The sequence below is a fragment of the Gandjariella thermophila genome, assembly GCF_005405885.1.
GTDB lineage: Bacteria > Actinomycetota > Actinomycetes > Mycobacteriales > Pseudonocardiaceae > Gandjariella > Gandjariella thermophila.
The window spans coordinates 1-56,093 of record NZ_BJFL01000008.1; the positions used below are offsets into that span (position 1 = coordinate 1).

At 73.2% G+C, this 56,093-nt stretch carries 62 protein-coding genes (1 of these 62 running past the window's edge); 19 read left to right on the forward strand and 43 right to left on the reverse strand.

All coding sequences use genetic code 11. The annotated features are described in order from the left end of the window. The coding region (locus FFT21_RS10430) for a transposase family protein (RefSeq protein WP_137813614.1) at positions 1-191 on the forward strand (191 nt) is incomplete at its 5' end. Positions 192-877: 686 nt separating this feature from the next. Here FFT21_RS10430 and FFT21_RS10435 read toward each other — a convergent pair. After that, positions 878-3,664: an FAD-binding and (Fe-S)-binding domain-containing protein gene (locus tag FFT21_RS10435; protein WP_137813615.1), complete on the reverse strand. Its 2,787-nt coding sequence runs from the start codon at positions 3,662-3,664 to the stop codon at positions 878-880. Positions 3,665-3,706: 42 nt separating this feature from the next. Further along, positions 3,707-4,909 carry an amidohydrolase family protein gene (locus FFT21_RS10440; RefSeq protein WP_225978279.1) on the reverse strand — a complete coding sequence of 401 codons (1,203 nt, stop codon included), beginning with the start codon at positions 4,907-4,909 and terminating at the stop codon, positions 3,707-3,709. A gap of 317 nt (positions 4,910-5,226) precedes the next feature. On the opposite strand from FFT21_RS10440, the gene FFT21_RS10445 reads away from it, so the two are divergent. Together FFT21_RS10445 and FFT21_RS10450 are read left to right on the forward strand one after the other, a co-directional pair. Then, entirely contained in the window at positions 5,227-5,682 is a 456-nt protein-coding gene (locus FFT21_RS10445; protein WP_137813616.1) for a hypothetical protein, read from the forward strand. Next, complete coding sequence (locus FFT21_RS10450; RefSeq protein ID WP_137813617.1) at positions 5,679-6,911, forward strand: MAB_1171c family putative transporter; 1,233 nt, start codon at positions 5,679-5,681, stop codon at positions 6,909-6,911. The genes FFT21_RS10445 and FFT21_RS10450 overlap by 4 nt, the downstream gene beginning before the upstream one ends. A 26-nt stretch (positions 6,912-6,937) precedes the next feature. Here the strand turns inward: FFT21_RS10450 and FFT21_RS10455 are convergent, their stop codons facing one another. Further along, positions 6,938-7,105, reverse strand: a complete 168-nt coding sequence (locus tag FFT21_RS10455; RefSeq protein ID WP_192909470.1) for a hypothetical protein — start codon at positions 7,103-7,105, stop codon at positions 6,938-6,940. A gap of 383 nt (positions 7,106-7,488) precedes the next feature. On the opposite strand from FFT21_RS10455, the gene FFT21_RS10460 reads away from it, so the two are divergent. Then, a complete protein-coding gene (locus tag FFT21_RS10460; RefSeq protein ID WP_137813618.1) occupies positions 7,489-8,235 on the forward strand; it encodes a class I SAM-dependent methyltransferase in 747 nt (248 codons plus the stop codon). 9 nt (positions 8,236-8,244) lie between these two features. Here the strand turns inward: FFT21_RS10460 and FFT21_RS10465 are convergent, their stop codons facing one another. The 6 genes from FFT21_RS10465 to FFT21_RS10485 all read right to left on the reverse strand — a co-directional run bounded on the left by FFT21_RS10465 (position 8,245) and on the right by FFT21_RS10485 (position 12,175). Then, positions 8,245-9,414 carry a trans-sulfuration enzyme family protein gene (locus FFT21_RS10465; protein ID WP_137813619.1) on the reverse strand — a complete coding sequence of 390 codons (1,170 nt, stop codon included), beginning with the start codon at positions 9,412-9,414 and terminating at the stop codon, positions 8,245-8,247. 124 nt (positions 9,415-9,538) lie between these two features. After that, positions 9,539-9,982 (reverse strand): carboxymuconolactone decarboxylase family protein, encoded by a 444-nt coding sequence (locus FFT21_RS10470; RefSeq protein ID WP_225978305.1) that lies wholly within the window; start codon positions 9,980-9,982, stop codon positions 9,539-9,541. 464 nt (positions 9,983-10,446) lie between these two features. Then, positions 10,447-11,022 (reverse strand): Uma2 family endonuclease, encoded by a 576-nt coding sequence (locus FFT21_RS10475; RefSeq protein WP_225978280.1) that lies wholly within the window; start codon positions 11,020-11,022, stop codon positions 10,447-10,449. Between the two features lie 69 nt (positions 11,023-11,091). Beyond that, a complete protein-coding gene (locus FFT21_RS10480; protein WP_192909471.1) occupies positions 11,092-11,310 on the reverse strand; it encodes a DUF397 domain-containing protein in 219 nt (72 codons plus the stop codon). A 19-nt stretch (positions 11,311-11,329) separates the two neighbouring features. After that, entirely contained in the window at positions 11,330-11,482 is a 153-nt protein-coding gene (locus FFT21_RS29685; protein ID WP_225978306.1) for a Scr1 family TA system antitoxin-like transcriptional regulator, read from the reverse strand. Between the two features lie 75 nt (positions 11,483-11,557). After that, positions 11,558-12,175 (reverse strand): MerR family transcriptional regulator, encoded by a 618-nt coding sequence (locus FFT21_RS10485; RefSeq protein ID WP_225978281.1) that lies wholly within the window; start codon positions 12,173-12,175, stop codon positions 11,558-11,560. Between FFT21_RS10485 and FFT21_RS10490 the strand changes: the two genes are divergently transcribed. The 4 genes from FFT21_RS10490 (at position 12,168) to vapC (ending at position 15,137) form a co-directional block, all read left to right on the forward strand. Then, a complete protein-coding gene (locus tag FFT21_RS10490) occupies positions 12,168-13,541 on the forward strand; it encodes a DHA2 family efflux MFS transporter permease subunit (RefSeq protein WP_264081639.1) in 1,374 nt (457 codons plus the stop codon). The genes FFT21_RS10485 and FFT21_RS10490 overlap by 8 nt on opposite strands. A 75-nt stretch (positions 13,542-13,616) precedes the next feature. Continuing rightward, entirely contained in the window at positions 13,617-14,333 is a 717-nt protein-coding gene (locus FFT21_RS10495) for an asparaginase (protein WP_225978283.1), read from the forward strand. A 171-nt stretch (positions 14,334-14,504) separates the two neighbouring features. Further along, on the forward strand, positions 14,505-14,726 hold the full coding sequence (locus FFT21_RS10500) for a type II toxin-antitoxin system VapB family antitoxin (RefSeq protein WP_137813623.1): 222 nt from the start codon (positions 14,505-14,507) through the stop codon (positions 14,724-14,726). A gap of 3 nt (positions 14,727-14,729) precedes the next feature. After that, positions 14,730-15,137 (forward strand): type II toxin-antitoxin system VapC family toxin, encoded by a 408-nt coding sequence (vapC, locus tag FFT21_RS10505; RefSeq protein ID WP_137813624.1) that lies wholly within the window; start codon positions 14,730-14,732, stop codon positions 15,135-15,137. 28 nt (positions 15,138-15,165) lie between these two features. Here the strand turns inward: vapC and FFT21_RS10510 are convergent, their stop codons facing one another. The 5 genes from FFT21_RS10510 to thyX form a co-directional block, all read right to left on the reverse strand. After that, positions 15,166-16,887, reverse strand: a complete 1,722-nt coding sequence (locus FFT21_RS10510; protein WP_137813625.1) for a ribonuclease J — start codon at positions 16,885-16,887, stop codon at positions 15,166-15,168. Beyond that, complete coding sequence (gene dapA, locus FFT21_RS10515) at positions 16,884-17,900, reverse strand: 4-hydroxy-tetrahydrodipicolinate synthase (protein ID WP_137813626.1); 1,017 nt, start codon at positions 17,898-17,900, stop codon at positions 16,884-16,886. The genes FFT21_RS10510 and dapA overlap by 4 nt, the downstream gene beginning before the upstream one ends. Before the next feature lie 99 nt (positions 17,901-17,999). Next, on the reverse strand, positions 18,000-18,626 hold the full coding sequence (locus FFT21_RS10520; RefSeq protein ID WP_137813627.1) for a TIGR03085 family metal-binding protein: 627 nt from the start codon (positions 18,624-18,626) through the stop codon (positions 18,000-18,002). Between the two features lie 108 nt (positions 18,627-18,734). After that, the gene (locus tag FFT21_RS10525) at positions 18,735-19,133 is read right to left on the reverse strand and encodes an ACT domain-containing protein (RefSeq protein ID WP_137813628.1); all 399 of its coding nucleotides are present in this window, start codon (positions 19,131-19,133) and stop codon (positions 18,735-18,737) included. A 3-nt stretch (positions 19,134-19,136) separates the two neighbouring features. Then, positions 19,137-19,889, reverse strand: coding sequence for an FAD-dependent thymidylate synthase (thyX, locus tag FFT21_RS10530; RefSeq protein WP_137813629.1), 753 nt, complete (start codon positions 19,887-19,889; stop codon positions 19,137-19,139). Between thyX and FFT21_RS29120 the strand changes: the two genes are divergently transcribed. Genes FFT21_RS29120 through FFT21_RS10540 form a run of 3 tightly spaced genes read left to right on the forward strand, consistent with a single transcriptional unit; the run spans position 19,849 to position 21,655 of the window. Further along, complete coding sequence (locus tag FFT21_RS29120; protein ID WP_192909486.1) at positions 19,849-20,079, forward strand: hypothetical protein; 231 nt, start codon at positions 19,849-19,851, stop codon at positions 20,077-20,079. The genes thyX and FFT21_RS29120 overlap by 41 nt on opposite strands. Before the next feature lie 48 nt (positions 20,080-20,127). Beyond that, a complete protein-coding gene (locus FFT21_RS10535) occupies positions 20,128-20,703 on the forward strand; it encodes a toxin-antitoxin system HicB family antitoxin (protein ID WP_137813630.1) in 576 nt (191 codons plus the stop codon). A 22-nt stretch (positions 20,704-20,725) separates the two neighbouring features. Continuing rightward, positions 20,726-21,655 (forward strand): DUF4097 family beta strand repeat-containing protein, encoded by a 930-nt coding sequence (locus FFT21_RS10540; protein WP_192909483.1) that lies wholly within the window; start codon positions 20,726-20,728, stop codon positions 21,653-21,655. Between the two features lie 230 nt (positions 21,656-21,885). Here FFT21_RS10540 and FFT21_RS10545 read toward each other — a convergent pair whose 3' ends face one another. Both FFT21_RS10545 and FFT21_RS10550 read right to left on the reverse strand, forming a co-directional pair. Further along, positions 21,886-23,094 (reverse strand): winged helix-turn-helix domain-containing protein, encoded by a 1,209-nt coding sequence (locus tag FFT21_RS10545; protein WP_137813760.1) that lies wholly within the window; start codon positions 23,092-23,094, stop codon positions 21,886-21,888. Between the two features lie 64 nt (positions 23,095-23,158). Then, positions 23,159-23,683, reverse strand: a complete 525-nt coding sequence (locus FFT21_RS10550) for a DinB family protein (protein WP_137813631.1) — start codon at positions 23,681-23,683, stop codon at positions 23,159-23,161. A gap of 139 nt (positions 23,684-23,822) precedes the next feature. Between FFT21_RS10550 and FFT21_RS10555 the strand changes: the two genes are divergently transcribed. Continuing rightward, complete coding sequence (locus tag FFT21_RS10555; protein WP_137813632.1) at positions 23,823-24,383, forward strand: GNAT family N-acetyltransferase; 561 nt, start codon at positions 23,823-23,825, stop codon at positions 24,381-24,383. Positions 24,384-24,625: 242 nt separating this feature from the next. Then, complete coding sequence (locus tag FFT21_RS10560; RefSeq protein ID WP_137813761.1) at positions 24,626-25,153, forward strand: YqaA family protein; 528 nt, start codon at positions 24,626-24,628, stop codon at positions 25,151-25,153. Between the two features lie 6 nt (positions 25,154-25,159). Here the strand turns inward: FFT21_RS10560 and FFT21_RS10565 are convergent, their stop codons facing one another. From FFT21_RS10565 to FFT21_RS10625, 13 genes are all read right to left on the reverse strand, one after another. Further along, a complete protein-coding gene (locus FFT21_RS10565) occupies positions 25,160-25,609 on the reverse strand; it encodes a hypothetical protein (RefSeq protein WP_137813633.1) in 450 nt (149 codons plus the stop codon). Positions 25,610-25,615: 6 nt separating this feature from the next. Next, positions 25,616-26,407: a 4-hydroxy-tetrahydrodipicolinate reductase gene (dapB, locus tag FFT21_RS10570; RefSeq protein ID WP_225978285.1), complete on the reverse strand. Its 792-nt coding sequence runs from the start codon at positions 26,405-26,407 to the stop codon at positions 25,616-25,618. Next, positions 26,404-27,708, reverse strand: a complete 1,305-nt coding sequence (locus FFT21_RS10575; RefSeq protein ID WP_137813763.1) for a M16 family metallopeptidase — start codon at positions 27,706-27,708, stop codon at positions 26,404-26,406. Before FFT21_RS10575 ends, dapB begins: the two co-directional genes overlap by 4 nt. Positions 27,709-27,812: 104 nt before the next feature. After that, complete coding sequence (locus FFT21_RS10580; RefSeq protein ID WP_137813634.1) at positions 27,813-30,197, reverse strand: polyribonucleotide nucleotidyltransferase; 2,385 nt, start codon at positions 30,195-30,197, stop codon at positions 27,813-27,815. Between the two features lie 323 nt (positions 30,198-30,520). Continuing rightward, positions 30,521-30,790 carry a 30S ribosomal protein S15 gene (gene rpsO / locus FFT21_RS10585; RefSeq protein WP_137813635.1) on the reverse strand — a complete coding sequence of 90 codons (270 nt, stop codon included), beginning with the start codon at positions 30,788-30,790 and terminating at the stop codon, positions 30,521-30,523. A gap of 138 nt (positions 30,791-30,928) precedes the next feature. Beyond that, positions 30,929-31,519 (reverse strand): RNA 2',3'-cyclic phosphodiesterase, encoded by a 591-nt coding sequence (gene thpR / locus FFT21_RS10590; RefSeq protein ID WP_225978286.1) that lies wholly within the window; start codon positions 31,517-31,519, stop codon positions 30,929-30,931. Between the two features lie 285 nt (positions 31,520-31,804). Further along, positions 31,805-32,287: a helix-turn-helix domain-containing protein gene (locus FFT21_RS10595; protein ID WP_137813636.1), complete on the reverse strand. Its 483-nt coding sequence runs from the start codon at positions 32,285-32,287 to the stop codon at positions 31,805-31,807. Between the two features lie 197 nt (positions 32,288-32,484). Next, a complete protein-coding gene (locus FFT21_RS10600) occupies positions 32,485-33,447 on the reverse strand; it encodes a bifunctional riboflavin kinase/FAD synthetase (RefSeq protein WP_137813637.1) in 963 nt (320 codons plus the stop codon). Positions 33,448-33,495: 48 nt separating this feature from the next. Beyond that, a complete protein-coding gene (truB, locus tag FFT21_RS10605; RefSeq protein ID WP_137813638.1) occupies positions 33,496-34,413 on the reverse strand; it encodes a tRNA pseudouridine(55) synthase TruB in 918 nt (305 codons plus the stop codon). A 64-nt stretch (positions 34,414-34,477) separates the two neighbouring features. After that, positions 34,478-35,824 (reverse strand): MFS transporter, encoded by a 1,347-nt coding sequence (locus FFT21_RS10610; RefSeq protein WP_137813639.1) that lies wholly within the window; start codon positions 35,822-35,824, stop codon positions 34,478-34,480. A gap of 772 nt (positions 35,825-36,596) precedes the next feature. Next, complete coding sequence (locus tag FFT21_RS10615) at positions 36,597-37,241, reverse strand: DUF6875 domain-containing protein (RefSeq protein WP_137813640.1); 645 nt, start codon at positions 37,239-37,241, stop codon at positions 36,597-36,599. Between the two features lie 32 nt (positions 37,242-37,273). Continuing rightward, complete coding sequence (locus tag FFT21_RS10620; protein WP_137813641.1) at positions 37,274-37,882, reverse strand: hypothetical protein; 609 nt, start codon at positions 37,880-37,882, stop codon at positions 37,274-37,276. Continuing rightward, positions 37,869-39,245: a pyridoxal phosphate-dependent decarboxylase family protein gene (locus FFT21_RS10625; protein WP_192909472.1), complete on the reverse strand. Its 1,377-nt coding sequence runs from the start codon at positions 39,243-39,245 to the stop codon at positions 37,869-37,871. The genes FFT21_RS10620 and FFT21_RS10625 overlap by 14 nt, the downstream gene beginning before the upstream one ends. 96 nt (positions 39,246-39,341) lie before the next feature. Between FFT21_RS10625 and FFT21_RS10630 the strand changes: the two genes are divergently transcribed. Next, positions 39,342-39,926: a TetR/AcrR family transcriptional regulator gene (locus FFT21_RS10630; RefSeq protein WP_225978287.1), complete on the forward strand. Its 585-nt coding sequence runs from the start codon at positions 39,342-39,344 to the stop codon at positions 39,924-39,926. Positions 39,927-39,962: 36 nt separating this feature from the next. Here the strand turns inward: FFT21_RS10630 and FFT21_RS10635 are convergent, their stop codons facing one another. Further along, positions 39,963-41,270 (reverse strand): MATE family efflux transporter, encoded by a 1,308-nt coding sequence (locus FFT21_RS10635; protein ID WP_137813644.1) that lies wholly within the window; start codon positions 41,268-41,270, stop codon positions 39,963-39,965. A gap of 66 nt (positions 41,271-41,336) precedes the next feature. Here FFT21_RS10635 and FFT21_RS10640 point away from each other — a divergent pair, with 66 nt between their 5' ends. Next, complete coding sequence (locus FFT21_RS10640) at positions 41,337-41,870, forward strand: CGNR zinc finger domain-containing protein (protein WP_137813645.1); 534 nt, start codon at positions 41,337-41,339, stop codon at positions 41,868-41,870. A gap of 98 nt (positions 41,871-41,968) precedes the next feature. Here FFT21_RS10640 and FFT21_RS10645 read toward each other — a convergent pair whose 3' ends face one another. The 9 genes from FFT21_RS10645 to rimP all read right to left on the reverse strand — a co-directional run bounded on the left by FFT21_RS10645 (position 41,969) and on the right by rimP (position 49,718). Beyond that, on the reverse strand, positions 41,969-42,376 hold the full coding sequence (locus FFT21_RS10645; protein WP_137813646.1) for a type II toxin-antitoxin system VapC family toxin: 408 nt from the start codon (positions 42,374-42,376) through the stop codon (positions 41,969-41,971). Continuing rightward, positions 42,373-42,618, reverse strand: coding sequence for an AbrB/MazE/SpoVT family DNA-binding domain-containing protein (locus FFT21_RS10650; RefSeq protein ID WP_137813647.1), 246 nt, complete (start codon positions 42,616-42,618; stop codon positions 42,373-42,375). Before FFT21_RS10650 ends, FFT21_RS10645 begins: the two co-directional genes overlap by 4 nt. Before the next feature lie 58 nt (positions 42,619-42,676). Beyond that, entirely contained in the window at positions 42,677-43,792 is a 1,116-nt protein-coding gene (locus tag FFT21_RS10655) for a DHH family phosphoesterase (protein ID WP_225978288.1), read from the reverse strand. 34 nt (positions 43,793-43,826) lie between these two features. Then, on the reverse strand, positions 43,827-44,303 hold the full coding sequence (gene rbfA / locus FFT21_RS10660; RefSeq protein ID WP_137813648.1) for a 30S ribosome-binding factor RbfA: 477 nt from the start codon (positions 44,301-44,303) through the stop codon (positions 43,827-43,829). Between the two features lie 29 nt (positions 44,304-44,332). Then, positions 44,333-44,626 (reverse strand): DUF503 domain-containing protein, encoded by a 294-nt coding sequence (locus FFT21_RS10665; protein ID WP_137813649.1) that lies wholly within the window; start codon positions 44,624-44,626, stop codon positions 44,333-44,335. 65 nt (positions 44,627-44,691) lie between these two features. Beyond that, the gene (gene infB / locus FFT21_RS10670) at positions 44,692-47,658 is read right to left on the reverse strand and encodes a translation initiation factor IF-2 (RefSeq protein ID WP_137813650.1); all 2,967 of its coding nucleotides are present in this window, start codon (positions 47,656-47,658) and stop codon (positions 44,692-44,694) included. Between the two features lie 92 nt (positions 47,659-47,750). Further along, the gene (locus tag FFT21_RS10675) at positions 47,751-48,095 is read right to left on the reverse strand and encodes a YlxR family protein (protein WP_137813651.1); all 345 of its coding nucleotides are present in this window, start codon (positions 48,093-48,095) and stop codon (positions 47,751-47,753) included. A 22-nt stretch (positions 48,096-48,117) separates the two neighbouring features. Beyond that, positions 48,118-49,152: a transcription termination factor NusA gene (gene nusA, locus FFT21_RS10680; RefSeq protein WP_137813652.1), complete on the reverse strand. Its 1,035-nt coding sequence runs from the start codon at positions 49,150-49,152 to the stop codon at positions 48,118-48,120. Beyond that, entirely contained in the window at positions 49,149-49,718 is a 570-nt protein-coding gene (rimP, locus tag FFT21_RS10685) for a ribosome maturation factor RimP (RefSeq protein ID WP_137813653.1), read from the reverse strand. Before rimP ends, nusA begins: the two co-directional genes overlap by 4 nt. Positions 49,719-49,898: 180 nt before the next feature. On the opposite strand from rimP, the gene FFT21_RS10690 reads away from it, so the two are divergent. Both FFT21_RS10690 and FFT21_RS10695 read left to right on the forward strand, forming a co-directional pair. Further along, on the forward strand, positions 49,899-50,426 hold the full coding sequence (locus FFT21_RS10690) for a hypothetical protein (RefSeq protein WP_225978289.1): 528 nt from the start codon (positions 49,899-49,901) through the stop codon (positions 50,424-50,426). Continuing rightward, on the forward strand, positions 50,426-50,893 hold the full coding sequence (locus FFT21_RS10695; RefSeq protein ID WP_137813654.1) for a ferritin-like domain-containing protein: 468 nt from the start codon (positions 50,426-50,428) through the stop codon (positions 50,891-50,893). The genes FFT21_RS10690 and FFT21_RS10695 overlap by 1 nt, the downstream gene beginning before the upstream one ends. A gap of 18 nt (positions 50,894-50,911) precedes the next feature. Here the strand turns inward: FFT21_RS10695 and FFT21_RS10700 are convergent, their stop codons facing one another. Then, positions 50,912-51,664, reverse strand: coding sequence for a hypothetical protein (locus FFT21_RS10700; protein WP_225978290.1), 753 nt, complete (start codon positions 51,662-51,664; stop codon positions 50,912-50,914). Positions 51,665-51,704: 40 nt separating this feature from the next. Beyond that, complete coding sequence (locus tag FFT21_RS10705; RefSeq protein ID WP_137813655.1) at positions 51,705-52,739, reverse strand: aminotransferase class V-fold PLP-dependent enzyme; 1,035 nt, start codon at positions 52,737-52,739, stop codon at positions 51,705-51,707. Between the two features lie 74 nt (positions 52,740-52,813). Between FFT21_RS10705 and FFT21_RS10710 the strand changes: the two genes are divergently transcribed. Next, on the forward strand, positions 52,814-53,221 hold the full coding sequence (locus FFT21_RS10710; RefSeq protein ID WP_137813656.1) for a secondary thiamine-phosphate synthase enzyme YjbQ: 408 nt from the start codon (positions 52,814-52,816) through the stop codon (positions 53,219-53,221). Positions 53,222-53,316: 95 nt separating this feature from the next. Then, positions 53,317-54,213, forward strand: a complete 897-nt coding sequence (locus tag FFT21_RS10715; protein WP_137813657.1) for a DUF8017 domain-containing protein — start codon at positions 53,317-53,319, stop codon at positions 54,211-54,213. Here FFT21_RS10715 and FFT21_RS10720 read toward each other — a convergent pair whose 3' ends face one another. Next, a complete protein-coding gene (locus FFT21_RS10720; RefSeq protein WP_137813658.1) occupies positions 54,214-55,329 on the reverse strand; it encodes an amidohydrolase family protein in 1,116 nt (371 codons plus the stop codon). A 3-nt stretch (positions 55,330-55,332) separates the two neighbouring features. Then, positions 55,333-56,093, reverse strand: the 3' portion of a protein-coding gene (locus FFT21_RS10725; protein ID WP_225978291.1) for a type I glutamate--ammonia ligase. 619 nt of this gene lie beyond the right edge of the window; only the last 761 of its 1,380 coding nucleotides appear in the window; its start codon lies off the right edge, out of view — the gene reads right to left on this strand; the stop codon is at positions 55,333-55,335.

The following is a 56,093-nucleotide window of genomic DNA, read 5'->3' on the forward strand; positions in this document are numbered from 1 at the left end:
GTGGCGAGCTCTCTATCGGCGACAAGGCAAACAACAGGGTGATCTCCTCACTGCGCTCTGCCGTCGAACGATGCATCGCCCATGTCAAGAACTGGAAGATACTTGCCACCGGCTTTCGAGGGCACCTCGCCGAGCTTCCGAATGTCATCCGAATCGTCACCGCACTTGAGTTCTACCGACTTGGCTGGTAAGGGCTCTGAATAACGCTCCATGTACTGGGCCTGGTCAGCACACATCTGCGCTACCGCATCGCGCGGCTGACGCTGGCACCAGCTTGGTTCGGCCGCAGACCCCAGCGGAGGAACGATCACGGACAGCCCGACCAGCGCGGCTACCATTGCCACGGTTGCCGACAATCTTGTGGATAAGCTCACGAAAGCCTCTCTGCGAATGCCGCGAACACATAGAATGCGCGAAAGGTGGCGCACTGTCGCCGACCGTAGCGGTCAACAAGAAAGGCAGGCGATATCAGCCTACTCATCACTATCGGCAATCGTATCCCAGGGTTGCCGACTCCGACGACGGCGAGACGGACCGGTGGCTATCATCCAATGATGGAGCATCAGATTCCGCGCTACTGACAGACAGGTCTCCGCCCCCGAAAAAAACGAATTTTCCGGCCCTCCCGAAACTCACGCTACAGGCGATTGAAGAAGCGGCATCAGCCGTGCAGACCAACCCGCGACCGTCGCGTGGACCACGCCAGGAGTCGTAGCCGCGTGCGGTAGAGGTCTTGGGTTTGAAAAGCGCTTACTTGTACCGGCCAACCCGTGGTCCAGCATGAGCCGGCCTTCGGTCCGACGAGGGCGAGGGTGCGTACTCGTCGCGGGTTCCGCATTTCCTCGTTCGCGCCCATGGCCGCCGCGGTCGGGCTTGGTCAGTGGGCTGAATTCCGGGCCAAGGCACGGTGGAGGACCTCGGCGAGATGGACGGCGGCGCGGCCGGTGCCCTGGGCGATCTGGGTGCGGCAGCTGAACCCGTCGGCGAGCACCAGGGCGTCCGGGGCGTCCCGCAACGCGGGGAACAGCGCGTGCTCCGCGCACGCCTGGGAGACGTCGTAGTGGCCGCGCTCGAAGCCGAAGTTGCCGGCCAGCCCGCAGCAGCCCTCGACGAACTCGGCCCGCACCCCGACGTGGTCGAGCAGCGCCCGGTCCGCGGCCGAACCGAGCACCGCGGACTGGTGGCAGTGCACCTGCCCGACGGCGTCGGTGTCCAGCCGCCCGGCGAGCCAGTCCAGGTCGCCGGCGGTGAGCAGCTCGGCCAGGGTGCGCACGCCGCCGGCCACCGCCTCGACGTCCGGTCCGCCGAGCAGTTCGGGCAGGTCGGTGCGCAGCGCGGCGGTGCAACTCGGCTCCAGGCCGACGATCGGCACGCCCGCCGCGACGGGTTCGGCGAGCGCCCGGACGGTGCGCGCCATGACGCGCCGGGCCACGCCGAGCTGTCCGGTGCTCACCCAGGTCAGCCCGCAGCACACCGGGCCGCGGGGCAGTTCGACGGTGTAGCCGGCGGCCTCCAGCACCGCGACCGCGGCGCGGCCGATGTGCGGGTCGAACGCGTTGGTGAAGGTGTCCGGCCAGAGCACCACCCGGCGCCCGCCCGCGCGGGGTGCCCGGCGGCGGAAGGCGCGGGTGAACGGCTCAGCGAACGCGGGCAGGGCGCGTTCCGCCGCGATCCCGCCGAGCCGCTTGATCAGCGCGGACCGGCGCAGCAGGGCGTTGGTTGCGCGGGGCGCGAGCCCGGCGGCCCGCGCCCACACCGGCAGCCAGCCCATCGAGTAGTGCGCGGCCGGCCGGGGCCGGTGCCGGTAGTGCTGGTGCAGGAACTCGGCCTTGTAGGTGGCCATGTCCACGTCCACCGGGCACTCGGCGCGGCAGGCCTTGCAGGACAGGCACAGGTCAAGCACGCCGAGCACGTCGGCGGAGCGCCAGCCGTCGGTGACCGCCTCGCCGTGCAGCATCTCCACCAGCGCCCTGGCCCGGCCGCGGGTGGAGTGCCGCTCGTCCCGGGTGGCCCGGAAGCTCGGGCACATCACGCCGCCGGAGGTGTTGCGGCACTTGCCGACGCCGACGCAGCGGCGGGCCGCGGCGGCGAACGATCCGCCGTCGCGGGGGTAGCGGAACGCCACGGGGACGTCCACTGTGGACGCCGAGGGCCAGCGCAGGTCGGCGTCCAGCGGCAGCGGGTCGACCAGCCGGCCGGGGTTGAGCAGGTTTTCCGGGTCGAACAGCGCCTTGAACTCGCCGAACGCGCGGATCACCTCGGCCGGGTACATCTTCGGCAGCAGTTCGGCGCGGGCCTGACCGTCGCCGTGCTCGCCGGACAGCGACCCGCCGTGGCTCGCCACCAGGTCGGCCAGGTCGGTGCCGAACCGCCGGAACGCTGCCACGCCGTCCGGGCTGACCAGGTCGAAGTCCAGCCGGACGTGGATGCAGCCCTCGCCGAAGTGTCCGTAGTAGACACCGTGCCGGCCGTGCTCGCGGAGCAGGCCGTGGAAGGCGCGCAGGTAGTCGCCGAGCTTCTCCGGCGGCACCGCGGTGTCCTCCCAGCCGGGGTAGGCCTCGGTGCCGTCGGGCAGCCGGGTGGTGATCCCGGAGCCCTCCTCACGCAGCCGCCAGAACGCGCGCTGCTCGGCCGGCGCGGTGACGATCAGCGCGGACTCCCCGGCGCCGGCCAGTTCCTCGGCGCGCGCCCTGGCCTCGTCCGCGGTGGCCCCGCCGACCTCGCAGTACAGCCACGCGCCGCCGGCCGGCAGCGCCTCGGTCACCGGCGAAGGCCCCCGGTTGGTCCGGTACGCGCCGACCAGCGCGGTGTCCACGCTCTCCGCGGTCAGCGGGCGGTGCGCGAGGATCGCGGGCACCGCGTCGGCCGCGGTGAAGGTGTCGGTGAAGCCGAGCACGGCGAGCACCCGCACCGGCGGGCTCTCCACCAGGCGCACGGTCGCGGCCAAGAGCGTGGCGCAGGTGCCCTCGGTGCCGGTGAGCGCGCGGGCCAGGTTGCCGCCGTGCTCGGGCAGCAGCGCGTCCAGCGCGTAGCCGGAGATCCGCCGGGACAGCCGGGGCATGCCGGTGCGCAGCGCCGCCAGGTTGCGGTCCACCAGCGCGCGCAGTCCCGGCGCCAGCGGCCCCGCGGAGTCCACATCGGACACCTCGAGCCGGGTGCCGTCGGCGAGCAGGATGTCCAGCGCGACCACGTTGTCCGCGGTGGTGCCCCAGGCCACCGAGTGCGAGCCGCAGGAGTTGTTGCCGATCATCCCGCCGAGCGTGCACCGGCTGTGCGTGGACGGGTCCGGGCCGAACGTCAGGCCGTGCGGTGCCGCGGCGGCGCGCAGGTCGTCCAGGACCACCCCGGGCTGCACCCGCGCGGTGCGCGCGTCCGGGTCCAGGTCGAGAATGCGGTCCAGGTAGCGGGAGCCGTCCACGACCACGCCCGCGCCGCACGCCTGGCCCGCGATGGAGGTGCCGGCGCCGCGATGGGTGACCGGCACGCCGTGCTCGGCGCACACGGCGACCACGGCGGCCATGTCCTCGGCGTCGCGGGGCAGCACCACCGCGCGCGGCACGTGCCGGTAGTTCGACGCGTCGGTGGCGTAGGCGGCGCGGGTGCCCGCGTCGGCCCGCACGTCGCCGGAGATCCTGTCGCCCAGCGCCCGAACGAGTGCGTCCACGCCTCCAGTGTCACCACACTGGCCGGCGCTCGCGCACCCGGCTCAGGTTGACCGGAGCGCCGCCGTGGTGGGGACGTGCGGCCGCCCGCCGGCGAGGACCAGCCGGACATCGCGCAGCGCGGCGAGGCCGGCCACCGGGTCGCCGTCGACGACCAGCACGTCGGCCCGGTTGCCGGGGACGAGCCGCCCGGTGTCCGGCAGGCCGAGCGCGGCGGCCGCGTCCACCGTGGCCAGTTCGATGATCCGCTCGGGGGCGAACCCGACGTGCGCGAACACCTCGAGGGCGCCCACCGGGTCGGCGAACACCGCGCCGGGCACGCCGGTGTCGGTGCCGGCCGCCAGCCGCACGCCCCGCTCGTCCATCCAGCGCAGCCGGTCGAACAGTTCGGCCGCGTTGTCCTCGCCGAACCGCTTGGCGAAGCCGCGCCAGTTCCGGCTGATCGCCGGGCAGACGTAGATGCCGGCGTCGACTATCCGGGCGACGAGGTCCTCGGGCGCGTCGAACCCGCCGTCGCGCAGCCAGGTGCAGTGCTCGATGGTGGTCACCCCGGCGGCGACGGCCGCGGCGATGCCGTCCGTGCCGTGCGCGTGCGCGGCGACCGGCAGCCCGAACCGGCCGGCCTCCTCGACGGCGACGCGCACCTCGTCCGCGCCGAACTGGGAGTCCCACATGCCCGGCCCGGTGGGGGTGAGGTGACCGCCGGTGACCATGATCTTGATCACGTCGGCGCCCGCGTCGGCGTTGCGGCGCACCGCGTCCCGGATGCTCCGCTCCCCGTCCACCTCGCCGCCGAGGAACCAGCAGTGCCCGCCCGGGATGGTCAGCGGCACGGTGGCGGCGAGGATGCGCGGGCCGGCCAGGTGACCGGCGGCGATCGCGTCCCGGACCCGCACCGCCAGCCCGGCGCGGTCGCCCAGGTCCCGGACGGTGGTCACGCCGGCGTCGAGTAACCGCTGCGCGCGGGCGGCCATGCCCAGCACCAGCGCGGTGTTCTCGCCGGCCACCGCGGCCGCGATGTCCGGGCCGGCGTCGAAGGCGAGGTGCACGTGACAGTCGATCAGGCCGGGCAGGGCGGTTCCGGTCGGGAAGGACACCCGCTCGGCGCTCGGCGGCGCCAGCGGTTCCACCTCGTCACGGTGGCCGGCGGCCACGATGCGGCCGTCGGAGACCAGCACCGCGCCGTCGTCGATCCGCTGGCCGGCGTCGCCGGGAAGGATTCGTGCTACGAAGATCAACAGGTCCACGGGACCGCCACCCTACCGAAAACCACCGGATCCGGAATTCGGCCCCACGGCGCCGCCGGCACCGTCCGCCACGGGCGAAACAGCGGCGTAACGCCTTCGGCCCAGTCGCCGGCATCCGGCGATCACTCCCCGCGACCTTCCGCGAAGTGTTAACCTGCGAACACCACGTGAGCTAAACCACCAGGGCGCAGCGGATGACTGTTTTCTCCCGGCCACAGCGCGGATCGGACGGAGAGCGGGAGAGGATTAATCGCAAGCAGTTACGCCGACGGTGCGAAAGACGGGTCCGCGACCTTGACATCCCCACGCCCTTCGACGTGGTCGAGTTGTGCTGGCGGCTGGAAACCTGGTGGGGGCGGGCGATCCGGCTCGTGCCACTGAACCTGCCGCCGGACGGACCGTGCGGCATCTGGGTGTCCACCGCCGGCACCGAGTACATCCTCTACGAGCGGCAGACCACCGCGCTGCACCAGGAACACATCGTCCTGCACGAGGTCGGTCACCTGCTCTGCCGGCACGAGGCCGCGCCGATGCTCGACGGAGCCGCGTTCGGCCTGCTGTTCCCCAGCCTGGATCCGGCGATGGTGCATCGGGTGCTCGGCCGCACCCACTACACGGCGGTGGAGGAGCAGGAGGCCGAACTGATCGCGTCGATGATCCTGGAACGCGCCCACCGGCAGCGGCCCGAACCGGCCTGGAACCCGCCCCCGGAAACCGCCGGAATCGTGTCCAGAATCGAGGACTCGCTCAGCGGCCCGCCGGACCACGGATGAAGGACATCATCTTCCCGATCTGCGCTGTCGCGTCCTGGATAACGTTTCTCTACAAGGCCAGCGGCCTGCTGCGCCCGTTACGGCGGAATCCGGCGCTGGTGGTTCTCTGCGTCAACTTCGCGCTGCTCGGCGCCATCTTCACGGTGTCGACACCGGCGGTCTCCGCCGCGCTCGATGCGATTCTCGGCCTGCCCAACGTGGCGGCGTTCTGCATTCACATGAGCGTGGTCGCCTACAGCTTCGCGGTGCAGGCCATGCTGCTTTTCTGGACCTATCCGCCGGCGCTGGCCCGGCTTCGGGTGCGGCGGAGGTTACTGGTCCTCGGGCCGGTGCTGGCCACCATGGTGACGCTGTTCGTCCTCGCCGGAGCCCGGGAGCGCTACCGGGACTTCCTGCTGGACAACGCCGGCCGCCCGCTGGTCACCGCCTACCTGCTGTTCTACGTGGTGACGCTGGCCGTGGCGCTGGTGGTGACGGCGCGGATGTCCTGGCAGTTCGCCCGGCTCGCCGGCCGGCCCTGGCTGCGTCGCGGGCTGCGGCTGAACACCGTCGGCGCCATCACCGCGCTGGGCTACTGCGCGGTCCGGGTGGCCGACGTCGTCGGCACGTGGGCGGGCGCGAACCCCGGCGCCTGGGAGTTCCTGGTGCCGCTGTTCGCCGGTGCCGGCACGCTGGTCACCATCTGCGGCCTCACCCTCCCCGCCTGGGGGCCACGGCTGTCGGCGCTGTATCGCTGGGTGCGCGAGTACCGCACCTACCACCGGCTCTACCCGCTGTGGGCGGCGCTGTACCGGGCGGTGCCGGCGATCGCGCTGCACCCGCCGGCGTCCCGCCTCGCGGACCGGCTGAGCGTGCGCGATCTCGACCTCCGGCTGTACCGGCGGGTCATCGAGATCCACGACGGCCGGCTCGCGCTCCGGCCCTGGTTCGACCCGGACGTGGCGGCCACCGCCGAGCGACAGGCGCGGCTGGCCGGGCTCACCGGCGAGGAGCTGGCGGCCACCGTGGAGGCGGCCAAGCTGGCGGCGGCGCTGCGGGCCAGGGCCGCCGGCCGGCCGACGCACGCCCCGGCCGCGCCCGCCGCGGACCCGGCCGGCCGCAGCGACCTGCGCGGCGAGACCGACCGGCTGGTTCGGGTGGCCACCGCGTTCCGGCGCTCGCCGGTGGTCGCGGCCGCCGCCCGCGCGGAGCCCGGCACGCACGTGCCCGACCAGGCGCGCGAGGGGTAGTCACGCCGTGCCGGCACGGCCGGGAGTCACCGGGTGAGAACCTCGGCCAGCCGGGCGGCGAACTCGGCCGGATGCGTCGCGTAGCCGACGTGGCCGCCGGGGAACTCGGTCACCTCGGTGCCCAGCCGCGGGGCCAGCTCGGCGTTCGGGCGGTAGGGCAGTTCCTCGCGGGAGTCCCGCCCGCCGGCGAGCACCAGCCGCGCGCCCGCGCCCCGCAGCGCCTCGACGTCCGGGACGTAGCGCGGGTCCTGGCGCAGCTTGTGCTCCAGGTGAACCGGTCGGCCAGTGCCTCGGCGGCACCCCGGAACGTGCCGGCGTCGCCGTTTCCGCCGACGACCAGCAGCAGCGCCGGACCGTGGCCGCGCACCTCGTGGTACAGGCTCGCCCCGGGCACCCGGAGCGCGCTCGTCGTCACCTCGGTCATGGCACCACGCTAGCGGCAGATCATGCGTATCACGCATTTTTTCGCGCCGCGCAAACATCGGCGGCGAGTGTTGACGCCGGGCAGGTACGCGGAGCAGTATTTCAACGCCTGTTGAGTTAATCAGGAACGCAAGCCACGGGGAAGGGGACAACCGTGAGCAACCAGGGGCAGGGCGGCGCCTTCGCACCGGAGGACGTCGACTTCGAGGCCTTCTACCAGGGCAAACCGCCCGTCGAGGGGCTCGGGACCGGATTCGACGTGGCGCCGTGGGACATCGGTGGCCCGCAGCCCGCGGTGGTCGAACTGGAGCGGCGCGGCGGCTTCCGCGGCGACGTCCTCGACGTCGGCTGCGGGCTCGCCGGGAACGCCGTGTTCCTCGCCGAGCGCGGGTACCGGGTGGTCGGGGTGGACGCCGCGCCCACCGCGCTGCGCCGCGCCCGGGAACGTGCCGAGGCACGGGGCGTGCACGTCGAGTTCGTGCCGGCGGACGCGACCGAGCTGGCCGGTTTCGAGCAGCGGTTCGACACCGTGCTGGACAGCGCCCTCTACCACTGCCTCGGCGACGAGGACCGCACCCGGTACGCCGCGGCGCTGCACCGGGTCACCAGGCCCGGCGCGCACCTGCACCTGTTCGCCTTCTCCGACACGGAACCCGGCGGCATGCGCATGCCGATCTCGGTGAGCCAGGACGATCTGCGCGCCCACCTCGGCGAGCACTGGGACATCCGGAGCATCGAGCACACCGACTACACGATCGCCTTCACCCGGGAGTCCCTGGCGCGGCGTGACCCGAATTCGTTCGAGGGCGTCGGCATCGAGATCGACCTCGGCGCGCTGCGCACCGACGAGCGGGGCCGGGTCCTCTCGGCCGTGTGGCACCTGCACGCGGTGCGGCGGTAGCACCTGCTGCTACAGGGTGGCCTTGGCGAGCGCCTGGTCGAAGTCCGCGACGAGGTCGTCGGCGTGCTCCACGCCGACGCTGACCCGGACCAGGTCGTCGGTGATGCCGATGCGCTCGCGGTCCCCCCGGCTCATTCCGGCGTGCGAGGTCGCGGCGGGGCGGGTGATGAGGGTTTCCACGCCGCCCAGGCTCGGCGCCGGGTACGGGAGCCGCAGCGCCTCGATCATGCGCTCCGCCACGTCCAGGCCGCCGGCCAGCCGCAGGCTCAGCATGCCGCCGAAGCCGGAGAGCAGCTCGGCGGCGTGCGCGTGGTCCGGGTGCCCGGGCAGGCCCGGATAGTTGACCTCGGCGACCGCCGGGTGGTCGGCGAGGAACCGGGCCAGCGCGAGCGCGTTCTCGTTGTGCGCCCGGACCCGCAGCGCCAGCGTCTTCAGGCCGCGAGCGAGCAGGAACCCGGCGTGCGGGTCGAGGCTGCCGCCGAAGTGGTTCAGCGTGGTGCGGACCCGCTCGACGAGTTCGGCGCGGCCCAGCACCGCGCCGGCCACCACGTCGGAGTGCCCGTTGAGGTACTTGGTCGCGCTGTGCAGCACCAGGTCGAAGCCCAGCGCCAGCGGCCTGGCGTTCACCGGGGTGGCGAACGTGTTGTCGATCAGGCTGACCAACCCGTTGCGGCGCGCGAAATCCGCCACCTCGCGCAGCCGCGGCACCCGCATCAGCGGGTTGCTGATCGTCTCCACCAGGACGGCGCGGGTGTTCGGCCGGCGGGCCGCCTCCCAGGTGTCCGGCCGGCGCGGGTCGATGAAGGTGTGTTCCCAGCCGAACTGCTCGGCGTGCTCGGTGAGGAAGTCGTGCGTTCCCCCGTACAGGCAGTCGCTGACCAGCAGGTGGTCCCCGGCGCGCAGCACGGTGTGCAGCGCGGTGGTGATCGCGGCCATGCCGGACGCGGTGGCGACGGCCGCCTCGGCGCCCTCCAGCGCGGCCAGCTTGTCGTGCAGGTACCGCTGCGACGGCGTCGAGTTCAGCCGGATGTACTTGATGCCGTGGTAGCCGGTGTCCCGCTCGACCTCGTACACCGTGCCCTGGTACAGCGGGAACACCACGGACCCCTCCGGTCCGGGCCGCCGCTCCCCCGCGTGCACCGCCAGGGTCTCGAAGTGTGCGTCGTCGCCGTAGGACACCGGAAGCCTCCCTCGCCGTCGCTATGCCGCCGCTGCCCAGTATCGGTGCGGCCCACCACGGGATCGAGGGATTTGCCGTGCGCGGTCACCGCGTCCCGACGCGGTGACCGCGCAACCGCTGCCCTCAGGGGCGCTGGCCAGCGACCTGCCGGGTGGCGGCGTTGACCCGGTTCCAGACGTTGATCTGCGCGATGGAGAGGATGAGGCCGGCGAGTTGCTGCTCGTCGTAGTGCTTGGCGGCTTCCTCGTACACCTCGTCAGGCACGGGGTCCGGCCGGTCGGCGAGCCGTGTCACGGCCTCGGTGAGCGCCAGCGCGGCACGCTCCGCGTCGGTGAAGAACGGCGCCTCCCGCCAGGCCGCCACGGTGTCGATGCGCTCCTCGCTCTCGCCGGCCTCGCGCAGCTCCGCGGCGTGCATGTGCACGCAGACGCTGCATCCGTTGATCTGGCTCGCCCGCAGGTGAACCAGGTGGTGCGTGGTCTCCGGAACGCCGGTCTTCTTCGTCGCCTCGGCCAGGTCCATCATCGCCCGGTACGCGTCAGGGACAACAAAAACCGGGTTCTTCATGCGTGGCCGCACGGCTGTCCTCCTTGCTGTCACGTCGACCGCCATCGGTCCTGTCACCGCTCTGACGAACCACGCGGTCGCGATGTGACAGCCGTGCCGCACGTCACCATGAACGCCGTTGGCGGCGGGGTCCCCGGCGCCGAAGCCACGCGGCCTCGGCCACCTCGGCGGCCTCCCGGTTCGCCGCGATCCGTTCGTCGACCTGCTGAGGATGAACCGCGTAGTACCGCATCGCGCTCTGGACCTTGCCCGCAGACACGCCGATCGCCTCGGCCGTCGCGGCGACGAGGGCGTCCCCCGCGAAGCTGAGGCTCAGCCTCCCGCACGGTCAGCAAGGTCTCGATGACCGCCCACACGTCCGGACCACCAACCAACCCGGCGCGCCCGCCGGTCGGACCGGGACGAAAGACGATGCCGGGATGTTCTTCCGGATGGTCCCGCATATCAGGATTCTCGAGGGATCTTTACCGAAGATCCGCGAAGTCGACGGAAACGGTGAACGGATCGGAGACCACCATTTTGTCCACCTCGACGCCTGCGGACGCGTACGACTTGGTCGTGGGGTCGAGCCGGTAGCGGAACACCGTCAGTCGATATGAGTTGGCCTCATCGATCTCGACCCGCCAGAAGTGGACGATCCCGGCGGCTGCGTACTCCGCCGGCTTGTCAATCTGGTCAGCGGTGACCGAACCGGGTGACATGACCTCCACGACGAGAACGCAATGGTGGGGACGAAGGACGTCGTCATCTGGCACGGACGCCTCGTAGACCACGATGTCCGGCCGGCGGTTCAGCAACGGCACGTCCCGCAGGCGTAGATCGACATCCGTCGCGACCGCAGAGCCCGAGCCGCACGCCTCTTCAAGCACGTTCGCGAGACGCCGCGCGATGATCTGGTGCGAACGGCGCGGAGTTACGTTGACGAGGACAGCTCCATCCACCACTTCAATGCGGCGGGAGACCTCCTCGGGCAGCGCCTCGTAGTCCGCGGCGCCGAGCCCTTCCGGGGGCAGAAGCATCCACTCGGGTAGCGCGGTCATGAAGACCCTCTCCTCGCCTGCGCGGACCACCGCAAGGCAGGCCGGCATGGGCGGCCATGACTTGCAAGATCACGGTGATGGTGAGTCGAAGCAGCCGCGGTCGAGAGCGGCGAGGAAGGAATGCCAGGCGTGAGCCGGGAGGACGAGGACGGGGCCGGCGGGGTTCTTGGAGTCGCGAACGCCGACCGCGTCGCCGGACCACGCCACCTCGACGCAGTCGCCGTTGTTGCCGTGCCCGCTGCGGCTGCTCTTTCGCCACCGGACTCGGGAAAGGTCCACTGTGGACATTCGGATCGCGCCTCCCCGCTCACAGCTCGTCCGCCATCCGCCGGATCAGAGCGAGTGAGTCGTTCGGGCTCAGCGCCACGGAGCGGAGGCGGTCGAACGCCAGGGTACAGGCGCGCACGTCCGCGTCATCCTCGATATGGACGGATCCGCCCATGTGCTCGACGTAGGCGATAGACTTCGTCGCTGTTTACCCGAACGGCCGAGCGGATGAGCCCGGCAGAGTGAAAATCCTCGTCCAGGAAAACCGCTAGGGCGGAGGTGCCCAGAGTTGGTCGGCGTCGCCGGCGGCGAGCCGACCCCGGTAGATGTTGATTTTGCGGTCGATGAGCGTGAGGTTCTCCTCCAGCTCGGCGAGCTTGGCGGTCACGTCGGCGCGGTGAGCCTCCATGAGGGCGAGCCGTTCCTGCTCGTTGCCGGGGCCGGCGGACACCATTTCGGCGTAGCGCCGGATGGTTTTGATGGGCATGCCGGTGGCGCGCAGCTTGGTGCAGACGACGATCCAGTCGAGGTCGCGCTGCTGGTAGCGCCGCCGGCCGCCAGCGGTGCGGTCGACGGTGGTGACGACCAGGCCGGCGCGTTCGTAGTAGCGCAGGGTATGCACGCTGACCCCGGTTCGGCGGGCGGCCTCGGCGATGGTCAGGCCCTCCTGGGTATCGGACCGAGCGGGTTCGGGCACCGCCGACCGATTGACTTCGAGCACGCTCGAAATCCTAGCGTCGTGATTCATGAATATCTCAACGCGGCCGGAGACCACGGCCGTCCAGCGCCCGCCGGTGCGGCGCGGCGTGCCCGAATTGGGTCGACGCCGCCGACTCCTGGTGCTCGCGATCTGCTGCGCCAGCATCGTCGTCGTGGTGATGGACATCTCCATCGTCAACGTCGCGCTGCCGGCGATTCGTCGCGACCTGCACGCCTCGGTTTCTGGTCTACAGTGGACGGTCGACGCGTACACCGTGGTGCTGGCCAGCTTCCTGGTGCTGGGCGGGTCCACCGCCGACCGGGTGGGCCGCCGGCGCGTTTTCCAGGCCGGCCTAGCCACCTTCGGGCTCGGCTCGCTGCTGTGCGGCCTGGCGCCGGGCATCGGTTGGCTGATCGCGGCGCGTGCGTTGCAGGCCGTCGGTGGCTCGATGCTCAACCCGGTGGCGATGGCGATCGTCGCGAACACCTTCCCGGACCGGGTTGAACGGGCGAGGGCCATCGGGGTGTTCGGCGCGATGTCCGGCCTGTCGCTGGCGCTGGGCCCGATCCTCGGCGGCGCCCTGGTCGACGGCTTCGGCTGGCGGTCCATCTTCTGGATCAACGTGCCGATCGTGGCCGCCGCGGTCACGTGCACCGCGCTGTTCGTGCCCGAGTCTCGGGCCGCCCGGGCGCGCCGGTTCGACCCGGTGGGCCAGACCCTGATGATCCTGGTGCTGGGCAGCGTCGTCTACGCGATCATCGAGTCCCGGGCGCTGGGCTGGACTTCGCCGGTGATCCTCGGCCTGCTCGCCGTCACCGTGCTCGGCGTGCTGGGCATCCTCGGCTACGAACCGCGCCGGGTCGACCCGCTGCTGGAGTTGCGCCTGTTCCGCAGCGTGCCGTTCAGCGCGGCGATCCTGATGGCGCTCTGGGGGTTGTGCGGGTTCGGCGCGTTCCTGTTCGTGACCACCCAGTACCTGCAGGACGTGCGCGGCATGTCCGCCCTGACGGCCGGGCTGTGCCTGCTCCCGGTCGGCGTGCTGGTCCTGGCGCTCTCCCCGGTCGCCGGCCGGCTGGTCGGCGCGCGCGGTCCCCGGCTGCCGCTGGTGGTCGCCGGGGCAGCACTGGCGCTAGGCGGCGGCGCGTCGTTCTGGCTCGGACCGGCCACCCCACTGCCCGCGGTGCTCGCGGTCTATCTGCTGTTCGGCGTCTTCCTGGGCACCGTCAACCCGCCGATCACCAACACGGCGGTCTCCGGAATGCCGGTCTCGATGGCCGGGGTCGCCGCCTCGTTGGCCTCTGCCGGGCGGCAGACCGGCACCACGCTGGGCGTCGCGATCTCCGGAACGATCGCGGCATCGGGCATGGCACGCGGCGGGACGGCGGCCACCGGTGCGGCGCACGGCGTGTGGTGGCTGGTGCTCGGTCTCGGCGTCGGCATCCTGGTGCTGGGCCTGCTCAGCACCAGGCGCCGGGCGCTGGACACCGCCCGGCGGGCGGCGGCGCTGTTCGAGGAGGTGGACCAGGGCGCGCCGCAGCTAGGTGACCGGTGAAGCGACAACCACGTGCCACCGCAGCCGGGCGGATATGGTTCGGCGATCGCACTCGTCGGCACGGGAAGGAGCACCGTGGCCGGTTTGGCGGCGGACAAGGACTCCGGGCGGGTCGTCGTTTTCGGCCTGGGCGGCACGATCGCGATGACGGCGAGCGACGCCGGCGGCGTGGTTCCGGCACTGTCGGCGGACGAACTCGTCGCGGCGGTGCCCGGCTTGGCGGAGACGGGGATCGCCGTCGAGGTCGAGGACTTCCGGCGGGTTCCCGGCGCCTCGCTGAGCTTCGACGACATCGCCGCGCTGTCCTCGGCGGTCCGGGGTCGGCTCGCCGGCGGGGTCGACGGGGTGGTGGTCACCCAGGGCACCGACACCATCGAAGAAACGGCGTACCTGCTCGACCTCGGGCACGGCGCAGTTCAGCCGGTGGTGGTGACCGGAGCCATGCGCAACCCGACGTTGGCCGGAGCGGACGGGCCGGCCAATCTGCTCGCCGCCGTCCAGGTCGCGGCCAGCCGGCAGGCACGCGGTCTCGGCGTCCTGGTCGTTTTCGGTGACGAGATCCACGCCGCCAGCCGGGTCAGCAAGGCGCACACCACCAACCCGGCCACCTTTCGCTCGGCCAACGGCGGGCCGCTGGGCTACGTCGTCGAGGGCGAGCCACGGATCGTGAACCGGCCGGCCTCTCGCACCACCGTCGCGGTACCCAAGGTGGACCTCATCGCCGGCGGGCACGACGACACCACCATCCGCGCGACCTTCGCCAGGGCCGGCGGCTACGGCAACGCCGGCTGACCGGTGACCCGGTCGATCCCGGCGGAACACACGGCCGTCGCGACGGAAGGCTGCGATGCTCGCTACCGGAGCCCGCGAGGTGGAGCCGTGTCAACCGGTCGCCGACCGCGGTGAGCTTCGCGGAGTCCCGATCGGAAGTCGCCCCGAACACCCAAGGTGTATTGTTGGTGTATGAGCCGCACCAACATCGACATTGACGACGAGCTGGTTACTGCGGTGATGCGGCGATTCGGGCTGCGCACCAAGCGGGAGGCCGTGGACCTGGCACTGCGTCGCCTGGCCGGGCCTCGTCTCTCTCCCGAATTCGTGGGGAGTCTCGAAGGCATCGGGTGGACCGGCGATCTGGACGAGATGCGCGCCTCCACGTCCGAGCGTCTGAGGGAAATCCGGTAGCGGATGCTGCTGCTGGACACCTCGGCCTGGATCGAGTACCTGCGGGCCACGGGCTCGCCCGCGCACCACGAAGTTCGGCGACTCCTCCGCCATGAACTCGGCGAGATCGCCACAACGCAGCCAATCGTCATGGAGCTTCTCGCCGGTGCTGGGAACTCTCGCGCGCTGGACGAACTGGAGAAGCTGACGTCCGGTCTCATACTGGCAAGCGTCGATCTCGATCAGGACTTCCACGCCGCCGCGGCGGTGTATCGAGCGGCCCGGCGACGTGGCCAACCCGTCCGCAAGCTGGTGGACTGCCTGATCGCTGCCGTCGCGGCCAGAACCGGAGCGACCCTGGTTCATCGCGACCGGGACTTCGACACCATCGCCGCCGTTCTTCCAGACCTGCGCACCGAATCGTTGCGGTGATCCGGGCAGGTCGGCCCACCGCCGGGGCTCAGACCGGGATGACGGTGGGGACGATCATGGGGCGGCGGCGGTAGGTTTCCGCGACCCAGCGACCGACGACCCGGCGCACGGCCTGGGCGATGCGGTGGGTGTCGGTGATGCCTTCGGCCTCGGTGCGGGACAGTTCCATCTCGACCAGCGGGACCACGGCGTCCAGCGCCTTGGGATCGTCGGAGAAGCCTCGGCCGGAGAGGGTCGGCGGGGCGACCGCGCGACCGGTGCTGGAGTCCACCGCCATGGTGATCGCGATGAACCCGCCCTCGCCGAGGATCAGCCGGTCGGACAGGGTGGACTCGCCGACGTCGCCGACGGACAGCCCGTCCACGTAGACGTGGCCCACCTCGACCCGGCCGGCGATCCGGGCGGTGCCGTCGACCAGGTCGACCACCACGCCGTCCTCGGCGATCACCACCCGGTCCTCGGCGACGCCCGTGCTGATCGCCAGTTCCGCGTTGGCGCGCAGGTGCCGCCACTCGCCATGCACCGGCATCACGTTGGTCGGCCGCACCGCGTTGTACAGGAACAGCAGTTCGCCGGCGGGAGCGTGGCCGGACACGTGCACCTTGGCGTTGCCCTGGTGCACCACGTTGGCTCCGAGCCGGATCAGCCCGTTGACCACGGCGAACACCGCGGTCTCGTTACCCGGGATCAGTGAGCTGGCCAGCACCACGGTGTCGCCGGAGCGGATGCGGATCTGCTTGTGCTCGCCCTGCGCCATCCGGGACAGCGCGGACAGCGGCTCGCCCTGCGACCCGGTCGACACGAACACCACGCGGTCGTCCGGCAGGGACAGCGCCTCGTCCAGGTCGACCAGCAGGTTCTCCGGGAGGCGGAGCAGGCCGAGGTCGGCGGCGATGCCCATGTTGCGCACCATCGAGCGGCCGACGAAGACGACCTTGCGGCCGTTGGCCTCGGCCACGTCGAGTACCTGCTGAACGCGGTGCACGTGGCTGGCGAAGCAGGCGACGATCACCCGCTGGGTGGCCCCGGCGATCACCCGCTCCAGCACCGGGCCGATCTCCCGTTCCGGTGCGACGATGCCAGGCACCTCGGCGTTGGTGGAGTCGACCAGGAACAGGTCCACGCCCTCGTCGCCGAGCCGGTGGAAGCCGGCCAGGTCGGTCAGCCGGCCGTCCAGCGGCAACTGGTCCAGCTTGATGTCGCCGGTGTGCAGCACCAGGCCGGCCGCGGTGCGGATGGCCACCGCCAGCGCGTCCGGAATGGAGTGGTTGACCGCGAAGAACTCGCACTCGAACGGCCCGTGGCTGGTCCGCCGGCCCTCGGTGACCTCGATCAGCGTGGGCGTCTGCCGGTGCTCCTTGCACTTGGCGGCGACCAGCGCGAGCGTGAACCGGGAGCCGATCACCGGGAGATCGGGGCGCAGCTTCAGCAGGAACGGCACCGCGCCGATGTGGTCCTCGTGGCCGTGCGTCAGCACCAGCGCCTCGATGTCCTCCAGCCGGGACTCGATGGCCCGGAAGTCCGGCAGGATCAGGTCGACGCCCGGCTGGCTGTCCTCCGGGAACAGCACCCCGCAGTCGACCACGAGCAACCGGCCGGCGTGCTCGAAGACGGTCATGTTCCGGCCGACCTCGCCGATCCCGCCGAGCGCGACCACCCGGAGGCCGCCCTCGGGCAGCTCCGGCGGCGGGTTGGTGGCGAATGGGGTGTCCGGAAAGAGGTCGGGGTTGGCGTTGTCCGCCCGGCTCATGGACGCTCCGTGCGAGTCTCGGGTAGCGAGGCTGTGGTGGGAATGTAGGCCGCGGCCGCGTCGGCGGCGGAGGCGTGCGCCGTGGACGGGTGCGACGGCGGCGTCTCGGCCAGCGGCACGCCCGCCTGGGCCAGATCGCCGGCGATGGCCTCCTCCTGGTCGGCGGTCGCCGGCGGCAGGGGCAGCCGCGGATCGCCGACGTCGTAGCCGCGCAGCCGCAGCGCGGTCTTGGAGAAGATCACACCACCGACCCGGCCGAACGCCCGGTACACCGGCATGAGCGCGGCGTTGGTTGTCCTGGCCAGGGTGACCTCGCCGTTCTCGTAGGCGTCCAGCATGGTGCGCAGCCGGCCGGCCACCACGTGCCCGATCACGCTGACGCAGCCCACCGCGCCGACCGAGAACCACGGCAGGTTCATCGGGTCGTCGCCGGAGTAGTAGGCCAGGTCGGTGCTGCCCATCACGTCGGCGCCGGCCAGCATGTCTCCCTTGGCGTCCTTGACCGCGAGGATCCTCGGGTGCTCGGCGAGCCGGCGCAGCGTGTCCACCTCGATCGGGATGACCGACCGCGGCGGGATGTCGTAGAGCATCACCGGCAGTTCGGTGGCGTCGGCCACCGTGGTGAAGTGCGCGAGCAGGCCGGCCTGCGGCGGCCGCGAGTAGTACGGGGTGACCACGAGCAGACCGTGCGCGCCGGCCTTCTCCGCCTCGCGGGCCAGGTGCACGCTGTGCGCGGTGTCGTAGGTGCCGGCACCGGCGACGATCGTCGCCCGGTCCCCCACCGCGTCCACCACGGCCCGGGTCAGCTCGAACTTCTCCCGGTCGGTGGTGGTCGGCGACTCACCGGTGGTGCCGTTCAGCACCAGGCCGTCGTTGCCCAGGTCGACGAGGTGGTTGGCCAGTTCCTGGGCGCGGTCGAGATCCAGTTCACCCTCGGCGTTGAACGGGGTGATCATGGCGGTGAGTATCCGCCCGAACGGCCGTCCGGGCGCGGCGGTCGGACATGCGGTCATGGGGTGACGCTACCGCGTGCCACTCCTGGTCAGGAGGGGTGGCCACGAGTAACTCGATGGCGCGGTACCACTCGACCGGGTGAGGTGTTGCCCAGCGGCTCAGAAGCCCCTGCTGAGGCCCTGCACCTCGGCCACCGCGGGCTGCTCACCGTCGAAGTCCAGCCGCACCCGGTCCCGGCCGAAGGAGTACAGCAGCAGCTCGCCCGGTTCGCCGGTGAGGGTGACGGTGCGCGGGCCGCGCTTCACCTGCTCCGCGGTGCCGTCCGGGCGGCGCAGGACGACACCCACCGGGCTGTTGCGGTAGGCGATGCGGCCGACCCGGCTCACCGCCCGCCACAGCGCCGCGTCCCGCGCCGGCTCCGGCGGGCGCGGCTCCCAGCCGGGCTGGGCGCGGCGGACGTCCTCGTGGTGGACGAAGAACTCCGCCGTGTTCACCAGCTCGTCCAGCGAGCCGACCGCGTACGGCGACCAGGACGGTGGTCCGGAGCGCACCAGGTCGACCAGCTCGGCCCACGGCCGGGCGGCGAAGCCGTCCTGCACCCGCCGGGTGTAGCCGGCGAGGGGCTTGACCAGGATGCCGGGTGCGGCGTCCAGGCGCCGCTCGCGCAGTGCCAGGTGCGCGGCCAGGTCCCTGGTGCGCCAACCCGCGCACAGGGTGTCCACGTCCGGCCCGAGTTGGTCGAACAGTTGACAGAGCAGTTGCCGTTCGGTCTGGGCCACTCCCATGGCGCCACGTTACCGGGCGGTCACCACCGAACCGAGGCACCGCCCGCCGACATCACAGCCGCCATCGCACTGGCGGCGTGGCCACATCGCGCCGGCCGCGCGGCTGCCTCAGCCGGTGTGCACCTGGTGGCCGCCGTCGCGCAGCGCGCGCACCGCCCGGTCCAGATCGGCCGAGCGGACCAGCACGTGGTCGGTGTCGAAAGTGGACAGTGCGAACAGGGTGACGCCGGCGGCGGCGAGCGCGGCGGAGAGCGCCGCCATGATCCCGGTGAGGGTGAACTCCAGCGGCCCGCGCACGGTGAGCAGCCGCCAGCCGTCGGAGGTGCGGGCACCGGCCGGCAGCGCGCCGAGGTGCTCGGCCGGGCACACCACGGACAGCTCGTCCGGGGTACGGGTCACCGAGACCAGGCCGGAGGCGCCCAGGAGGCCGGGCGGCACCTCGGCGTCCGCGGCGAGCCTGGCCACCGCGTACTCGCCCGGCCGCAGGTCGATCTCGACCCGTTTCACGTCTCAGCCCTCGGTGACCAGCGGGCTGGAGGCGACCTCGGTGCCGTCCGGCAGCGCGGTGATCTCGAAGTCGCCGAACACGTTCGGCGCCGCCTTCTGCAACTGCCGCAGGCACTCCACGGCCAGCGCGCGGATCTCCACGTCGGCGTGCTCGCTGGCCCGCATGGCGATGAAGTGCCGCCAGGCGCGGTAGTTCCCGGTCACCACGATCCGGGTCTCGGTGGCGTTGGGCAGCACCGCGCGGGCGGCCTGGCGGGCCTGCTTGCGCCGCAGGGTGGCGTTCGGCACGTCGGCGAACCGCTCCTCCAGCGCGGCGAGCAGCTCGGTGTAGGCGGCGACGCTCGCCTCGGTGGCGGCCAGGAACCTCGCGTGCAGCTCCGGATCGTTCGCGATCACGTCCGGCTCCACCATGGCGGCGTTGCGCTCCGGCACGTACCGCTGGGAGAGCTGCGAGTAGGAGAAGTGCCGGTGCCGGATCAGCTCGTGGGTGAGCGACCGGGAGATGCCGGTGATGTAGAAGGTCACCGAGCCGTGCTCCAGCACGGAGAGGTGGCCGACCTCGAGGATGTGGCGGACGTAGCCGGCGTTCGTCGCGGTGGCCGGGTTCGGCTTGCGCCAGGACTGGTAGCACGCGCGGCCGGCGAACTCGGCGAGCGCCTGCCCGCCGTCCGCGTCGGTGGACCAGGGCACGTCGGCGGGCGGGAAGAACTCCGTCTTGGCGATCAACTGCACCTTCGGCGACACCGTCTCGGTCACGACCACCGGCCCCTTCCTGCTGCTTCCGCCCGTTCCCCGCTGGTTTCCGCCGGTTTCCAGCCGACGCGGCCAGCCTAACCGGCCGGGCCGACAGGAATTCGCCCGCTGCGCGGCCGGCGGCGAGGACCGCGACGACATCGCGGTGACGCCAGAATCAACCACTCTTGATGTCGAGTATGACATCCTTTGAATGCGCATCAGGCTTGCGTGACTTCATACATGGCGTCATAGTGACATCATGGACCTGACGCCGTACATCTCGCGGTTGCGCGAGGACCTCGCCACCGCCGCCTCGGCCGGGGACGAGCGGACCCAGCGCACCGCCGCCGTGCTGTCCACGGCACTGGAGCCGGCCGCCCGGCTGGCGCTCATGAACGCCCTGTCCGACCTGGCCGCCGAGGTCACCGCCTCGCTCGGTGACCGGGTCGTCGAGGTCCGGCTCGACGGCCGGGACGTGCAGGTGGTCGTCACCGGCGCGGCGCACGACGACCACGAGCCGGACGCGGAGGACACGCCGCCACCGCCGCCCCCCGGAGACGGTGGCGACATCAGCCGCATCACTTTGCGCCTGCTCGACGAGATCAAGGCGCAGGCGGAGCGCGCCGCATCGATGCGCGGCGTCTCGCTGAACACGTTCGTCACCCAGGCGGTGCAGAGCGCACTGCAGGAACGCGGCCGCCGCGGCCGTGGCGGCTGGCCGGGACCGCCGTGGGGCGCCGGGCCGTGGACCGGAGCCGCCGAGGGCGGCGAGTGGCGCGGCGAGAAACACCGTGGCCGGGGCCACTCCCGGATCCGCGGCTGGGTGCAGGCCTGACCGGGAGGAACGGGTGACCACGATGACCAACGACGACACCGGCAACGGCGGCGCGGCCTCGGGGGAGCCTCCCCGGGAGGAGCCGGCCGTGCGCCTGGAGAGCTTCCAGGCCGAGGGACCGCTCGACATCGACATCACGCTCGACGCGGGCCGAGTGGAGGTACGCCTGGTCGAGGAGCCCGGCGCGCACGTGGAACTGCGGCACGACCCCTCCGCGGCCAGCCCGTGGCTGGCCGGGGTGACCGGGCTGCTCAGCTTGTTCGGCGGCCAGTTCGGCATGCCCGCGGAGGACATCCCGGCGCGGGTCCTCGCGCAGGCCACGGTCGAACTGGTGGGGCAGCGGCTGGTGGTGCGCATGCCCAAGGAGCTGCCGCTGCGCGGGGTACCGATCGCGGTGACCGTCACCGCGCCGCGCGGCTCGCACCCGCAGGTGCGCAGCGCCTCCGCGGACGTGCGGGTGACCGGGCCGGCCGGGCGGCTGTCCGTCAGCACCGGCACCGGCGAGGTGTCCGCGGACCGCGCCGACGACCGGGCGGAGGTCAAGTCCGGCTCGGGCGCGGTGCGGCTGGGCCCGATGCTGGGTGGGCTGCACGCCCGCACCGGTAGCGGCGAGGTGGAGGTGTCCTCGATCGGCGGGCGCACCACGCTGGTCACCGGCAGCGGGGACGTGTGGCTGGGCACGGTCCAGGCCGACGTCGCGGTGCGCACCGGCACCGGCGACGTCACCGTGGCGGACGCCGCGGCCGGCCGGATCGAGCTGGGCACCGGCTCCGGCGAGATCCGGGTCGGCGTGCGCGGCGGTACCACCGCCGAGGTGGACCTCAGCTCCGGCGCCGGCCGGGCACGCAGCGAGCTGGACGTGTCCCAGCAGCGGCCGGACACCGAGCCCGCCCTGTTCATCCGGGGCCGCACCGGTTCGGGTGACGCGGTGATCAGCGCCGCGGTCGGCTGACCGGGGCAGGATCGCGTCCGGGTGGGCGCGACCGAGCACGCCGTCGAGCCGGGCGGGTCCGTGAGCGCATCCCGGGGGGTATGGGCTCCTGGGCCGCCCGGCTCAGCCGGAGCGGAACGCCGCCGGCAGCGGCCAGGCGGCACGCGGCCCGCAGTCGCCCGGCAGCCCCCGTGACGCAGCGGCCGGGCGGCGACGCGCGGCAGGACGCGACGCTCAACGGCACGCGGCGCTCAACGGCACGCGGCCCGCAGTGGTGCGGCGAGGTCGCCGCGGCCGCCGACCACCACCCCGCCGTCCAGCTCCAGCCAACCGGCGAGCGAGCGCAGTTCCTCACTCAGCGCGCCGACCACCCGGGCGAGGTCGACGCCCTCCTCGGCGAACGCGCCATGCACCCGTAGCACACCGGCCGCCCGGTCGGCCTTCAGATCGACCCGGGCGACCAGCGCCTCGTCCAGCAGGAACGGGCACACGTAATAGCCGTGCACCCGCTTGTGCTCGGGGACGTAGATCTCGATGCGGTAGCGGAAGCCAAACAGCCGCTCCGTGCGGGCCCGGTCCCAGATCAGCGGGTCGAACGGGCACAGCAGGGCGTGCCCGGTCACCCGCCGGGGTGTTCGCGCCTCGACGTACCGGTAGGCGCGCTGCCGCCAGCCGGGCACCCGCACCGGCTCGAGCAGACCCTCGCCGACCAGTTCGGCCACCGCCCGCCGGGTCGGCTCAGGTGCGAGCCGGTAGTAGTCCCGCAGGTCCGCCTCGGTGGCCACGCCGAGCGCGGTGGCGGACCGGGCGACCAGCCGCCGGGCGGCCTCCGCCGTCTCCACCAGTGGGGCGCCGAGCACGTGCGGCGGCAGGACCCGCTCCGGCAGGTCGTAGAGCCGCTCGAAACCGCGCCGGGCGCCGGTGGTCAGCTCGCCGACGCCGAACAGCCACTCGCACACCCGCTTGGTCTGCGAGCGGTTCCACCAGGAACCTCGGCGCGGCCGGCCTTCCCCGCCCAGCTCGCGTTCCAGCGTGCCGGCGCCGACCGGGCCGAGTTCCTTCACCGCGGCGAGCACGTCGTCCACCAGGCCCGGCGAGGATCGTGCCAGGTCCTCGTAGCCGCGCCACCAGCCGCGGTGCTTGGCCGCCGTGAACAGTAACGGCCAGTCCTCCACCGGGAGCAGGCTCGCCTCGTGCGCCCAGTACTCGACCAGCAGCCGGGGCCGGCGGGCGGTGTGCGCCCAGGCGGCCTGGTCCAGCAGCTCCCTCGGGTACGGGCCGAGCCGGCTGAACACCGGCAGGTAGTGCGCCCTGGCGACCACGTTGACCGAGTCGAGCTGCAGCAGTTGCACCCGGCCGAGCACCCGCTGCAGGTGCCGCCGGGTGACCGGCCCGCTCGGGCGCGGGTCGGCGAAACCCTGCGCGGCGAGGGCGGTCCGGCGGGCGGCGGCCAGGCTCATCGTGCGCACGCCCGGATGCTGCCACGGCGCACCGACAGTTCTCCGCCCGCCGGAACCGCCCGCGCTACTTCTCCGCCGCCATCAGGTCGGCCACGGTGGCGCCGTCGATCGACTCGCGGATGATGTCCGCGTGCCCGGCGTGGCGCGCGGTCTCCTCGATCAGGTGCAGCAGCAGCCACCGGGCGTTGAACTTGCCACCGGCGAACCACGACCGCGGCGGGAGTTCGAAGCTGTGCTCCAGGTCGGCCAGCCCGCGCACGATCTCCTCGGTCTCCCGCGCGACCTCGTCGTAGAGCGCCAGCATGCCGGCCAGCGTCTCGCCCTCGCCCAGCCGGAACTCGGCGGCCCAGTTCTGCGACCGCTCCGGATACGGGTCGGGCCGGTCGACCAGCCGCGCCATCCAGCCCCGCTCGCACCGCGCCACGTGTTTGACCAACCCGGCCAGGGACAACTCGCTGGCGGTCGGCCGGGCGGCGGCCTGCTCCTCGGTGAGCCCCCGAACCGCCCGGCGCAGCCCGGCGCGCTGCGCCTCCAGGTAGGCCAGCAGCATCTCCCGCTCGTCCCCACCGCCATCCACCAGCAGCGGCATGACGATCACCTCTCTCCGCTCGCGTTCACTGCGGCCAGCCTAGGAACCATCGCGGTCAGTTCCCGTCCTCGATGAGGATGCGGGTTGTCCGGCCGGGCGGTCGCGGCCCGGTGCGGCGCACGCGTTAGGTTCGCAGACCATGGCCGATGCCACCGTGCGCCGCGCCGAGCACCGGGACGTGCCGGAGATCGCGCGCATCCAGCGGGACACCTGGCGCACCGCGTACGCCGGGCTGCTGCCCGAGGAGGTGCTCACCGGCTTCGACCTCGCCGAGGCGGAGCAGGGCTGGGCGGACGCGGTCGGGCACGGCCCTGCCCGGGTGTGGGTGGCGCTCGAGGGCCGGTGGACGGTCGGTTTCTGCGCGGCCGGGCCGGCACCCGAGTCCGAGGTGGCCGACGCGTCCGGCGCGCTGCCGGCGGACGCGGCGAGCACCGGACTGGTCAGCGCCCTGCTGGTGGAGCCGAGGTGGGGGCGGCGCGGGCACGGCGGCCGGCTGCTCGCCACCGCCGCCGCGGACCTGCGCGAGCGCGGCCTCACCCGGGGCATCGCCTGGGTGCCCGAGGCGGACACCGCGTCGCTGTCCTTCTACGCTTCGGCCGGGTGGCATCCGGACGGCACGGTGCGCACCCTGGACGCGGCCGGGCGCCCGCTGCGCGAGGTACGCGTGAGCGGCGGCGTCGATCTCCACCTTCGGGAGTGAGCCACGCCACGTCGCCGCTGCTAGTCTGACAGCCTGTTCCGGGACTGGACTGACCTGCGATGCTGGTTTCGGGGAACGCGCCGGGGCGAAGCCCCGCGACCGTGGGGGCGGGGCGAGCCACCAGGACAAACAGGGCGTGCCCGGTCACTGTGGCCCCGGCGGCACGATCGCGGCGCGCGTTCTCAGAACAGGCGTTGAAACCGTAGGCGCTCGGGGGGAAGCAGGGGGTATCCGTGCTGACAGTGTTGGCCTGCCTCGGGCTGACCCTGGGTGTGGCACTCGGCTCGGCGATCGTGCCGCTGATCAGCATCGAGATCTTCGTGGTCGGCCTGGTCGCCGAGCAGCCGCAGATCCCGTGGTGGGCGCTGGGCGCGGTGGTCGCCCTCGGCCAGGTCGCCGGCAAGCTGCTGTACTTCCTGGCCGCCCGCGGCTCGCTGCACCTGCCCGCGTTCCTGCACCGGCGGTTCCGGCGCGGCGAGACCGAGGCGGACGCCGCACCGAGATTCGTCCGCTGGGCCGCCGCCCGGAAACGGTGGCGCGTCTGGATGGAGACCATCCGCGAACGCTGTCACCGGCATCCGCGGTGGATGGTCGGCACGCACGCGGTCAGCTCGGTGATCGGGCTACCGCCGTTCATGGCGACCAGCGTGCTGGCCGGGCTGGCCGGCATGTCGCTGGGCCTGTTCGTGTCGTGCAGCCTGATCGGCCGGTTCCTCCGGTACAGCGTGCTGGCCGCGTCCCCGGCGCTGCTCGCCCACACGTGGCTCTGACCGGTCTCAGGTCTCCGAAGACTCGGCGAGGTCGACGGCGCGGCGCATGGTCTCCCGGGCGCGGCGGCGGTCCCCGGCGATGTCGTAGGCGTGCGCCAGCCGGAACCAGGCGCGCCAGTCCTCGGGAGCGGCCTCCACCTCGGCTCTGCGCTCGGCGAACCACTGCTCCGCGGCGTCCCGCCGAACCCGGCCGGAGGGCATCCGCGGCAGGTGCGAGGTGTCCGGCAGGCCGCCCTCGTCGGCCAGCCGGCGGGCCAGCCGGTCGGTGCGCACGCCGAACCGCCAGGTGGCGACCACGATCCAGGCGCCGATCAGCGGCAGCACCAGCACGGCGATGCCGAGCCCGATGCCCACCACGGTGCCGGCGCCGATCAGGGTGACCGCGCGCTGGGCGAGTAGCACGAAGTAGACCACCAGCGCCGCGGTCAGCAGCAGGGCGACGTTGCGGGCCCGCACCGCCGGCTACACCCCGAGCACGTGTTCCAGGCCCACGGTGAGGCCGGGGCGGTCCAGCACCGAGCGGACCGCGAGCAGCACGCCCGGCATGAACGACTTCCGGTCCAGCGAGTCGTGCCGGATGGTCAGCGTCTCCCCCTCGGTGCCGAACAGCACCTCCTGGTGCGCGACCAGCCCGGACAGCCGGACCGAGTGCACCCGCACGTCGTCCACCTCCGCGCCGCGGGCGCCGTCCAGCGCCTTGGTGGTGGCGTCCGGGGCGGGACCGAGGCCGGCGGCCGCGCGGGCCCGGGCCACCCGCCGCGCGGTGTGCGCGGCCGTGCCGGACGGCGCGTCCGCCTTGCGCGGGTGGTGCAGCTCGATGACCTCCACCGACTCGTAGTACGGCGCGGCCAGCTCGGCGAACTTCATGGACAGCACCGCGCCGATGGCGAAGTTCGGCGCGATCAGCACGCCCAGCTCGGGCTTGTGCGCGAGCCACTCGCGGACCGTGGCCAGCCGGTCCTCGTCGAAGCCGCTGGTGCCGACCACGCAGTGGATGCCCTGGTCGACGCAGAACCGGACGTTGTCCATCACCACGTCGGGGTGGGTGAAGTCGACGACCACCTCGGCGCCGGCGTCAGCGACGTTGAACAGCCAATCACCGGCGTCGACCATGGCGACGACCTCCATGTCGCCCTGCGCCTCGACCGCCCGGCACACCTCGGCGCCCATCCGGCCGCGGGCCCCGAACACGCCGACCCGGATCGGGTCGTCCTCGGAACGCACCTGGCCCCCTGGCTGGGCGGCTGCCGTCACGTGATCTCCTTGGTCAGCTCGGCGGGCAGTTCGTCCGGATGAGCGTACGGGCCGGTGACCGCGACGGCGACGGGGCGTCGGAGCAACTGCCCGGCCAGCACCGCGACCTGCTCCTCGCTGACCGCGTCGATGCGCGCGAGGACCTGCTCCACGGTCAGGTGGTCGCCGTAGTTCAGCTCGTCCTTGCCGATCCGGGACATCCGCGAGCCGGTGTCCTCCAAGCCGAGCACCAGGTTGCCGCGTAGCTGTCCCTTGCCCCTGGCCACCTCCGCCGCGGATAGGCCGTGCCGCGCCACGTCGGCGAGCACACCGCGCACCACCTCGGTCACCTCACCCAGCCGGTCCGGGTGGCAGCCGGCGTACACGGACAGGCTGCCCGTGTCGGAGTAGCTGCCCACCGAGGAGTACACCTGGTAGGCCAGCCCGCGCCGCTCGCGCACCTCCTGGAACAGCCGCGAGCTCATCCCGCCGCCGAGCGCGGCATTGAGCACGCCGAGCGCGAACCGCCGCTCGTCATGCCGGTCCAGCCCGCGCACGCCGAGCATCAGGTGGGCCTGCTCGGTGTCGTCGGTGTGCAACAGCAGCCCGCCGGCCGCGGGGACCTCGGCGTGCCCCCGCCGCGGCGGGGCCGGCCTCGCCTCGCCGCTCAACCGTTCGCCCAGGGCGCGCTGCACCAGGCGCACCACGTGCTCGTGCTCGACGTTGCCCGCGACCGCGACGACCATCCTCGGCAGCGCGTACCGGCCACGGTAGAACGCGTACAGCGCGGACCTGGTCATTCCGCTGATGGACGCCTCGGTGCCGAGCACCGACCGGCCGACCGGATGGTCGCCGAGCAGTGCGGCGCAGAAGTTGTCGTGCAGCAGATCCTCGGGATCGTCGTCGCGCATGGCGATCTCGTCGAGCACCACCCCGCGCTCGACCTCCACGTCCCGCTCGGACAGCAGCGCGTCGAAAACCACATCGCACACCAGGTCCACGGCCAGCGCCAGGTCGGTGTCCAGCACGTGCGCGTAGTAGCAGGTGTGCTCCTTCGCGGTGAACGCGTTCAACTCGCCGCCGACCGCGTCCACCTCCTCGGCGATCTGCGTGGCGCTGCGCCGGGACGTGCCCTTGAACAGCAGGTGTTCCAGGAAGTGCGCGGCACCCACCACGGGCGGCTGCTCGTCCCGGGAACCCACGCCGACCCAGATGCCGACCGACGCGGAGCGGACGCCCGGCACGTACTCGGTGACCACCCGCAGGCCACCGGTGAGCACGGTGCGGCGCACCGAGCAGCCGTCCTCGGTGCGCTCCAGCAGCCGCGTGCTGCCCGGCGGCTGCAGGTGGCCGAACCGCTCCTCGTCGTGACGTGCACGGCCGCGGGCGCTCGCCGCGCCCGCGGCCGTGTCCGGATCGCGCAGGGTCACCGCCGCGAGGACCCCTTGTCCGAACGGGACTCCGACCGCTGGTGGGACCGGTGCTCCGAGCGGGACCGGGTGCGGTGCTCGGGGCGATGCTCCTCGCCCGAGGCACCGGTGGGACCCGACTCGGCCGCCTTCTCACCGGCCGGCTCGTCGTCCTTGACCGGCACCAGGCTGATCTTGCCGCGAGCGTCGATGTCGGCGATCTCCACGCGGAGCTTGTCGCCGACCTTGACCACGTCCTCGACCTTGCCGATGCGCTTGCCGTTGCCCAGCTTGGAGATGTGCACCAGGCCGTCCTTGCCGGGCAGCAGGGACACGAACGCGCCGAACGCGGCGGTCTTCACCACGGTGCCGAGGAACCGCTCGCCCACCTTGGGTAGCTGCGGGTTGGCGATGGCGTTGATCTTGTCGATGGCCGCCTGGGCGGACGGGCCGTCCACCGCGCCCACGTAGATCGTGCCGTCGTCCTCGATGGTGATGTCCGCGCCGGTGTCCTCGGTGATCGAGTTGATCATCTTGCCCTTGGGGCCGATCACCTCGCCGATCTTGTCCACCGGGATGCTGATCGAGGTGACCCGAGGCGCGTACGGGCTCATCTCGTCCGGCCGGTCGATGGCCTCGCTCATCACCTCGAGCACGGTCAGCCGGGCGTCGCGGGCCTGCCGCAGCGCCTGGGCCAGCACCTCGGACGGGATGCCGTCCAGCTTGGTGTCCAGCTGCAGCGCGGTGACGAACTCCCTGGTGCCGGCGACCTTGAAGTCCATGTCGCCGAAGGCGTCCTCGGCGCCGAGGATGTCGGTCAGCGCCACGTACCGGGTCTGGCCGTCGACCTCGTCGGAGACCAGGCCCATGGCGATGCCGGACACCGGGGCTTTCAGCGGCACGCCGGCGTTGAGCAGCGACATGGTGGACGCGCACACCGAGCCCATCGAGGTGGAGCCGTTGGAGCCCAGCGCCTCGGAGACCTGCCGGATCGCGTAGGGGAACTCCTCGCGGGTGGGCAGCACCGGCACCAGCGCCCGCTCGGCCAGCGCGCCGTGCCCGATCTCCCGGCGCTTCGGCGAGCCGACCCGGCCGGTCTCGCCGGTGGAGAACGGCGGGAAGTTGTAGTGGTGCATGTAGCGCTTGGTGGTCTCCGGCGCCAGCGTGTCCAGCGTCTGCTCCATGCGGAGCATGTTCAGCGTGGTCACGCCGAGGATCTGGGTCTCACCGCGCTCGAACAGCGCCGAGCCGTGCGCCCGGGGCACCACCGCCACCTCGGCGGACAGCCGGCGGATGTCGGTGACGCCCCGGCCGTCGATGCGCACGCCGTCACGCAGCACCCGCTGCCGGACCAGCTTCTTGGTCAGCGAGCGGAACGCGGCACCGAGTTCCTTCTCCCTGCCCTCGAACTCCTCGCCAACCCGCTCCAGGCAGAGCTGCTTCACCTCGTCGATGCGCAGCTCCCGCTCCTGCTTGCCGGCGATGGTCAGCGCCTGCGCCAGCTCCTCGCGCACCGCGCGCTCCACCGCGTCGTAGGTGTCCTGCTCGTAGGCGGGGAACAGCGGGAACTCCGCGGTCTCCTTGGCCGCCACGTCGGCCAGCTTCTGCTGGGCCTGGCAGAGCACCTGGATGAACGGCTTGGCCGCCTCCAGGCCGGCGGCGACGACCTCCTCGGTCGGCGCCTGCGCGCCGCCGGCGACCAGCGGGATGGTCTGCTCGGTGGCCTCAGCCTCCACCATCATGATCGCCACGTCGCTGTCACTGCCTCCGGGGCCGGCGGGCCCGGCAACGATGCGCCCGGCGACCACCATGTCGAACACAGCCCGCTCGAGCTGCTCGACCGTGGGGAAGGCGACCCACTGGCTGTGCCCGTCCTCCTGGCAGATCAGCGCCATCCGCACGCCGCCGATCGGGCCGGAGAAGGGCAGGCCGGCGAGCTGGGTGGACGCCGAGGCGGCGTTGATGGCCAGCACGTCATAGAGGTCATGCGGGTGCAGGCTCATCACGGTGACCACGATCTGGACCTCGTTCCGCAGACCGTCCACGAAGGACGGGCGGAGCGGGCGGTCGATCAGCCGGCAGGCCAGGATCGCGTCGGTGGACGGGCGGCCCTCACGGCGGAAGAACGAGCCGGGGATGCGCCCGGCCGCGTACATCCGCTCCTCCACGTCCACGGTCAGCGGGAAGAAGTCGAAATGCTCCTTCGGGTGCTTGGACGCGGTGGTCGCGGACAGCAGCATGGTGTCGTCGTCGAGGTAGGCGACGACGCTGCCGGCGGCCTGGCGGGCCAGCCGGCCGGTCTCGAAGCGGACGGTGCGGGTGCCGAACGTGCCGTTGTCAATGACCGCGGTCGCCTCGGCGACGTCGCTATTGACCTCGTTGTTGACCTCGATCTCGGTCACGGATACTCCTCGTACATCGGGCCGCAGCGCTTTCCCCGCACGGGGTCGCGGTCCGGGACGAGGCCGGTCTTCGATCGAAGCCCCCGGGTACCCGGCGGCCCGGTCGCTCGCGCTCGCGAGCTCCGAGGCCGCCCTGGCCGAACCCGGGAACCACTACCGAGGACCGGCGAACTGGTCCCCCGCGCGGCGCGCTGGCCTGGTTGTCGCGTTCCCTGTCGCGTTGTTCCCGCGCCGGTGGCGCGGTTATGCCGAGGGGGAGCGACCAGCCGGAGCGTCGCTCGCGAATGCCGAGCGTCGGCACGGTCACTCCCCCTCGGAGCTTGTCACCGGCGCAGGCCGAGCCGCTGGATCAGCGACCGGTAGCGCTCGATGTCTCCCTTGGCGAGATAGTTGAGCAGCCGGCGGCGGCGGCCGACCATCAGCAACAGTCCTCGGCGGGAGTGGTGGTCGTGCTTGTGCACCTTGAGGTGCTCGGTCAGGTCGCTGATCCGCTTGGTCAGCAGGGCGACCTGAGCCTCCGGCGAGCCGGTGTCCTTCTCGTGGACGCCGTACTCGGCAAGGATGGACTTCTTCTGTGCGGTGGTCAGCGCCACTCAGTACCTCTTTCATTCGCACGGTGCCGTGTGGCCCCGATCACAGATCGGGGTAGTCAGTACCGGCCGCCACGGACCGCAGCCGGACCCGTTAACCGAGGGTAGCAGGTGCACTGCGGGGCCGTGGCGCACCAGGTGTCACGCGCCCCGGGCCACGTCCAGGGCGACGTGAGCCAGGTCGGTGTAACGGGGGCCGCCGGGCCGTAGCTCGCTTCGGACCAGCACCAACTCACCCGGGGTCCACCACGGTCCGGTGTAGTCGGCGAGCAGTGCGCGCAGCGCCGCACGGTCCGGCCGGCCGGCGGACCAGCGGGCCACCGTCAGGTGGGGCCTGAACTCGCGCGGGTCGTTGCCGGCGGCTTGGGCCACCCGGCGCAGCGCCCGCCGGCTGTCCTCGTCGGCGGTGCGCACGCCCACCCACAGCACGCCGGAGAACGTGCCGCAGGCGGCCAGCCGAAGGGTGGGTGCGGGCAACCCGCGGGCCCGCCGGCGCAGCTTGGCCGCCCGCCGGTCCGGGTCGTCCTCGCCGTGGAACTTCATGGTGAGGTGCCAGCGCTCGGGCGGGATCCACCGGGCCCCGGCCGGTAGCTGCTCGCGGACCTCCGCCACCGCGGCGGCCAGGTGGGCCACCACGTCCTCGGGCAGCGCGAGCGCCGTGAACAGGCGGGCCATCAGTACCTGTTCCGGAACGCGCGCCGCGATCGTGCCGCCGGGGAGCGACCGCGACACGCCACCCCGGTGGTGCCCGACCAGGCGCCCCGCCCCCGCGATCGCGGGGCTTCGCCCCGGCGCGTTCCCATACTCGTCATCGCAGGTCCGTCCAGCTCAGTGCTTGTTCCGGAACGCGCGCCGCGATCGCGTCGCCGGGGAGCGACCGCGACACGCCACCCCGGTGGTGCCCGACCAGGCGCCCCGCCCCCGCGATCGCGAGGCTTCGCCCCGGCGCGTTCCCATACTGGTCATCGCAGGGTCGGTCCGGTTCCGGAACAGGCGGTCAGGAGGATGCCGTCGAAGCTAGGTTGCCCGGGCGGCCCGGCGGAGCAACTCGGCGAGCGTGCCGAACTCGTTCTCCGCCAGCAACGCGGCGGCCTCCATCAACTCGGTGGTGCCGGCGATGCCGCGCAGGAAGCCGATCGCGGCCCGCTCCGCGTGCCCGTCGTTGACCGGCAGCGACTCGTGGCTCACCGTGGGTTTGGCGTCCCGCACGTCATCCAGCGCGCGCCGTAACGCGGCCGGGTCACCGGAGGCCACCTCAGGGGTGAGCACCTTGCGCTCCAGCATGATCATCCGAGCCAGCACGGCCGGGTTGCCGATCTTGGCCCGCCGGCCGCTCATCACCTGGCTGAGCATGGGCGCGCTGATACCCAGCACCTCAGCCAGGTGCGCCTGGGACACGTTGAACGCGACCACCAGGCGACGCACTCGATCCCCGAGCGGTTCGCCGTACCACTCCCGCTGCAGGGCGAGATTCCGCTGGACGATCTTGTGCTCCTCCACCTTCGCCCTCTCCCACTCCCCGATTCCCCAGATCGGTCGTGGTCATCCTGCCATCGAGGGGCGCTCGTCCGGGCCGGAACCGGGTAACGTCGTCCCTTTTGACTCCGCGTGCGGGGTGCTCGGTGTCTGTTCCGCGGCCGCACCCTGGCGCGTCGCCGTGCTCGTCAGGGCGGGTTGGGCCGGTTCGGGACAGGCTGTCAGCCATCCAGCGCGCGCCGCGTCGCGGCCACGTCCCGGTCGATCTGCTCGACCAGCGCGTCCACCGAGTCGAACCGCTCCATGTCCCGCAGCCTGGTGACGAAGTCGAGGGCCACTCGCTCGCCGTAGAAGTCCTCGGCCACGTCCAGCACGAACGCCTCCACCCGGCGCTCCCGGCCGGAGAAGGTGGGGTTGGTGCCGACCGAGACGGCGGCGGCCAGGGTGCGCTCCCTGCCGCCGGTGCGGTGCACGAAGTGGCAGGCGTAGATGCCGTCCGCCGGCACCGCGGCATGGCGCGGCGTGGACAGGTTCGCCGTGGGGTAGCCGAGTTCGCGGCCGCGCCCGTCGCCGCGCACCACGATGCCCTCCAGCCGGTGCGGCCGGCCCAGCGCGGACGCCGCGGACACCACGTCGCCGGCGTCGATGCACGCCCTGATGTAGGTGGAGGAGTAGGTGACCAGCTCCTCCCGGTCGTCCACCGGCTCCTTCGTGGAGACCAGCTCGGCGCCCTCGGTGACGAAGCCGAAACGGTGCCCGAGCTGGCGCAGCAGCTCGACGTTGCCGGCCGCGCGGTGGCCGAAGGTGAAGTTCTCGCCCACCACGACGGCGGCCACGTGCAGCCGTTCCACCAGGATCTCGTGCACGAACTCGTCGGCGGGCATGCGGGACAGCTCCACGGTGAACGGCAGCACGCAGAACACGTCCACGCCCAACTGCTCGACCAGCTCGGCCCGCCGGCGCAGGGTGGTGAGCTGGGCCGGGTGGCTGCCCGGCCGCACCACCTCGGCGGGGTGTGGATCGAAGGTCACCAGCACGCAGGGCAGGCCGCGGTGCTCGGCCAGCCGCACCGCCTGGGAGATCAGCGCCTGGTGGCCGCGGTGCACGCCGTCGAAAACGCCGATGGTCACCACGCACCGGCCCCAGCCACCGGGAAGGTTGTCCAGTCCCCGCCACCGCTGCACGCCGGCCAGCCTACGTCCCGACCGGTCACCGGCACGGTGAGGGACGCGTCACCCGGCGGGCAGCAGCACCACCACCGGCCTGGCGCGGGGGCCGTCGTCCACGGCGAGGGCTACGGCATGGCCGTCCGGGGCGAACACGCCGTAGGTGCCGGGAATGCCGGCCGCGCGCAGCCGCTGCCCGTGGGCCAGCGCGGCGGCCTCGGCCGGTGCCACGTCGCGGCGGGGGAACGCCACGGCCACCGCCTCGTCCATGTCCAGCGACAGCGACGGCCGCGCCTGCAGCGCCTCCAGGGTGCGCGCGTGCCGGAGGTCGAACGGGCCAACCCGGGTGCGGCGCAGCGCGGCGAGATGCCCGCCGACGCCGAGCGCCGCGCCCAAGTCGCGGGCGAGCGCCCGGACGTAGGTACCGGAGGAGCACTCCACCATCACGTCCAGTTCGGTGGCGCGCTCCACGCGGCGCAGCGCCAGCAGGTCGAAGCGGTGCACGACCACCGGGCGCGGGGCCAGTTCGACGGCCTCGCCGGCGCGCACCCGCGCGTAGGCCCGCTTGCCCTCCACCTTGACCGCGCTGACCGCGCTGGGCACCTGCTGGATCTCCCCGGTGAGCGCGACGATCTCCGCGCGCACCGCCTCCTCGTCCACTGTGGACGCGTCTGCCTCGGTGAGTACCTCGCCCTCGGCGTCGTCGGTGGTGGTGGCCGAGCCGAGCCGGATGGTGGCCAGGTAGGCCTTGCTGTCCAGGGCGAGGTGCCCGAGCAGTTTGGTCGCGCGTTCCACGCCGAGCACGAGGACGCCGGTGGCCATCGGGTCGAGCGTGCCGGCGTGGCCGATCTTGCGGGTGCCCATGATCCGCCGCGCCCTGGCCACCACGTCGTGCGAGGTCATCCCCGGCGCCTTGTCGACGACGAGCAGCCCGGGCGGGACGGCGGGCCGGGACGAGCGCTTCGACGGGGAGGAACGGGACACGGCCGCACATCCTGCCGCACCCGGAACCCGCCGGCGCGACACGGGTCGCACCGCCGCGGCCGGCTCAGGCGGCCGGTTGCAGTTCCCGGGCCGGCTCGTCCGGAGTCGCGTCCCACCGGGTGCGGCGAAGGTGCACCGGCACCGCCTCGCCGCGCGCCTCGGCGGCGAACACCGCGGCACGGGCCCGCCGCCACCACACCGCGACCCGGCAGGTGCCGACCAGCAGCACGGCGGCCACCGACAGCAGCGCCATTCGGAACCCGGCCGCCGGTGCCCAGGCGTCCACCAGGCCGAGCAGCACGCCGACGCCGAGCGAGGCGACGGTGGTGGCGACGAACCCACCGACGTTGGCCACCCCGGTCGCGGTACCCACCCGGTGTATCGGGTTGTAGTCCCTGGCCAGGGCGAACGCGATGGCCGACACCGGACCGCCGAGCGAGAGCAGGGCGAAGGCGCACACGATCACCGCGGCCGGCACCCGGCCACCCGGCCAGCCCAGCAGCACCGCCCACGTGGTGATCGCGGTGGCCAGGAACCCGACGACCAGAGGCATGCGCAGTTCCGGCCGCCGCCCGGTGAGCGAGCCGACCACCGGGTTGCCGACGATCTGCCCGATCACCAGCACGCCGAGCACGGTGCTCGCCAGGCGGGGGCTGAATCCCTGGGCGCGAACCAGGTAGGGAAGTCCCCACAGCAGGCCGAGCACCGTGGGCGTGGACATGGTGGAGAAGTGCACCCAGAAGCCGAGCCGGGTGCCGGGCACCCGCCAGGCCTGGTGCACCTGGCGCAGCACGGCGCGGAGCGGCACCGGCGTCTTCGCGGGCACGGGGACACCGGCCGGCACGTCCCGCAGCCGGGTGCCGGCGAGCGTGGCATAGCCGAGGGTGGCCGCGCCGACCGCGACGAACGTCCAGGTCCAGCCGAGCCCATCGAGCGCGAGGGTGAGCGGCACGGTGGAGATCAGGTTGCCCGCCGCGCCCAGCGCGGTGGTGAGCGAGACGACCATCGGGTAGCGCCACGCCGGGAAGTGCGCGGCGACCAGCCGCAGCACGCTCACGAAGGTCAGCGCGTCGCCGAAGCCGACCACGGCGCGCGCGACCAGGCCGAGCGGGTAGGAGTGGGCGACCGCGAAGAGCAGTTGCCCGCTGCCCAGCAGCAGCGCGGCGGCGGTGAGCATGCGGCGCGGCCCGAACCGGTCCACCAGCAGTCCGGTCGGCACCTGCATGGCCGCGTAAACGCCGACCTGCAGCACGGTGAAGACGCCCAGTGCGGCGGGACCCACGCCGAAGCGAGCCGCGGCCGCGAGGCCGGCCACGCCGAGCGAGGTTCGGTGGAACACCGCCGCCAGGTAGACGGCCACAGCGATCGTCCAGACCAGCCACGCCTGCCGGGTGGCTCGCTCGACGGGCACGAAGATCCTCCTTGGACGGGTCGGAAGCGGGCGGCCACTGGGACCATCGGTGCGATACCTGGATCGGTTAACCGATTACACGGTGAGCTTCGCCATATGGCCGCCCGCGGCGCCGCCGTCCGGACGCCTGGCTCGCCGCCGCGCCTCGCTACTCCGAACGGGTCATTTCGCGTGGCCGCCGCGGCGTGGAGCACGCCGGCACCACCAGCGACCTCCCCCGGTCGGTGGGGAAGGCGGAAAGAACCGGCCCACCGTGCGTAGAGGAATCACGTGTCCGGGTGCCACCTACCCGGGCCGGGCCGGTTTTTCGAGGCGCCGGCCGTATTCCCGGCACCGCCGAAACCGCGGAGTATGCCGGTTTTTTCGGGCGATTCAGGCGGTGCCCGACCCGGTCCGGTGACCGATGCGCGCTCTTGGTGAACGCCGGGACCGGCGCGATAACCCGTTCGAGGGTGCACGAATCGTCAATGTCCTTCTTTTTTCAACTACCATTGCGGCGCCGGTTGCCGCCCCATAGCGTCGAAGAGGCCATGCGGCCACCGGGAAACCCGAACAGTGATATTTCCGCCGAGCCCGGTTCGGCCGGCACGCACCACGCGGGTGGTGCGGCACGGGCCAGGACCGCCGGGGACGCGGCGGCGGTGCTGGACCGCCGCCGCGCCGAACCCGCCCCGCCTGGCGCTGGCCCGGCCGAACCGGCGAACGGCACCCGGCTACGCCGCCGTCGCGGCGTGGGGCAACGCCGCGACGGCGGTGGGCTCGGGCGCGCGGGTCAGCCGGCGCCCACCAGGCGGCCGGCGAGTTGGGCGCGTGCGCGGGCCGGGATCGCCGGGGCGAACCGGGCCAGATACGCGTCCAGGCTGCCGTCGGAGTCGAGCAGGAACGGCAGGTCGGCGGCGAGCATGCGGCGGATGGCCAGCAGCGGGACCGGCGCGCGCAGCGGCCGGAAGTCCGGGTTCCACAGGCCGGGCGCCTCGCAGGTCGGGTGGAACTGCCCGATCATCAGCCCGCTGGCCACGAAATCCGGCTTGGCTTGCCGCTGCAGGTCATCCAGCGGTGTGGCGTCCTCGGGGTCGAATTCCGGGAGCAGCAGGAGAAAGGTGAGCAGTTGACGCTCGTTCTCCGCAAGCGTGCCGGCCAGTTCCTCGTAGTGCCGGCGTAACTCCTGGACGCGGGCGCCGATCTCGGCGATCCCACGCACCCCGCGCAGCACGGTGAGATAGAACAGGTTCCGCTGCTGGGACGGTTTCGTGTAGGGGCAGACGGGGCCGGTGCGGCCGAGTTCCGGGTGACCGGGAACCAGGAACTCCCGGCTCCACCGGACGATCTCGGTCAGCAGTGGGAGGTCACTGGCCGGCACGGTGCCGTGGTCCACGTCGCGTACCGACCAGAGTCGCGGTGTGCCGTTTTCACGCATGGGTTGGCCACTTCTTTCGATTTCTCTGGGGTTCAGCGGGTGGCCCCGGCCGGCCGCCACAGCGGGCGCAGCGAAGGGCCGCCGGGAATCCGGATGTCCCCGCCGATCGGGGCGAAGCCGTGGCCGCGGGCCACCGCCTCGCCGCCGGGTGAGCTGGCCTCCGCATACGCGGCCAGCCCGGCCCGGTCGCAGTCGTCGAGGATGTGCCGGGCGACGCGGCCGAGGCTGCCGTGGCCCTGGCGCTCCGGGGCGACGCCGCCGAAGGCCAGGTAGAAATGCGGTCCGAGGTGCCGGGGATGGTGCTCCTCCTGCAGCCGGACGATGGTGAGCAGTGCGTCGGCGTACTCGCCGGCGACCTCGCCCAGCCGCGCGGTGAAGTCCGCCGGCGGCGCGGCGTCCGGCGGCAGGCCCAGCACCACGGCGTCCAGGTCGGCGGTGGTGAACGCGCCGCCCGCGGTCACGGAGAGGTCGAAGAACAACCGGAAGAACGCAGGCACGATCTCCCGCCTGCGGTCCACGCTGGGAAACGCCCAGCGCATCGGGGCGTCGTCGAAGAAGGCGGCGGTCAGCACGCCAACCAGCGGTTCGGCGTCGCCCGGCCGGGCCGGGCGGACGAGCAGCGAGGAATCACGGGGCGGCAACGGAAACTCCCTGGTGCGCCAGTTCAGTCACTTTGGTGTGCAGCCGGGGCAGGTAGTCGTTGAACTCGGGTTTGATCAGCACGCTGCGCAGTACCCGGGCACCGTCGGCGTCCGCGACCACATCCGGATGGCGGGCCAGGAAGGCGTTGGCGTCCGCGCGGAGCACGCTGAGGAAGACCGGATCCTGGGCGTCGGCCATGCCCCGGGCGAGCATCCGCGCCGAGGCCGCGTCGATCGCGCCGAGCGTGCCGGCCTGCGGGAAGTACGTGACGATGTCCAGGTCCGGTTGCTGGTACAGGGTCAGTTCCGGAGCGGCCCGGATCAGTTCCGCCCAGCGCAGGGCGGCACGCCGGCTGGCGGAGAGGACCGCGCCCAGACCGTCCGGGGTGAGCGGCAGCACCCGCAGCGTCAGCCACAGTGCGGCGGCCGCCGCGCCGGCCCGGGAGCACTCCAGGCTGATCTCGCCGAGGTGCACGCCGGCCGGGGTGAAGTAGGTGTACGGCGAGTCGTGCCGGTAGAACCGCGCGACCGACGGATCGGCGAACAGCACCGCGCCGCAGCCGTAGGGCTGCAGGCCGTGCTTGTGCGGGTCGACGGCGACCGAGTCGCACCGGCCGATCGCCCGCCACGGCGCCGGGTCGAGCCCCTCGGCGCCACGGCTGCCCAGGATGGCGTAGAAGCCCCCGTAGGCGGCGTCCACGTGCAGCCGCACCCCGTAGCGCTCGCGCAGCACCAGGGCGTCGTGCACCGGGTCGACCGCGCCCAGCCCGGTGGTGCCGGCGGTGAGCACCACGGTGCCGACCGCGCCGGTCCGCAGCAGCGCCTCGAGGGCGTCGAGGTCCATCCGGCCGCGGGCGTCCACCGGCACCTCGTGGCCCCGCACGCCGAGCAGGTGGCACATCCTGCGGTGGGTGAAGTGGCTGTCCGCGCTGTAGGCGATGCCCCGGTCCGGGTGCGCCTCCCTGGCCACGAACAGCGCCTCGAGGTTGGCCATGGTGCCGCTGGTGGTGAGGTGGCCGAGGTGGTCGGGCAGGCCGAACATGCCGGCGATGGCCGCGACGGCCTCGCGCTCCATGTCCGCGGTGGCCGGACCGCCCTCCCTGGCGTGGTTGTTCGGGTTGACAAGCATCGCGGCGAGGTAGCCGACGACCGCGGCCGGGTGCGGCGGCTTGACCATCTGGCCGGCGTAGCGCGGGTGGAAGAACGGGTAGTTGTCCCGCATCCGCGCGGCGAACTCCGCGAAGGCGGCGGCGAAGCGCTCGTCGCTGACCTGGTGCGAGGGGTGGGGCGGGACGGGTCCGAACGGCCGTGCCCAGTCGTCGAAGCCCTCGACCGCTCGCCCCAGCCAGGATAAGAGATCCACAATGGCTCCACTGTCGATCGTGCAACGGACTCGTCTCAACATCGAGACTTTAGTTATTCTGTTTTGAGACGATCTCGTCTCAACTATGCTGTGGCGGTGCCTCAGCGTCAAGCCGCCGATGAGTCGCTGCTGCGGGCGACCGCGGATGCGATCGTGAAGTGGGGCGTGACCGGCGTCACCCTGGAACGGATCGCCGCCGAGGCCGGTATGTCCCGGGCGACGATCTACCGGCGCGGCGTGTCCTGCGAGCAACTGGTGGACGCCCTGGTCACCCGGATGCGGCAGGGTTTCCGCGACGCGGTGTGGCCGGCGCTGACCGCCCCGGGCACCGCCGCCGACCGGCTGCGGGCCGCGCTGGACGGGCTGTGGCAGCTCGCCGAGGAATACCTGGCCCTGATGGCCAACATGTTCACCGCGGACGACGAGGAGTTGCACCGGGAGGCCGCGGACGGTCTGGTGGTGGACGTGTTCGCGGAACCCTTCGAGCGGCTGCTGCGGGACGGCGCCGCGGACGGCACGCTGCGTGACCTGTCGCCCACGGTCACCGCGACCGCGTTGCTCAGCACCGCCGGCTGGGGGTACATCCACCTGCGCGCGCACCACGGGTGGAGCCCGGAACGGACCCGTGCCGCCGTGCTGGACCTGCTCCTGCGCGGGGTGCTCGCCGAGCCGGCGGGGTAACCGCGCGGCGGCGCCTACCGCGCGTTCCGCGCGGGGTCAGCGCACCGCGCCGAGCACGGCCCAGTGGCCGGAACGGGTCCGGCCGACCACCGCGACCAGCCGCAGCAGCATGAACGCGGCCAGCCCCGTCCAGATGCCGAGCAGACCCCAGCCGAACGCCAGCGACGCCCAGATCAGCGGCAGGAAGCCGCAGCCCGCGGCGGTCAGGGTGGCGGTGCGCAGGAAGGCCGCGTCGCCCGCGCCGAGCAGCACGCCGTCCAGGGCGAACACCACCCCGGCCACCGGTTGCAGCGCGACGAAGAACCACCAGGCGTGCGGGATCTCGGCGAGCACCCCGGCGTCGGTGGTGAACGCCCTGGGCAGCAGCCTGGCCAGCGCGGCGAACAGCACTCCGAGCCCGACGCCCAGGCCGAGGCCGTAGCCGGTGACCTGCCAGGCCACGCCCCGGGCGCGGCGCTCGTCCCCGCCGCCAAGGGCGGCACCGACCAGCGACTGCGCCGCGATAGCCAGCGAGTCCAGCACGAGCGCGAGGAACGACCACAACTGCAGCACGACCTGATGCGCGGCCACCGCGTCGGTGGACGTGCGGGCCGCCACCGAGGCGGCCGAGACGAAGCAGGCCTGGAAGCCGAGGCTACGCAGCACCAGGTCACGGCCCAGCCCGAGTTGGGCGCGCATGCTGGCGGGCACCGGTCGCAGCGGCACCCGCTCCACCAGCAGCGCCCGCAGGAACAGGCCGGCGGCCACGGTCTGGGCGACCACGTTGGCCACCGCCGACCCGGCCAGCCCCCAGTGCAGCCCGAACACCAGCACCGGGTTGAGCGCGGCGGACAGCCCGTTGCCGGCGAGCACGTAACGCAGCGGCCGTACGGTGTCCTGCACGCCGCGCATCCAGCCATTGCCGGCCATGGCGACCAGCACCAGCGGCGCGCCGAGCAGGCTGATCCGCAGCCAGCTCACCGCCGCGGCGGCCACCGCGCCGCTGCCGGCCAGCGCGCCGGCCAGCGGAGCAGCGAGCAGTTCGCCGAGCACCAGTACCCCCAGCCCGACGGCCAGCCCCAGCCAGGTGGCCTGCACTCCCTCGGCAACCGCCTCCGCCCGCCGGCCGGCGCCGTGCAACCGGGCGGTGCGCGCCGTGGTGCCGTAGGAGAGGAAGGTGAGCTGGGTGGAGACCTGGGTGAGGATCACGCCGCCGAGCGCGAGGCCGGCCAGCGGCAGCGCCCCCAGGTGCCCGACCACGGCGGTGTCCACCAGCACGTACAGCGGTTCGGCCGCGAGCACGCCGAGCGCGGGCACGGCCAGGCCGAGCACCCGCCGCGCGGAGACCCGCTCGGTCGTGTCCATGCACCCTCCCCCCGGTAATGACCGCTCGCTCAGTACGCTCCTGACAGGGTAGGGTAAGGACCGGATATGGACAACGCCGATTACTTGGACGTGGCGCTGCGGCTGGCCAACAGCGACCTGGCCGACCTGGAAACGCTGCGCGCGGCGCTGCACGACGAGCCGTGGTGGGCCGGCCGCGCGGGCGAGGCCGACCTGGCGGTACTGCGCGAGGTCGCCGGCGGGCTGCGCCGCGCGCTCGCCGCCGCGGTGTCCGGGGCCGCCGACGCCGTGCTGCGCGAGATCAACGCGCTGCTCGCGGCGCACCCGCCGCGGCCCCGGCTGTCCGCGGGGCACCAGCCGGCCGGTGCGGCGCCGAACTGGCACGTGCACGTCGCGGACGTGGACGCGCCGCCGGCGCGGGAGGTGGCCGCCGCGGCGGCGTGGGGGCTGGCCCAGGGCATCGTGCGGCACGGCACGTCCCGCTGGGGCCGGTGCGCGGCGGAGGGGTGCGCCGCCTTCTTCCTCGACACCTCGACCAACCGGGCCAGGCGGTTCTGCTCGGCGCGCTGCGCGAACCGCATGCACGTGGCCGCGTTCCGCGCCCGCCGCCGCCCGACCTGATCTCGCCGTGGCCGCTTCGTGTGCCCCTTCCCCCGGGGCGGCAACGGCGATCCTGCCACGTCTCGCCCGGGTGCCGGTGCCGATCGGGCACCCGCCGGTCAGCTCGCCAGCGGCTCCACGGTGACCCCGACGGCTTCGTAAGTAGCAGTGGCCCGCTGGTCGAGGCTCATCAGGGTGGCTTGGTGCTCGGCTGCGGTGAAGGCGATCAAGGCATCGTAGGCCGGGCCGCCGAGAATCTGGCCGGCTGCCACCGTGGCAAGGAACTCCTGGTAGCCCGTCTCGGAGAGGGTGAGGAATAGCTCGGTGAACCGTTCGGTGACGAAGGCGTGCACGATCGACGGCTGCGCACGGTGCGGAGGTGGCAGGCGGGTCAGGACGGAGTAGGCCTCGACCGCCGCGTGCGCGACCAGACGTGGCCGGGTTGCCAGGGCCTTCCGAGCGACCGCATGGTGCTCGTGCCAGCTCGCGAAGGCGGCGATGACGACGCTGGAATCAGCCGCCCTCATCGCCGCGTGCGCTCCAGCGTGTCTCGCACCATGTCGGCGGTCAGCACGGGCATGTCGGTATCGGCGACGGCAACCACCCCTTCGCCGTCGTCGACCAGCCGCATCGGTGTGGGCGCCGGGACGATCTCGATTCGCCCGTCACGCTCCATGATCTCCAGAGGCTGGCCCGCCGTCAGGCCGAGCGTGTCCCGCAACGCTTTGGGAATGACAACGCGCCCGGCAGCGTCGATGGCAGTCCTCATGCCAGAAATCTACCACCAACCCGGTCGTGCACCCGGTATCCAGGTGCCGGGCATCGGTCTAGAGCAGCGGGGCGTGGTCCAGGGCGGTACGCAGGGCGGCGAGCACGTCGGCGGCGGTGCCTTCCGCGGTGAAGCCGGCGGCGAGCCGGTGTCCCCCGCCGCCCAGCGCTTCCGCCGCGGCCCGCACGTCCAGCCGGCTCACCGCGCGCAGCGACACCGACCAGCGCTCCGGCCCGATCTCCTTGAGCACCGCGGCCACCTCCGCCTCTGCGGTGGACCGCACCACGTCGATCACGCTGTCCACCTCCTGGCTGCCCAGCCCGTCGGCGTCGGCGGCGCGCACTACCGCGTGCACCAGGCCGAGACCGCGCGCCGCGTGCGGGTCCAGCTCGGCGCGGGCGAGCACGACGGACAGCATGCGCAGCCAGCCGAACGGGTGGGTGTCCATCAGCGGCCGCACGGTGGCGGCGGCGTCCACCCCGGCGGACAGCAACCGGGCGGCCACCCGGTGCGCCTCCGGGCCGGCATGCCGGAAGGCGCGGGTGTCGGTGACCAGCCCGGCGTACAGGCAGCGGGCGGTCGCCGCGTCCAGCGGCACGCCCAGCGCGTCCACCAGCCGCAGCGCGAGCAGCGCGGTGGCCTCGACGTGCTCGTCCACCACGTGCTGGGTGCCGTACCGGGTGTTGGACGCGTGGTGGTCCACCACGATCACCTCGCCGCCGGCGGCGACGGTGGCGGCCACCCGGTCGCCCAGCGAGCCCAGCCGGTCGACGCTGCCGGTGTCCAGGGCGACCAGCACCGGCGGCGCCTCGGGCACCGCGGCGGCCGGCACCAGCAGCCCGGCCACGTCCAGCGCGCGCAGCGCCTCCGGCGCGTCACCGGGATCGCCGAAGGACACCCGCACGCGCACCCCGCGCCGGTGCAGCGCAAGGCCCAGGGCGAGCGCGCTGCCCAGCGCGTCCGCGTCCGGGTTGACGTGCGCCAGCAGCGTGACCTCGGGCGCGGCAGCCAGCGTCGCGGCCGCCCGGCGCACCGCGTCGGCCAGCGGACCGCCCGCGCGGCGCGGTTCAGCGGCGTCGACCGCCGCCTCGGGGACGCGGGCGTCGGCGGGATCGCTGACCGCCGGCACGGGGGAACGTGCGTCGGCGGGCGGCTCGGTACCCGGCATGCTCACCAGGGCACCCTAGTGCGCACCGGGACGAGCACTGTCATGCACCTCGGGCGGCGCCGCCGTCCTCGTCATCCTCGTCGGCGTCCCGCGGCGCCCGGTACGGGTCGGCCTCGCCGGCCGGCTGGGCCGCCGAGGCGATCCGGGCCACCTCGGCGTCCGCCTCCCGCGCGCGGGCCAGCAACTCGTCGATGCGCTGCGCGCTGGCCGGCACGCTGTCCGGCACGAACGTCAGGGTCGGGGTGAACCGCACCCCGGTGCGCTGCCCGACCAGGGTGCGCAGCACGCCCTTAGCCCCCTCCAGCGCGGACGCGGCACCCGCGGTGTCGGGTTCGGCGTCCAGGCTGTCGCCGAGCACCGTGTAGTACACGGTGGCGTCCCGCAGGTCGGCGGTGATCCTGGCGTCGGTGATGGTGACCTTCGCCAGCCGGGGGTCCTTCACCTCGTGTTCCAGCGCGGACGCGACGATCTGCGCGATGCGCTTGGCGAGCCTGCGGGCGCGGGCCGGATCGACCACGGCGCTCCTCCTCGTTCGAATATGGGTGGTTAGTCCTCCGGGCCGAACAGGCGGTGCCGGGCGGACAGCAGCTCCAGCTCGGGGCGTGCGGCGACCAGCCGCTCGCAGGCGTCGAGCAGGGTGGTGACGTGGGACGCCTCGGCGGCCACCGCGGCGATCCCGATCAGCGCGCGCCGGTGCAGGTCCAGGTGGCCGGCCTCGGCCACGGTGACCTCGAACCGGCGCCGCAGCTCGGCGATCACCGGCCGTACCGCGGAGCGCTTCTGCTTGAGCGAGCGGACGTCCCCGAGCAGCACGTCCAGCTCCAGGGAACCGACGAACACGGTCCTCCCCTCCCGGCGCGGCCCCGGGGCCGGTCGCGCGACCGGCCCCGGAAACCGCACGGGAATCAGCTGCGCGGCTTCTCGCGCATCTCGTAGGTCTCGATGATGTCGTCGACCTTGAGGTCGTTGTACGAACCCAGGGTGAGACCGCACTCGAAACCTTCGCGGACCTCGGTGACGTCGTCCTTGAACCGCCGCAGCGACGACACCGGCAGGTTCTCCGCGATCACCGCGTTGTCCCGCAGCAGCCGAGCCCTGGCGTTCCGCCGGATCTCGCCGGAGAGCACCATGCAACCCGCGATGGTGCCGACCTTGGAGGAGCGGAACAGGTCGCGGACCTCGGCCCGGCCGAGCTGCACCTCCTCGTACACCGGCTTGAGCATGCCCTTGAGGGCCTGCTCGATCTCCTCGATCGCCTGGTAGATCACCGAGTAGTAGCGGATCTCCACGCCCTCGCGGTTGGCCATCTCGGTGGCCTTGCGCTCGGCCCGCACGTTGAAGCCGAGCACGATGGTGTTCTCCGCGGTGGCCAGGTTGATGTCGCTCTCGGTGATGGCACCGACGCCGCGGTGGATCACCCGCAGCTCGACCTCGTCACCCACCTCGATCTTCATCAGCGAGTTCTCGAGCGCCTCGACGGTACCCGAGTTGTCGCCCTTGATGATCAGGTTGAGCTGCCTGGTCTCCTTCAGCGCCGAGTCCAGGTCCTCCAGGCTGATCCGCTTGCGGCGGGTCGCCTGCTGCGCGTTGCGCTCGCGGGCCTGGCGACGGTCGGCGATCTGCCGGGCGATCCGGTCCTCATCCACGACGAGGAAGTTGTCGCCCGCGCCCGGCACCGAGGTGAACCCGATGACCTGTACCGGCCGCGACGGCAGCGCCTCGGTGACGTCCTCGCCGTGCTCGTCGACCATCCGCCGGACCCGCCCGTACGCCTCGCCGGCGACGATCGAGTCGCCGATGCGCAGCGTGCCGCGCTGCACCAGCACGGTGGCCACCGGACCACGGCCGCGGTCCAGGTGCGCCTCGATCGCCACGCCCTGCGCCGGCATGTCCGGGTTGGCCCGAAGGTCGAGCGCGGCGTCCGCGGTCAGCAGGATCGCCTCGAGCAGCTGGTCGATGTTGGTGCCCTGCTTGGCCGAGATGTCGACGAACATGGTCTCGCCGCCGTACTCCTCGGCGACCAGGCCGTACTCGGTGAGCTGCTGACGGATCTTGGCGGGGTTCGCCCCCTCCTTGTCGATCTTGTTGACCGCGACCACGATCGGCACGTTGGCCGCCTGGGCGTGGTTGATCGCCTCCACCGTCTGCGGCATCACGCCGTCGTCGGCCGCCACCACCAGCACGGCGATGTCGGTCGACTTGGCACCGCGGGCACGCATGGCGGTGAACGCCTCGTGACCCGGGGTGTCGATGAAGGTGATCAGCCGCTCCTGGCCCTCCAGCGTCGTCGGCACCTGGTAGGCACCGATGTGCTGGGTGATGCCGCCGGCCTCGCGCTCGTGCACGTTGGTCTTGCGGATCGTGTCCAGCAGCCGGGTCTTACCGTGGTCGACGTGACCCATGACGGTCACCACCGGCGGCCGGGCCACGAGGTTCTCCTCGCCGCCCTCGTTCTCGCCGTAGGTGATGTCGAAGGCCTCGAGCAGCTCGCGGTCCTCGTCCTCGGGGCTGACCACCTGGACGCGGTAGTTCATCTCCGAGCCGAGCAGCTCCAGCACCTCGTCGGAGACCGACTGCGTCGCGGTGACCATCTCGCCCAGGTGGAACAGCACCTGGACCAGGGACGCCGGGTTGGCGTTGATCTTCTCCGCGAAGTCGCTCAGCGACGCGCCGCGCGGCAGCCGGATCGTCTCGCCGTTGCCCTTGGGCAGGCGGACGCCGCCGACGCTGGGCGCCTGCATGTTGTCGAACTCCTGGCGCTTCTGCCGCTTCGACTTGCGGCCCTTGCGCGCCGGGCCACCCGGCCGGCCGAAGGCGCCCGCGGCGCCACCGCGGCCACCGCCACCGGGACGGCCACGGAAGCCGCCGCCGGCCGGAGCCGGCGCGCCGCCGCCACCGCCACCGCGGAAGCCACCGCCACCGCCGCCACCGGGACGGCCACCGCCACCACCGCCACCGCGGAAGCCACCGCCACCGCCGCCACCGGGACGGCCACCACCGCCGGGACGACCACCGCCGCCACCGGGGCGACCGCCGCCGCCCGCGGGCCGGGACGGCCGCGGCGGCATCATGCCCGGGTTCGGCCGGGGCGGCATCATGCCCGGGTTCGGCCGCGGACCCGACGGCGCGGAACCGCCGCCGCGCTGCCCGCTCGGCCGGCCCTCGCCGTGCCGCTCCCGGCCCTCACCGTGCCGGCCCTCGCCAGGGCGCCCCTCAGTGGAGCGGCCGCCACCGGGGCCGCCGGACGGCCGGGACGGCGTGGGACGCGCGGCCGGCGCGTTGGAGCCGACCCCATACGGGTTGTTGCCGATCCGCGGGGCGCGCGGACCGGGCTTGGGCGCCTGCGGCTTGGGCGGCACCACGCCGGGACCCGGCTTCGGCGCCTGCTGGCGCTGCGACTGGTCGGCGCGCGCCGCCGGACGCTGCCGGTCCTGCTGCTGCGGGACCTGGCGTTGCACGGGTTCGCTCGCGGCCGGGCGCTGTGCGGCCGGGGTCTCGGTCTTCGGACCGGGCTTCGGGCCCGGCCTGGGACCCGGCTTCGCGCCCTGGGCCGGCGCGGCCGGCCGCTCGCCGGTCGCCGGGCCGGGCTTGGTCTGGGTCTCGCCCGCCGCGCGGGCCGAGGGCGCCGCGTCCTGAGTCTGCCCACCCCGGCGTCCGGACGGGCCGGAACGGCCGGCCTTGCCGTTGCCGCGACCGTCCGGACGGTCGGCCTGCTTGACGAACGACTCGCGCAGCCGCCGCGCCACCGGTGCCTCCACCGTGGACGAGGCGGACTTCACGTACTCGCCCATGTCGGCGAGCTTGCTCAAGACCTGCTTGCTGGTTACGCCGAGCTCCTTCGCGAGCTCGTGCACGCGGGCTTTGCCTGCCACTGCTCTCCTCATCTGGTGAGGCCGGGCGGGCAGTCCCGCTCGACCTCGTCCTACCGTCGAAGCGCGTTCATGGCTTCAGCTTCACGGCTGATTCATGACGGGTCGACCTGCTTCCTTCTCTGCCGTTCGCGGGCTTCTCCCGCGGCGGGTGCCGAGCCGAGACGTGTGAGATGGGCGCGGACACCGGCGACATCAGGCGCTCCCCCGACCCGCAGGGCTCGGGAGAATGCCCGCCGCCGCTCCGCGAGGCGCAGGCACTCCGGATCGAGGTGCAGCCAGGCCCCTCGACCCGGAAGCCGACGCCGAGTGTCGGGAACGACCGCCCCGTCCACGACCACCACACGCAACAGCTCCGAGGCCAACGTCCGGGCACGACAGCCCACGCAGGTCCGGACCGGGCCGGACCGCGTGCGCGGCGTTCCCTGGTGTTGAACCACTGAAGAGTTTATCTCGTTGCTCTCACTCTGCCGAACCGGATGCGGAGGCTCCCGCGGGAGCCGGTCCGCCGTCGTTGGTGGGGTCCTCGGCGTCGCTGCGGATGTCGATGCGCCATCCGGTCAACCGCGCGGCGAGCCGGGCGTTCTGGCCCTCCTTGCCGATGGCCAGGGAGAGTTGGAAGTCCGGCACCACCACCCGAGCGGTCTTCGCCCGCTCGTCGAGCACCCGAACAGAGACAACCTTCGCGGGCGAGAGCGCATTCCCGACGAACGTGGCCGGATCGTCCGAGTAGTCGATGATGTCGATCTTCTCGCCGGCCAGCTCGCTCATCACGTTGCGCACTCGGGCGCCCATCGGCCCGATGCACGCGCCCTTGGCGTTCACGCCGGGAATGGTGGACCGCACCGCGATCTTGGACCGGTGCCCGGCCTCCCTGGCGACCGCCGGGATCTCCACGGTGCCGTCGCTGATCTCCGGCACCTCCAGCGCGAACAGCTTGCGCACCAGGTTCGGGTGTGTTCGGGACAGGGTGATCTGCGGGCCCCGGGTGCTCCGGGACACGCCGACCACGTAGCACTTCAGCCGGGTACCGTGCTCGTACTGCTCGCCGGGCACCTGCTCGGCCGGCGGCAGCACGCCCTCGGTGTCGCCGACCTGGACGATCACCATGCCGCGCGAGTTGGCCCTGGCGTCCCGCTGCACCACCCCGGCGATGATCTCCCCCTCCTTGGCGGAGAACTCGCCGAAGGTGCGCTCGTGCTCGGCGTCCCGCAGCCGCTGCAGGATGACCTGGCGCGCGGTGGTGGCGGCGATCCGGCCGAAACCCTCCGGAGTGTCGTCCCACTCCTGCAGCGTCTCGCCGTCCTCGCCGATCTCCTGGGCGAGCACCCGCACCACGCCGGTCTTCCGGTCGATCTCCACCCGGGCGTGCGGCTCGTGCCCCTCGGTGTGCTTGTACGCGGTAAGCAGCGCGCTCTCGATGGCCTCGAGAACGGTCTCGAAGGGGATGTCCTTGTCCCGCTCGATTGCCCGCAGCGCAGCGATGTCGACGTTCACCTCGACTCCTCCTCGTCCCCGTGCCGCCCTGCGGCCGCGGCTTCCTCCCCGGTAGTGCCCTCTCCGGCGCTGCGCTCCAGCACCGCCAACTCCTCGGCCGGCGGCCGGCGGAACTCCACCTCGACCACCGCACGTGCCACCGCGTCGTAGGCGACCCGCCGGAGCCGACCGTCCACCAGCATCTCCACCCCGGTGTCGTCGGCCACCCCGACGCGCCCGGTGAACTCGGTGCCGTCGACCTGCCGCACCCGGACCAGCCGGGACCACGCCCGGCGCCAGTGCCTCGGCCTGACCAGCGGCCGGTCGACGCCCGGTGAGGTCACCTCCAGTGTGTACGGCCCGGTGAGCAGGTCGTCGCGCGCGTCCAGCGCGGAGGACACCGCCCGCGAGACCGTGGCCACCTCGTCGAGGCCGATGCCGTGCTCGCCGTCCACCACGACCTTGACCAGGCGGCGACGGCCGGCCGGCTGCACGTCGAGCAGTTCGAGGTCGTAGCCGACCTCCTCGACGGCGCGCTGGACAACGGGTTCGAGTCGCGCCGCGAGTCCGCCCTGCTGGCTGGCCACCTTCTCGCACTCCCTTGCTCATGATGCGGCGCCGCCGCCCATCTGGACGCGCCGACATCGGCCGACGAGGCGTCGCCGGCCGTGGTTGCTCAGCGTATCTCGTCATTGCGCCAACTCGGGGCCAGCCGATCCCACCTCGTCCGCCAGAGTCCGAGTCATCGCCTGGCAGGATGACTGACCGTGACCCGTGCACCACGATTCGACCGGTCCACCGCCGGTGACCGGCCCGGGGCAGTCGGCCGGCGCGGGGTGCTGCGCGCCGGGATGCTGCTTCCCCTGGCCGGTGCGGCCGCCGCATGCTCCGGCTCGACCGAACCGGAGGCCCCCGACCCGCTGATCGCGCTCGCCGCCCAGGCGCGGTCGGACGTGGCCGCGGCCAACGGGGTCGCCGCCGCCCACCCCGACCTGGCCGACGCGGCGCGGCTGGTGGCCGGCGTGCGCCAGCAGCACGCCACCGCGTTGCAGCAGGAGGTGGACCGGCTGCACCCGCCGAGCACCTCGGCCACCCCGCCGCCGGCGGCCACGTCCACCGCACCGCCGGCCGCCGCGCAGGTCGGCACCTCGGCCGCGCGTACCGCGCTCGCCACGGCGCTGGCCACGGCGGAGCAGCAGGCCAGCAACCTGGTGCCGACCCTGCCCCGGTACCGTGCCGGCCTGGTCGGCTCGGTGGCGGCCGGCTGCGCGGCGCTGCGGGAGGTGCTGTCCTGATGCCCACCACGACCACCGGCGGGAGCCGGGAGTTGCCCGAGGAGACGGTGGACGCGCTGCAGAAGGCGCTGGGCACCGAGCACGCCGCGGTCTGGGTCTACGGCCTGGCCAGCGCGTTCCTGCCGGCCGCCGCGCAGCCCGCGCTCACCGAGGGGGCCACCGCGCACCGGGCCCGGCGGGACGCCACCGAGCGGCTGCTACGCGACGCGGGCGCCACCCCGGCGGCCTCCGCACCCGCGTACCTGCCGCCCAACCCGGTGACCGACGCGGCGTCCGCGGCGGCCATGCTGGTCAGCGCGGAGAACGACACATCGGTGGCCTGGCGCGGGGTGCTCGAGCGCAGCGACGACCAGGACGTCCGCCGGGCCGCGGTGGACGCGTTGACGGCCTCGGCGGTGCGCGCGGTGTCCTGGCGGCAGCGGGCGGGGCAGTCCCCGGCCGTGGTGGCCTTCCCCGGCCGGCCGTGACCGCCGGGGGCACGCGAATCAGCCGGTACCGAGCCGGAGCGCGTCGGTGCTCACCCGCTTGAGCAGCGCGTCGTCCGGGCTGTGCGGCGGGAAGAACGCGGACTCCACGATGGTCACCTGGTTGCCCCGCAGGTTGGAGGCGTAGCCGCCGCCGGCCACCCCCTTTGGCGGCCCGCCGGGCACCTCGATGGCGCCGTCCGCCACCAGGTCGCGCACGTTGCCGGTGCCGTTGGCGTCGACCAGGCTCTTCAACTGGGCGGCCTGCCCGGCGTCGGGCATCTGCACCACGCTCACCGAGACGAGCACCTTGCCGCCGTCGGCCACCGTGGTGGTGAAGAGGGAGCGGGTCATCTGGGTGCACTGGGTGCCGTTGAAGAACGCGCGCACCTGCCCGGTGGAGTGCTCGGCGCAGGAGGTGTCCTGCGCGTTCTCCCGGACCGGGGTGAACTGGAAGGCGCCCTGGGCGGCGGTGGAGGTCTCCCGATTGGGCGTGCCGCCGCGCTGGCCGCCGTGCACGGTCAGCCAGATCAGGCCGGAGAGCACCGCCACGGCGACCAGGCCCAGGCCCTTGAGCACCCAGCCGAGCGCGGGCGGGAATCTTCGCGGTGGCCGGCCACCCGCCGGCGGCTGCGCCTGCCAGTTGCCCACCTGGAGCGGCGGCGGTCCGGCCGGCGGGCCGACGCGGACGAGTGGGGTGGTGTCGGTCGGCCGCATGGGGAACTGCGGCACCCGCTGGGTGGCCTGTTCAGGTGGGCGTGGGTCCTCCGACACGAGTAGCCACGGTAACGGGTGCCCCCGACGCGGCGCACGCCTACCGGCCGAGCGCCCGCGCCGCCGCCTCGACGTCCGCCATGGTGTTGTAGAGGTGGAAGGACAGCCGGGTGCGCCCGGCCCGGGCGGAGGCCCGGACCCCGGCCTCCGCCAGTCGCCGGCCCGCGTCGGGCAGGTCGAGGGAGACGATCGCGGAGCCCCGCGGCGGCAGGCCGAGCCGGTCCAGCAACGCGTCGGCCAGGCCGGCGCAGTGCGCCCGCACCTCGGCCAGGTCCAGTGACGCCAGCCACGGCAGCGCGGCCGCCGCGCCGACATGCGGCAGCCACGCCGGGGCCAGGTCCAGCCGGCGGGCGTCGCCTGCGAGCCGCAGCGGCAGCCCGTACAGCGACGACCCCCACCGGTCCTCGCCGGCGTACCAGTTGGCGGCGTGCGGGATCACCACGTCCAGCGCCTCCGGCCGGCTGGCCAGCCAGGCCACCCCGCGCGGGGCGAGCAGCCACTTGTACGCCACGCCGACCACCCAGTCCGCCCAGTCCAGGCGCAGCGGCAGCCACCCGGCCGCCTGGCTGACGTCCAGCAGCACCCAGGCGCCGGCAGCCTCAGCGGCCTCGCGCAGCGCGTCCAGGTCGACCATGCCGCCGTCCGCGGACTGCACCACGCTCACCGCGACCAGGTCGTGGCCCGCCACCTCGGCCGGCAGCTTGGCCAGGTCCACCTCGGTCAGTTCCAGGCCGCGGTGCCGCTGCGCGGCGAACGGGAAGGTCAGGCTGGTGAACTCGCCGCGGGCGAGCAGCACCCGGCTGCCGCCCGGGATGCTCGCCGCGACCAGGCCGGCGAGTTGGGACACGCTGGCGCCGACCGACACGGCGGCCGCGTCGACGCCGACGAGCGCGGCGAACGCGGCGCGCGCGGTGTCCACGCCGGCGTCGAAGTCGGGCGGGTTGTCCGCGGCGGTCCGCCAGCGCCGCACGGCGGCCTCGACCGCGTCGGCCACCCGGGCCGGCGGCACGCCGATGCTGGCGGTGTTCAGGTAGCCGGGAGGAACGTCGAACTGCTCGGCGAAGGCGGTGCGCACGATGGTCGACGCTACCCGCGCGGCCCGGTGATCGGCTGCGCCGAACGCGTGGCGAGGCTCGTACCTTGGGGTGCGTGCACAGCGAGGAAATCCAGATCAAGACCGGCGCCACCGAGGTGGTGCACGACCTGACCGCGGAGTGCGAGCGCTTCCTGCGCGCCGCCGGAGCCGGGGAGGGGCTGCTCAACCTCTGGGTGCCGCATGCGACGGCCGGCCTCGCCGTGCTGGAGACCGGCGCGGGCAGCGACGAGGACCTGCTGGCCACGCTAGAGCGGCTGTTGCCCCGGCAGGGGTGGCGGCACCAGCACGGCTCGCCCGGGCACGGCCGCGACCACGTGCTGCCCGCGCTGGTTCCGCCGTACGCGACGATCCCCGTGCTGGGCGGCCGGATGGCGCTGGGCACCTGGCAGTCGGTGTGCCTGGTGGACACCAACCGGGACAACCCGGTGCGCCGGGTGCGGCTGAGCTACCTGCCCGGCTGATCGGCCGGCGGCCACCCGGCTCGTCGCGTGACCGGGCCGGCCCGTGCGGCATACCAGCCCCGGCCCGCTCGACGCGGCCGGTACCGTTCGCTCTCGTGACTCATCCGGGTGACGGCCGGGGCCTGGGACCGTGGCCGCCCCAGCAGGGCTGGCCGCCCCAGCAGAGTTCGCCGGCCCAGCAGGGCTGGCCGCGGAGCGGGTTCACCGGGCAGTACACCGGCCTCGGCGTGTACGGCGGCGGCCGGCCGCCGCGCCGGCGGCGCTGGATGGTGGCCCTCCTGGTGGTCGCCGGGTTGGCCGTGGTCGGCGGGGTGGCCGCCGCGGTCGCGCTGACCCACCCGGGCGGGGTGCGGATTTCGGCTGGCACGCCGGCACCCATCACCGCCCCGCCGGCGATCGGGGGGACCGCGGCGTCCTCGACCGCGCCGCCGATCACGCCGAAGAACCCGGGCTGGCAGCTCATCCACAACCCGGACCTGCAGTTCGCCTACGAGGCGCCGCCGTCCTGGCAACCGCTCGGCACCAGCTACCAGAGCCGCTCGCTGCCCAACGTCACGGTGACCCACATCGCCGCCCTCGGCGACTACTCCTGCGGCGGTAAGACGCTAAGCCGCGGCACCCTGGGCAGCACCTCGGTGGCCAAGGGCGACCTGGCCGCGATCGCCACCAACGTGGCCCGCTCCCTCGGCGACGAGCTGTACGCGCAGGTGCCGGGCCACCAGGTGCGGCCGTCCCCGCCCCGGCAGGTCACCCGGGACGGGCCGAAGGGGCCGGTCAGCGGCGTCCAGGTGGACGCGGCGGTCACCGGGCCGGCCGACCCGTGCACCGCGTCCAGCGGCGTGGTGAAAGTGCTCGCGCTGGAGGCCAGCGACCGGGTGGTGCTGCTGATCGTCAACGGCGACCTGGCCGGCGGCCCGGCCACGCCCGCCCCGCCCGCCGAGGCCGACCTGCAGCGCATCGTGGATTCCGGCCGCCCGGTGGCCGGGCACTGATCAGCCAGCCAGCGGGTAGGCGCTGGCGGCGTTGCCCGAGGTGACCGCGATGGCGATCCGCTCGGCGTCGGCCGCGGTGAGCACGTCCTCGGCGAGCCAGCGGTCCAGCAGCCGGCCCAGCCCGCGCCGCCACAGCAGCGCGCCGAGGTGGTGCAGTTCGGGCAGGCCGAAGCCGTCCGAGGCGTAGCAGAGCGCGCCGAACGGGGCCAGCTCGAACAGCTCCGCGAGCACCGCGTCGGCCCGCGTTCCCACGTACGGCACCGCGAGCCCGACGTCGAGGCGGACATGCCCGAACACGTGCGCCAGGTAGGCCGCGTTGCGGTGGTACGGCCAACAGTGCAGCAGCACCACGGTGCCGCCGAGGCGCCGGGTGGCCGCGAGGAAGTCGGTCAGCAGCGCGGGATCGGCCCGGTGCAGCCGCAGGTCCGGGTCGCCGAAGCCGGTGTGCAGCTGCAGCGGCAGGCCCCGCTCCGCGCCCAGCCGCGCGCCCTGGTGCACCAGCCAGGCCAGCAACACCGGATCGGTCAGCCGGCCGCCGACGGCCAGCCACCGCCCGGCCGCGGTACGCACCTCGCCCTCGGCCGGTGGCTCGGCCGGCAGCGCGAGCCCGGCGCGGTAGGCGACCACGCTCTTCAGGCCGACCGCCCGCCGCGCCGCGGCGCATACCGCGTCCAGCACCGCCCCCGGCAGCTCGGCCGCGCCGGCCCCGCTGGCCGCGACCCGCTCGGCCACCGCCTCCAGCCGGACCACCTCGTACCCGGCGCCGCCGGCCAGGCCGGCCAGCTCCGCCGGTGCGGTGATCGGGAACGGGGTCAGCCCGGTGTCCACCAGCCAGGCGGCGGTGCCGGTGGCGGACAGTAGCCGCCGGCTCACCTCGCGCCAGCCCAGCTCGCCGCGCCGGGCCAGGTACGCCTCGGCCGGGGCGTGTGGCGGCAGGTCCAGCGCAGGAGCGCACCAGCGGCGCACCGCCAGCCCCAGCAGCGAGTCGAACGTGCTGCGGTGTGCCGGCACCTCGGCGGCCTCGGTGAGCAGCCGCTCGAACCCGGCGCGGTCGACGTCCTCCGCGCGCACGCCGTGGCAGTGCTGGTCGACCAGCGGCAGCCCGTCGGTGACCACGACCTACCAGCGCCACCGGGTCAGCGCGACCAGCTCGGCCGGGGCGGTGCCGGCGAACCGCTCCCCTTCCGCGCGTCGCACGGTGACCAGCGCGTCGTGCAGCTCCGGCCCCATCGCCTCGGCCAGCACGGTGGACTTGGCCAGCGCCTCGGCCGCGGCACCGGGCGAGTCCGGCAGCCGGCGGATGCCAGCGGCGTCGCGCTCGCCGGCCGGGAGCAGCGCCGGGTCGTCGGCCATCGGCTCCGGCAGCCGCAGCTCCTCGGCCACCCCGGCCAGGCCGGCGGCGATCACCGCGCCCACCACCAGGTACGGGTTGGCGGTCGCATCGAAGCACTTCACCTCGGCGTTGGCGGCCTCGTCCCGGGTGCCGGTGGTGCCGGTGACGAAGCGCAGCGCCGCCTCCCTGGCCTCGTGCCCCCATGCCTGCCAGACACCGGCCCAGCGGGACGGCTCGAGGCGCAGGAAGCTGGCCGGGTTGCCGGCACCGACCGCGATCAGTGCGGGAAGCTCGCGCAGGACACCGGCCAGGAATGCCTCGCCGGGCGGCCGCATGCCGAGCGGGCCGTCGCCGCCGGCGAGCAGGCTGCCGGCCTCGTCGCGCACGGACACGTGCAGGTGTGCGCCCGAGCCGGCGCCACCCGGTTCGATGCACGGGGCGAGGCTGGCCCGCCAGCCGTGCTCGGCGGCCAGCCGGCGGATGGTGTGCCGGACCAGGATCACGTCGTCGGCGGCGCCCACCGGGTCGTTCGGCGCGACCGACAGCT

What these genes read in the sequence shown, in the direction of transcription:
- FFT21_RS10640 (WP_137813645.1), top strand. Translation starts at nt 41,337, where the DNA reads ATGGACAACGCCGATTACTTGGACGTGGCGCTGCGGCTGGCCAACAGC.
- FFT21_RS10645 (WP_137813646.1), bottom strand. Translation starts at nt 42,376, where the DNA reads ATGAGGGCGGCTGATTCCAGCGTCGTCATCGCCGCCTTCGCGAGCTGG.
- FFT21_RS10635 (WP_137813644.1), bottom strand. Translation starts at nt 41,270, where the DNA reads ATGGACACGACCGAGCGGGTCTCCGCGCGGCGGGTGCTCGGCCTGGCC.
- FFT21_RS10500 (WP_137813623.1), top strand. Translation starts at nt 14,505, where the DNA reads ATGAGCCGCACCAACATCGACATTGACGACGAGCTGGTTACTGCGGTG.
- FFT21_RS10535 (WP_137813630.1), top strand. Translation starts at nt 20,128, where the DNA reads ATGGACCTGACGCCGTACATCTCGCGGTTGCGCGAGGACCTCGCCACC.
- FFT21_RS10555 (WP_137813632.1), top strand. Translation starts at nt 23,823, where the DNA reads ATGGCCGATGCCACCGTGCGCCGCGCCGAGCACCGGGACGTGCCGGAG.
- FFT21_RS10695 (WP_137813654.1), top strand. Translation starts at nt 50,426, where the DNA reads ATGCCCACCACGACCACCGGCGGGAGCCGGGAGTTGCCCGAGGAGACG.
- FFT21_RS10520 (WP_137813627.1), bottom strand. Translation starts at nt 18,626, where the DNA reads ATGGGAGTGGCCCAGACCGAACGGCAACTGCTCTGTCAACTGTTCGAC.
- vapC (WP_137813624.1), top strand. Translation starts at nt 14,730, where the DNA reads ATGCTGCTGCTGGACACCTCGGCCTGGATCGAGTACCTGCGGGCCACG.
- FFT21_RS10550 (WP_137813631.1), bottom strand. Translation starts at nt 23,683, where the DNA reads ATGCCGCTGCTGGTGGATGGCGGTGGGGACGAGCGGGAGATGCTGCTG.
- FFT21_RS10490 (WP_264081639.1), top strand. Translation starts at nt 12,168, where the DNA reads ATGGACATCTCCATCGTCAACGTCGCGCTGCCGGCGATTCGTCGCGAC.
- FFT21_RS10615 (WP_137813640.1), bottom strand. Translation starts at nt 37,241, where the DNA reads ATGCGTGAAAACGGCACACCGCGACTCTGGTCGGTACGCGACGTGGAC.
- FFT21_RS10540 (WP_192909483.1), top strand. Translation starts at nt 20,726, where the DNA reads ATGACCAACGACGACACCGGCAACGGCGGCGCGGCCTCGGGGGAGCCT.
- dapA (WP_137813626.1), bottom strand. Translation starts at nt 17,900, where the DNA reads ATGACCGCATGTCCGACCGCCGCGCCCGGACGGCCGTTCGGGCGGATA.
- FFT21_RS10510 (WP_137813625.1), bottom strand. Translation starts at nt 16,887, where the DNA reads ATGAGCCGGGCGGACAACGCCAACCCCGACCTCTTTCCGGACACCCCA.
- FFT21_RS10480 (WP_192909471.1), bottom strand. Translation starts at nt 11,310, where the DNA reads ATGTCCACAGTGGACCTTTCCCGAGTCCGGTGGCGAAAGAGCAGCCGC.
- FFT21_RS10470 (WP_225978305.1), bottom strand. Translation starts at nt 9,982, where the DNA reads ATGAAGAACCCGGTTTTTGTTGTCCCTGACGCGTACCGGGCGATGATG.
- FFT21_RS10545 (WP_137813760.1), bottom strand. Translation starts at nt 23,094, where the DNA reads ATGAGCCTGGCCGCCGCCCGCCGGACCGCCCTCGCCGCGCAGGGTTTC.
- FFT21_RS10485 (WP_225978281.1), bottom strand. Translation starts at nt 12,175, where the DNA reads ATGTCCATCACCACGACGACGATGCTGGCGCAGCAGATCGCGAGCACC.
- FFT21_RS10450 (WP_137813617.1), top strand. Translation starts at nt 5,679, where the DNA reads ATGAAGGACATCATCTTCCCGATCTGCGCTGTCGCGTCCTGGATAACG.
- FFT21_RS10475 (WP_225978280.1), bottom strand. Translation starts at nt 11,022, where the DNA reads ATGACCGCGCTACCCGAGTGGATGCTTCTGCCCCCGGAAGGGCTCGGC.
- FFT21_RS10650 (WP_137813647.1), bottom strand. Translation starts at nt 42,618, where the DNA reads ATGAGGACTGCCATCGACGCTGCCGGGCGCGTTGTCATTCCCAAAGCG.